This window comes from Corynebacterium sp. HMSC05C01 (assembly GCF_001807155.1).
Classification (GTDB): domain Bacteria; phylum Actinomycetota; class Actinomycetes; order Mycobacteriales; family Mycobacteriaceae; genus Corynebacterium; species Corynebacterium coyleae.
In genome coordinates this window covers 57388-115058 of record NZ_KV787948.1, presented here as the reverse complement: position 1 = coordinate 115058, position 57671 = coordinate 57388, and the positions used below count along the sequence as shown (strand labels likewise).

General features: G+C 61.1%; 48 protein-coding genes, 3 tRNA genes and 2 pseudogenes (2 of these 53 only partly in view). 27 read left to right on the top strand and 26 right to left on the bottom strand.

The genetic code is table 11. From position 1 onward, the window contains the following. The 4 genes and pseudogenes from HMPREF3145_RS03975 to HMPREF3145_RS03965 all read right to left on the bottom strand — a co-directional run. Positions 1–1233: the 5' portion of an MFS transporter gene (locus tag HMPREF3145_RS03975; protein ID WP_070421960.1), read on the bottom strand. It extends 159 nt beyond the left edge of the window; the window shows 1233 of its 1392 coding nt (coding positions 1–1233); it begins with the start codon at positions 1231–1233; its stop codon lies beyond the left edge, outside the window. Positions 1234–1278: 45 nt separating this feature from the next. After that, positions 1279–2424 (bottom strand): hypothetical protein, encoded by a 1146-nt coding sequence (locus HMPREF3145_RS03970; protein WP_083279373.1) that lies wholly within the window; start codon positions 2422–2424, stop codon positions 1279–1281. A 234-nt stretch (positions 2425–2658) separates the two neighbouring features. Next, positions 2659–2847: pseudogene (locus HMPREF3145_RS11650) on the bottom strand (IS256 family transposase); the annotation flags it as partial. A gap of 123 nt (positions 2848–2970) precedes the next feature. Beyond that, positions 2971–3282 carry a transposase family protein gene (locus HMPREF3145_RS03965; protein ID WP_007000757.1) on the bottom strand — a complete coding sequence of 104 codons (312 nt, stop codon included), beginning with the start codon at positions 3280–3282 and terminating at the stop codon, positions 2971–2973. A gap of 127 nt (positions 3283–3409) precedes the next feature. On the opposite strand from HMPREF3145_RS03965, the gene HMPREF3145_RS03960 reads away from it, so the two are divergent. Further along, a complete protein-coding gene (locus HMPREF3145_RS03960; protein ID WP_246815456.1) occupies positions 3410–3913 on the top strand; it encodes an SHOCT domain-containing protein in 504 nt (167 codons plus the stop codon). Between the two features lie 176 nt (positions 3914–4089). On the opposite strand, the gene HMPREF3145_RS03955 is transcribed toward HMPREF3145_RS03960, so the two are convergent. Beyond that, entirely contained in the window at positions 4090–5280 is a 1191-nt protein-coding gene (locus HMPREF3145_RS03955) for an IS256-like element ISAmas1 family transposase (protein ID WP_141740805.1), read from the bottom strand. 243 nt (positions 5281–5523) lie between these two features. Then, positions 5524–5607, bottom strand: a tRNA-Leu gene (locus HMPREF3145_RS03950). Positions 5608–5773: 166 nt separating this feature from the next. Between HMPREF3145_RS03950 and HMPREF3145_RS03945 the strand changes: the two genes are divergently transcribed. The 9 genes from HMPREF3145_RS03945 to HMPREF3145_RS03905 all read left to right on the top strand — a co-directional run bounded on the left by HMPREF3145_RS03945 (position 5774) and on the right by HMPREF3145_RS03905 (position 16755). Further along, positions 5774–6667: a DUF3662 and FHA domain-containing protein gene (locus HMPREF3145_RS03945; protein WP_070421957.1), complete on the top strand. Its 894-nt coding sequence runs from the start codon at positions 5774–5776 to the stop codon at positions 6665–6667. Positions 6668–6685: 18 nt separating this feature from the next. Next, entirely contained in the window at positions 6686–7135 is a 450-nt protein-coding gene (locus tag HMPREF3145_RS03940) for an FHA domain-containing protein FhaB/FipA (RefSeq protein ID WP_070421956.1), read from the top strand. Beyond that, entirely contained in the window at positions 7132–8502 is a 1371-nt protein-coding gene (locus tag HMPREF3145_RS03935) for a PP2C family protein-serine/threonine phosphatase (RefSeq protein ID WP_070421955.1), read from the top strand. Before HMPREF3145_RS03940 ends, HMPREF3145_RS03935 begins: the two co-directional genes overlap by 4 nt. Then, a complete protein-coding gene (locus HMPREF3145_RS03930; RefSeq protein WP_070421954.1) occupies positions 8499–9842 on the top strand; it encodes an FtsW/RodA/SpoVE family cell cycle protein in 1344 nt (447 codons plus the stop codon). The genes HMPREF3145_RS03935 and HMPREF3145_RS03930 overlap by 4 nt, the downstream gene beginning before the upstream one ends. Next, the gene (locus HMPREF3145_RS03925) at positions 9839–11293 is read left to right on the top strand and encodes a penicillin-binding transpeptidase domain-containing protein (RefSeq protein ID WP_070421953.1); all 1455 of its coding nucleotides are present in this window, start codon (positions 9839–9841) and stop codon (positions 11291–11293) included. Before HMPREF3145_RS03930 ends, HMPREF3145_RS03925 begins: the two co-directional genes overlap by 4 nt. Then, the gene (locus tag HMPREF3145_RS03920; protein ID WP_070421952.1) at positions 11294–12790 is read left to right on the top strand and encodes a serine/threonine-protein kinase; all 1497 of its coding nucleotides are present in this window, start codon (positions 11294–11296) and stop codon (positions 12788–12790) included. It begins immediately after the preceding gene. Next, positions 12791–14869, top strand: coding sequence for a Stk1 family PASTA domain-containing Ser/Thr kinase (gene pknB, locus HMPREF3145_RS03915; protein WP_070421951.1), 2079 nt, complete (start codon positions 12791–12793; stop codon positions 14867–14869). A gap of 24 nt (positions 14870–14893) precedes the next feature. Then, positions 14894–15169 carry a cell division protein CrgA gene (crgA, locus tag HMPREF3145_RS03910; RefSeq protein WP_070421950.1) on the top strand — a complete coding sequence of 92 codons (276 nt, stop codon included), beginning with the start codon at positions 14894–14896 and terminating at the stop codon, positions 15167–15169. Positions 15170–15363: 194 nt separating this feature from the next. Beyond that, on the top strand, positions 15364–16755 hold the full coding sequence (locus HMPREF3145_RS03905) for a hypothetical protein (protein ID WP_070421949.1): 1392 nt from the start codon (positions 15364–15366) through the stop codon (positions 16753–16755). Between the two features lie 67 nt (positions 16756–16822). On the opposite strand, the gene HMPREF3145_RS03900 is transcribed toward HMPREF3145_RS03905, so the two are convergent. From HMPREF3145_RS03900 to HMPREF3145_RS03880, 5 genes are all read right to left on the bottom strand, one after another. After that, positions 16823–18388 (bottom strand): catalase, encoded by a 1566-nt coding sequence (locus tag HMPREF3145_RS03900; protein ID WP_070421948.1) that lies wholly within the window; start codon positions 18386–18388, stop codon positions 16823–16825. A 102-nt stretch (positions 18389–18490) separates the two neighbouring features. Beyond that, positions 18491–19207: a hypothetical protein gene (locus HMPREF3145_RS03895; protein ID WP_070421947.1), complete on the bottom strand. Its 717-nt coding sequence runs from the start codon at positions 19205–19207 to the stop codon at positions 18491–18493. Positions 19208–19209: 2 nt separating this feature from the next. Continuing rightward, a complete protein-coding gene (locus HMPREF3145_RS03890; RefSeq protein ID WP_070421946.1) occupies positions 19210–19416 on the bottom strand; it encodes a hypothetical protein in 207 nt (68 codons plus the stop codon). Positions 19417–19668: 252 nt separating this feature from the next. Next, positions 19669–20340 (bottom strand): rhomboid family intramembrane serine protease, encoded by a 672-nt coding sequence (locus HMPREF3145_RS03885; protein WP_141740804.1) that lies wholly within the window; start codon positions 20338–20340, stop codon positions 19669–19671. Positions 20341–20404: 64 nt separating this feature from the next. Next, positions 20405–20926, bottom strand: coding sequence for a peptidylprolyl isomerase (locus HMPREF3145_RS03880; RefSeq protein ID WP_070421945.1), 522 nt, complete (start codon positions 20924–20926; stop codon positions 20405–20407). 279 nt (positions 20927–21205) lie between these two features. Between HMPREF3145_RS03880 and HMPREF3145_RS03875 the strand changes: the two genes are divergently transcribed. Further along, entirely contained in the window at positions 21206–22168 is a 963-nt protein-coding gene (locus HMPREF3145_RS03875; RefSeq protein WP_070421944.1) for an endonuclease domain-containing protein, read from the top strand. 179 nt (positions 22169–22347) lie between these two features. Here the strand turns inward: HMPREF3145_RS03875 and metE are convergent, their stop codons facing one another. Both metE and HMPREF3145_RS03865 read right to left on the bottom strand, forming a co-directional pair. Next, positions 22348–24597, bottom strand: coding sequence for a 5-methyltetrahydropteroyltriglutamate--homocysteine S-methyltransferase (metE, locus tag HMPREF3145_RS03870; RefSeq protein WP_070421943.1), 2250 nt, complete (start codon positions 24595–24597; stop codon positions 22348–22350). 14 nt (positions 24598–24611) lie between these two features. Further along, positions 24612–25550 (bottom strand): methylenetetrahydrofolate reductase, encoded by a 939-nt coding sequence (locus HMPREF3145_RS03865; RefSeq protein ID WP_070421942.1) that lies wholly within the window; start codon positions 25548–25550, stop codon positions 24612–24614. A gap of 283 nt (positions 25551–25833) precedes the next feature. On the opposite strand from HMPREF3145_RS03865, the gene HMPREF3145_RS03860 reads away from it, so the two are divergent. Further along, positions 25834–26466: a hypothetical protein gene (locus HMPREF3145_RS03860; RefSeq protein WP_070421941.1), complete on the top strand. Its 633-nt coding sequence runs from the start codon at positions 25834–25836 to the stop codon at positions 26464–26466. Between the two features lie 39 nt (positions 26467–26505). Here the strand turns inward: HMPREF3145_RS03860 and HMPREF3145_RS03855 are convergent, their stop codons facing one another. Beyond that, a complete protein-coding gene (locus tag HMPREF3145_RS03855) occupies positions 26506–27069 on the bottom strand; it encodes a TetR/AcrR family transcriptional regulator (RefSeq protein ID WP_070421940.1) in 564 nt (187 codons plus the stop codon). Positions 27070–27160: 91 nt separating this feature from the next. Here HMPREF3145_RS03855 and HMPREF3145_RS03850 point away from each other — a divergent pair, with 91 nt between their 5' ends. Genes HMPREF3145_RS03850 through HMPREF3145_RS03840 form a run of 3 tightly spaced genes read left to right on the top strand, consistent with a single transcriptional unit; the run spans position 27161 to position 31376 of the window. Further along, positions 27161–27775, top strand: a complete 615-nt coding sequence (locus HMPREF3145_RS03850) for an ATP-binding cassette domain-containing protein (protein ID WP_070421939.1) — start codon at positions 27161–27163, stop codon at positions 27773–27775. Next, positions 27772–29865 (top strand): YhgE/Pip domain-containing protein, encoded by a 2094-nt coding sequence (locus HMPREF3145_RS03845; protein ID WP_070421938.1) that lies wholly within the window; start codon positions 27772–27774, stop codon positions 29863–29865. The genes HMPREF3145_RS03850 and HMPREF3145_RS03845 overlap by 4 nt, the downstream gene beginning before the upstream one ends. Then, complete coding sequence (locus tag HMPREF3145_RS03840; protein WP_070421937.1) at positions 29862–31376, top strand: cutinase family protein; 1515 nt, start codon at positions 29862–29864, stop codon at positions 31374–31376. The genes HMPREF3145_RS03845 and HMPREF3145_RS03840 overlap by 4 nt, the downstream gene beginning before the upstream one ends. A gap of 55 nt (positions 31377–31431) precedes the next feature. Here the strand turns inward: HMPREF3145_RS03840 and HMPREF3145_RS03835 are convergent, their stop codons facing one another. The 3 genes from HMPREF3145_RS03835 to HMPREF3145_RS03825 all read right to left on the bottom strand — a co-directional run bounded on the left by HMPREF3145_RS03835 (position 31432) and on the right by HMPREF3145_RS03825 (position 38656). After that, positions 31432–36054, bottom strand: a complete 4623-nt coding sequence (locus HMPREF3145_RS03835; RefSeq protein ID WP_070421936.1) for a hypothetical protein — start codon at positions 36052–36054, stop codon at positions 31432–31434. Positions 36055–36320: 266 nt separating this feature from the next. Continuing rightward, the gene (gene crtI, locus HMPREF3145_RS03830) at positions 36321–37853 is read right to left on the bottom strand and encodes a phytoene desaturase family protein (RefSeq protein ID WP_070421935.1); all 1533 of its coding nucleotides are present in this window, start codon (positions 37851–37853) and stop codon (positions 36321–36323) included. Next, the gene (locus tag HMPREF3145_RS03825) at positions 37850–38656 is read right to left on the bottom strand and encodes a phytoene/squalene synthase family protein (protein WP_070422022.1); all 807 of its coding nucleotides are present in this window, start codon (positions 38654–38656) and stop codon (positions 37850–37852) included. Before HMPREF3145_RS03825 ends, crtI begins: the two co-directional genes overlap by 4 nt. Positions 38657–39225: 569 nt before the next feature. Between HMPREF3145_RS03825 and HMPREF3145_RS03820 the strand changes: the two genes are divergently transcribed. The 4 genes from HMPREF3145_RS03820 to HMPREF3145_RS03800 all read left to right on the top strand — a co-directional run bounded on the left by HMPREF3145_RS03820 (position 39226) and on the right by HMPREF3145_RS03800 (position 42666). Beyond that, complete coding sequence (locus HMPREF3145_RS03820) at positions 39226–39414, top strand: helix-turn-helix domain-containing protein (protein ID WP_070421934.1); 189 nt, start codon at positions 39226–39228, stop codon at positions 39412–39414. A gap of 66 nt (positions 39415–39480) precedes the next feature. Then, positions 39481–39987 carry a hypothetical protein gene (locus HMPREF3145_RS03815; RefSeq protein ID WP_141740802.1) on the top strand — a complete coding sequence of 169 codons (507 nt, stop codon included), beginning with the start codon at positions 39481–39483 and terminating at the stop codon, positions 39985–39987. 285 nt (positions 39988–40272) lie between these two features. Continuing rightward, positions 40273–41670 carry a DNA primase family protein gene (locus HMPREF3145_RS03810; RefSeq protein ID WP_083279371.1) on the top strand — a complete coding sequence of 466 codons (1398 nt, stop codon included), beginning with the start codon at positions 40273–40275 and terminating at the stop codon, positions 41668–41670. 444 nt (positions 41671–42114) lie between these two features. Beyond that, on the top strand, positions 42115–42666 hold the full coding sequence (locus tag HMPREF3145_RS03800) for a helix-turn-helix domain-containing protein (protein WP_070421930.1): 552 nt from the start codon (positions 42115–42117) through the stop codon (positions 42664–42666). Positions 42667–42722: 56 nt separating this feature from the next. On the opposite strand, the gene HMPREF3145_RS03795 is transcribed toward HMPREF3145_RS03800, so the two are convergent. The 5 genes from HMPREF3145_RS03795 to HMPREF3145_RS03775 form a co-directional block, all read right to left on the bottom strand. Then, positions 42723–43364: a hypothetical protein gene (locus tag HMPREF3145_RS03795; RefSeq protein WP_070421929.1), complete on the bottom strand. Its 642-nt coding sequence runs from the start codon at positions 43362–43364 to the stop codon at positions 42723–42725. Continuing rightward, positions 43364–43618: a helix-turn-helix domain-containing protein gene (locus HMPREF3145_RS03790; RefSeq protein ID WP_070421928.1), complete on the bottom strand. Its 255-nt coding sequence runs from the start codon at positions 43616–43618 to the stop codon at positions 43364–43366. The genes HMPREF3145_RS03795 and HMPREF3145_RS03790 overlap by 1 nt, the downstream gene beginning before the upstream one ends. Before the next feature lie 187 nt (positions 43619–43805). Then, positions 43806–45092, bottom strand: coding sequence for a tyrosine-type recombinase/integrase (locus tag HMPREF3145_RS03785; RefSeq protein WP_070421927.1), 1287 nt, complete (start codon positions 45090–45092; stop codon positions 43806–43808). A gap of 138 nt (positions 45093–45230) precedes the next feature. Then, positions 45231–45303 (bottom strand) — tRNA-Ala (locus HMPREF3145_RS03780). Between the two features lie 16 nt (positions 45304–45319). After that, positions 45320–45393, bottom strand: a tRNA-Ile gene (locus HMPREF3145_RS03775). A gap of 725 nt (positions 45394–46118) precedes the next feature. Here HMPREF3145_RS03775 and HMPREF3145_RS11940 point away from each other — a divergent pair. From HMPREF3145_RS11940 to HMPREF3145_RS11635, 3 genes and pseudogenes are all read left to right on the top strand, one after another. Then, positions 46119–47363 carry a hypothetical protein gene (locus HMPREF3145_RS11940; protein ID WP_070421926.1) on the top strand — a complete coding sequence of 415 codons (1245 nt, stop codon included), beginning with the start codon at positions 46119–46121 and terminating at the stop codon, positions 47361–47363. A gap of 67 nt (positions 47364–47430) precedes the next feature. Further along, positions 47431–47765: pseudogene (locus HMPREF3145_RS12000) on the top strand (IS3 family transposase); the annotation flags it as partial. A 304-nt stretch (positions 47766–48069) separates the two neighbouring features. After that, positions 48070–48600 (top strand): hypothetical protein, encoded by a 531-nt coding sequence (locus HMPREF3145_RS11635; RefSeq protein WP_070613788.1) that lies wholly within the window; start codon positions 48070–48072, stop codon positions 48598–48600. A 436-nt stretch (positions 48601–49036) separates the two neighbouring features. On the opposite strand, the gene HMPREF3145_RS03765 is transcribed toward HMPREF3145_RS11635, so the two are convergent. Next, positions 49037–49381 carry a DUF3566 domain-containing protein gene (locus tag HMPREF3145_RS03765; RefSeq protein WP_070421925.1) on the bottom strand — a complete coding sequence of 115 codons (345 nt, stop codon included), beginning with the start codon at positions 49379–49381 and terminating at the stop codon, positions 49037–49039. 3 nt (positions 49382–49384) lie between these two features. Beyond that, a complete protein-coding gene (gene gyrA / locus HMPREF3145_RS03760; protein WP_070421924.1) occupies positions 49385–51901 on the bottom strand; it encodes a DNA gyrase subunit A in 2517 nt (838 codons plus the stop codon). A gap of 71 nt (positions 51902–51972) precedes the next feature. Between gyrA and HMPREF3145_RS03755 the strand changes: the two genes are divergently transcribed. The 4 genes from HMPREF3145_RS03755 to HMPREF3145_RS03740 all read left to right on the top strand — a co-directional run bounded on the left by HMPREF3145_RS03755 (position 51973) and on the right by HMPREF3145_RS03740 (position 54831). Beyond that, positions 51973–52185: a CopG family transcriptional regulator gene (locus tag HMPREF3145_RS03755; protein WP_070421923.1), complete on the top strand. Its 213-nt coding sequence runs from the start codon at positions 51973–51975 to the stop codon at positions 52183–52185. Further along, entirely contained in the window at positions 52185–52445 is a 261-nt protein-coding gene (locus tag HMPREF3145_RS03750; RefSeq protein ID WP_209273004.1) for a TetR family transcriptional regulator, read from the top strand. Before HMPREF3145_RS03755 ends, HMPREF3145_RS03750 begins: the two co-directional genes overlap by 1 nt. 79 nt (positions 52446–52524) lie before the next feature. Then, positions 52525–54366 carry a Rib/alpha-like domain-containing protein gene (locus tag HMPREF3145_RS03745; protein WP_070421921.1) on the top strand — a complete coding sequence of 614 codons (1842 nt, stop codon included), beginning with the start codon at positions 52525–52527 and terminating at the stop codon, positions 54364–54366. Between the two features lie 27 nt (positions 54367–54393). Further along, positions 54394–54831: a hypothetical protein gene (locus HMPREF3145_RS03740; RefSeq protein ID WP_141740800.1), complete on the top strand. Its 438-nt coding sequence runs from the start codon at positions 54394–54396 to the stop codon at positions 54829–54831. A gap of 131 nt (positions 54832–54962) precedes the next feature. Here the strand turns inward: HMPREF3145_RS03740 and HMPREF3145_RS03735 are convergent, their stop codons facing one another. Further along, positions 54963–55862 carry a chymotrypsin family serine protease gene (locus HMPREF3145_RS03735; protein WP_141740799.1) on the bottom strand — a complete coding sequence of 300 codons (900 nt, stop codon included), beginning with the start codon at positions 55860–55862 and terminating at the stop codon, positions 54963–54965. A gap of 114 nt (positions 55863–55976) precedes the next feature. Here HMPREF3145_RS03735 and HMPREF3145_RS03730 point away from each other — a divergent pair, with 114 nt between their 5' ends. Next, a complete protein-coding gene (locus HMPREF3145_RS03730) occupies positions 55977–56411 on the top strand; it encodes a DUF6918 family protein (protein ID WP_070421918.1) in 435 nt (144 codons plus the stop codon). An 89-nt stretch (positions 56412–56500) separates the two neighbouring features. Here HMPREF3145_RS03730 and gyrB read toward each other — a convergent pair whose 3' ends face one another. Further along, positions 56501–57671 carry the 3' portion of a DNA topoisomerase (ATP-hydrolyzing) subunit B gene (gyrB, locus tag HMPREF3145_RS03725; RefSeq protein WP_210384143.1) on the bottom strand. It continues 965 nt past the right edge of the window, so the window shows 1171 of its 2136 coding nt (coding positions 966–2136); its start codon lies off the right edge, out of view; it ends in the stop codon at positions 56501–56503.

Here is a 57671-nt window from a genome sequence, read left to right as displayed (position 1 = left end):
CAGCGCGACGGTGGTCAGGGTGCCGAACTCGTAGGAGACCTCCTCCACCCCCGCCGCCATGCCGGAACGGTTCATCGGAGCCGCGCCAATGATCGCAATCGACGACACACTCATCACCGAGCCCACCGCAAAGCCCAACACCGCAAGCGACACAACCTCGAACAGCACGCTATGCGACGACGCGCCCACCACCAGCAGACCAGCCCCCACCACCGATAACGCGAAACCACCAGCGATCAACGGCATGAAGCCAACCTTGTGCAAAAACGCGCCACCGAGCGTCGACGCGGGAATGGCGGCCACGGCCATGGCGACGACGGTGGTGCCGGCCTTCAGGGGCGTAAATTCGTCGACAAGCTGCAGCTTCTGCGTCGTCATCAATTCCGCGCCCGCCATGATGAACATGCCACCCGCCGCGGCAACAACGCCGCCGGTGAACATGCGGGACCGGAAGATGTCGAAGGTGAGCAGCGGGTCATCGAGGCGCGCCTGACGCCGCACAAACAGCCACGAGCCCAACACGCACGCCACGATCGAGCCGACCAGCAGCGCGACGCTTTGGGTGTTCGCAGCCTGCTTGATCGCCATCGTCAGGCCCGACAGCGCAACCAGCGAATACAGCGAAGAAATGACATCCCACGCCTTGTTCGGATTCGGCAGATTCGGCGGCGCCAGCCACACCGTAAGCACGAGCGCAAGCAACACAATCGGCACGTTGATGAGGAACACCGAACCGACCCAGAAGAACTCCAGAAGCAGACCACCAACCACCGGTCCGAGCGCGCCGCCAACCACGGCAACCGCGCCCCAAATACCGATGGCCAGGTTGCGCTCGCGCTCGTCGGAAAACGTCAGACGGATCAACGCCAACGTCGCCGGCATCATCACCGCCGCACCAACACCCAACATGGCGCGCGCCGCGATCATCTCAGCCGTGCCCGGCGCGAACGCCGCACCCAGCGACGCCACACCGAAAATCCCGAGACCGATCAGGAACATCTTGCGGTGGCCCACCCGGTCCCCCAGCGTGCCTGTGCCAAGCAGAAGGCCCGCAAGTGCGAGCGGGTAGGCGTTAATGATCCACAGGCCCTCGCTGGGACCTGCGCCGAGACTACGTTCAAGCGCGGGCAACGCCGTGTACAAAATTGAATTATCCAGCCCGATCATGAGCAGGCCGAGTGATACAACAGCAAAGAAGCCCCAGCGCTGCGCGGGTGTGCTGGTGGATTCCATGCGGGGAATACTACCGCGCGGTTCTTTTTCACCTTGTCGCAGGATCTACGCCAGGTAGGCCGCACCTTGCTGCATAAGTCGCTCTAAGTACAAATAGCGCTGCTTAGTCACCCAACCACTGCCTTTACCGAACGCAGTATTTTCAATTTCACTTGGCAAAGTCCGATGCGCTCCAAGTGGTTGCGTTTCGTCCTTTGAGGTCAACACAAACGCTTGATACCGACCTTCAACCCCACTGCCATCACACCATCCATTTTGAGATAGCTCTTCAATGGCTTGCGCGATTTTCCGCAGTTCAGGCCTGTTGCGGTCTTTTGCCTCTTTCCTTAAGAGCCGCGCCTCGTTCAAATTCCAGGTGATATTGTCCTGCCGATACTTGACCGCAGGAATCTCAGTTTGAATCTTTCTGTCAACATAAAACGCAAGATGACGCACAGGACGAAACGTTCGTCCTGATTTACAGACATACACAGACGTCTTTTTATAAAGCTCCCATTCCTTCTTTCCAGGAACTAACAAAGTATCTGCTGGTTCGGTCGGGCGCCGGTTGTACAGGGACTCAACGCGGTCTACTGCCTTAAGAAAATGCTCGAACGCAGGATCAACATAGTTCGCCACCGCAAATACTCGATCGCATTCAAACGGGACATCGGTATCAAGAATCGAATCGTGGTGAGCCACGCGATTACGAAAGTTCCTAATCCCTTCCACTGCGGCGCCAACTTCGCTACGACTTCGGGCATAAGGGAACGCGCGTTGCAAACAGAGGCGCCAGAGCTCGTCGTTGCCTTTTCCGAGCATTCGAGTCCAAAATCCGAAATGCAAGTTCGCGGTTATCTGCTCCCGCGAATCTCGGTGGTGGGGACTTAATCCCTCCCTTGTGTCTTCAACCCTTTCCCGGACTCCTTCTCCAATTAAAGGATTTCGAGAGAATATCCACGGCACTGAGCCAGCATCGTGTTCGAAATGCTCCCTGAGAGCCTTATCGATGACGTTTCTCAGCCCAACTTCAAAATGGGCAAGTAACTCCAGACCTGCAGAGGCAACCTCCCCAGCCCAAAGATAAAGCTCTCTGGCTTTCTGCACATCGTTGTTTGCTTCCTGCAGATACGGCGCAAAGCGCGAGTCACTGACGAGCTTTGAGAAGAAAAACTCGGAACCAGGACCTTCAACCCCATCTAAGGACCCCAAAGTGTCAACCCCCTTGACCTTTTATGAATGTGCGCACAAATCCAGCACCTATGCTTGGACGTAGCGCCCTTTAAGTGTAATCTCTTTCTCGTACGCCCCGGTGTCGCCTCTGCTCAAGCAAGCGCCCGGGGCTTAAAATTTCCGGGTTAAGTAGCAAAATGTGTGTCCGGTCGGGGGTTAAGCGACAAAATGTGTGTCTGCTATCGGCGTGTCGTCGGTCGGACACTTTTTGTGCTATTTCATGGGGGCTTTTCTGATTCGTATCGAGTGGTTGTATTCGGTTGGGATAGCGTTGTCGTAGAAGGCTGGTCGTCCTGTTTCTTGGTCGGCTTTGTTGTGGTCTTCTTCGGCAAGATCGTTGACTTTGGCGAGTTGGTCTTGTCCGAAATTGCACTGCCTGGCGATCGTGAGTGGATCGTCAGGTCCGTCTAAGAGTCTCACGCGGGTGCAACGGTGAGGGGTGTAGAGAACGCACGGTGGGCGGTTGCGAATAAGTGACCACGCTGGCAGCCGAGAGGTACGAGCGATGAAAGATCAGCTCGAGCATTAGCGAACGTACTGACGTCGCTTTATTAGGTGTACTGACCGGGTACGTTGCGGGCACGCCGGTTCGGCGCACCGCCACAGCCGCTTGCGCCACACCAGCAGCACCGGCCGCCCCGCCGAGGGGATGTCACGCACCAGATGCTCACGCCGGCCGCGGGCCACCGCGACCACCCCGCACCGCGGGCACCCGGTCACCGACTCGGAGGTCTCCACCAACAGCTCCAGCTCACCGCCGTACTCACCGGCGGCAAGCACCACCAACCCCGAGATGCCGAGCATCGCAGCGGGCAGGACGGTAGCCTCAACACTCACCTGGGACTCCTCTCGATCCGTTGCTTGGTCGCTACGAATCGTGGAGTCCCAGGTCCGTCTTCACCAGCCCAACCCGGTCAGCGCGTCGCAACCCGGCTACCACGCTTGGTGAGGAAGATCTGCTAACGTGGTTCGGCGACGGCCCGGGCACGTCCTTGTTCCTAACCGTCGTGCGCTGGGGTCCGCGTGGACCGCTCGGCCAGCGTCCATCCAGTCAGGAGGCAGTCAGCAGATGTTCGACGACAACGGCTCATTCCTACTCGCCATGTTCGAGTTCTTCATCTTCTTCGCATGGTTCATGTCCCTGTGGTGGATCTTCGGAGATCTCTTCCGCAGCAAGGACCTCGGCGGCTTCGCGAAGGCGCTGTGGGTGGTGTTCATCGTCGCGCTGCCGTTCATCGGAATGCTCGCGTACCTGCTTGTTCGAGGTCGGGGGATGACCGACCGCGCGGCCGAGGCGCACCAGGAGCGCCAGCAGCGGCAGGAGGAGTACATCAAGTCCGTCGCCGGCGGCTCCGCCGGATCGAGCCCGACCGATGAGATCGCCTCGGCGAAGGCCCTTCTCGACTCGGGAGCGATTACCCAGCAGGAGTTCGACCAGATCAAGGCAAGGGCGCTCTCCTCGGTCTGACCCTGGTCCGCTCACTCGCCAGCCGCAGCGTCGCGGTCCGAGGGCGAAGAAGTACCGTTCTAATGACAACACCCCGCAGGGAAACCTGCGGGGTTATTTTTGGGTTAAGGGTCAAAAAGGGGTTAAGTAGCAAAATGTGTGTCCGGTCGGCGTGTCGTCGGTCGGACACTTTTGTGCTATTTCATGGGGCCTTTTCTGATTCGTATCGAGTGGTTGTATTCGGTTGGGATAGCGTTGTCGTAGAAGGCTGGTCGTCCTGTTTCTTGGTCGGCTTTGTTGTGGTCTTCTTCGGCAAGATCGTTGACTTTGGCGAGTTGGTCTTGTCCGAAATTGCACCGCCTGGCGATCGTGAGTGGATCGTCAGGCAGTTGCGTTTTTGCATACAGGCACCACTCGAGCATTTTTCGTTGGCGTTCTCCTGACCTGCCGCGGTGTGCATCGGCGATGCGTTTGAGCTGGGCGTTGATGCCGCCTTCGAGGCTGTTGGTTGTTGAGACCCACCGGTTTGGCTCGAGTGCGTTTTTGGGCGGCTGCAGGTAGGTAAACAGCCATCCTTTCCGTGAGAGGTGCAGCAGGGAGTTGTATGCCTTGCGAACTCGCAGGTGGGTCCATTCCCACTGGTGATTCAGCGTGCGCCGTTCTTTTGGCACGGGGGTCTTTTCGTCGAGGAATGCTTTATAGACCTGTCCGAAGTCGTGGAGACGCAGTGTCCATTCGCGTGCCTGGTCAAGTGTGGTGATGCGGGTCAGTTTCAACGCCAGTGCGTAGATCGCCTTGCCCGCGTCGGTGCGTGGTTGGGTCGACGTGTAGCGACGGATCGCGCGTTGGGCATGGACTAGGCAGCGCTGAATGAGCGTGTTTGGCCAGCACGCTTTAATGGCGGTGAGTGCTCCTTGTCCGCCGTCGAGGACCACACATAGTGGCTCGGCGATCTTTTTGAGCAATTGGGTGTAGGCGTGGGCGGTTTCGCTTTTCGCCCAGTGCCATGCGATGACGTGGTCATAGCTGGCCGCGACGAGGAGGCAGCCAGCGGCGGTGTAGGTACCGTCGATGAAGATCTGGTCATAGACGCGGTGAGGTTCACCATCGTTGGGCACATCGATGAGCCAAAACGGCGCGAATCGGCGATCTAGGGTCCACCGGCTGATGTTTCGCAGGCGAGCGACCTCGGCCAATGAGGCGATGCAAGTCGCATAAGAGATGAACGCTTGAAAGTCGCGAGTTTGGGTGTGATCGGTGCGGCGGCGTCTCGTCGAGCTGCCGCAATCTGGGTTTTTGCACCGCCACCTGGTTGTGCCTTTGGAAGTGGTGCCATTTTTCTTCATTTCCCCAGCGCATACTGGGCAACGTGGTCTGTTTCTACTCACCCAGAAAGCACACCAATCCCCGACTAGCACATGAGGATGCCATTCCGGTGGATTGAACGAGAATCGAGCATATATAAGGTGCGAAACCTTATATACGGCCGATTTATGCCGTCTGAGCAGTGAGGACTGCGAAAATCAGACACACATTTTGCTACTTAACCCAAATTTCCTACCACCTTCAGGGGTCAAAACAGCAAAAGCCCCGACCCACACTCCGGAGAGTATGTGTCGGGACTTAGCTTGTGCCCGGGGGGGGACTTGAACCCCCACGTTCTTGCGAACACTGGCACCTGAAGCCAGCGCGTCTGCCAATTCCGCCACCCGGGCGGGCGACTTGATAAATATAGAACGACCCGCGTGAAAAGTACAAACCGCCAGTCCACACCAGGTTTTAGACACGCGCGCCGCGTTTTCGGATAGGTCGTGTCGGGGTGGGCACCTATACTGTCCGAGTTACTTAAATTCGCATGTGAAGAAAGGAGGTGCGTGGGAAGTGGCGGTAATGGACAAGCTGGCAAAGCTCGATAGTTCTCTGCAGCGTGGCTTGGATAACTCTATGGCTGCGCTGTTTGGCGGCAAGGTTGTGCCGGAGGAGATTGAGGTGCTGGTCAAGCAGGAGGCACAGGATTCGCTGGTGGTCACGGATCGGGACGAGTATGTCGCTCCGAATGTGTACGCAGTGGGTGTGTCTTCGAAGGACTTGGAAAACTTGTCTAGGAATCGTGATCTTCCTGCGGACCTCGCCGATCAGCTCATGCGGTACGTGCGTAATAAGCAGTGGTTCTTGGATGGGCCGGTTGTTGTGCGTATCGCTGAGGAGTCGGGTTTGAGGACGGGTCAGCTCCGTGTGTCGTCGTATATCGACACGATGCCGGATGTGGTGAGTGGATTCGACGCCATTGTGGCGGAGCCGAAGAAGCGTGCTCGTGCCTTGAGCTCGGAGAGTAAGGAGGATGCAATGTCCGAACCGAATGCCGCCAATCCTGCAAACGGTGGCGAGTCGAATGGGCAGAATGCCACGGTGAGCCTGCTGCTGCAGGATGGCTCTTCGCGTACGTACTTGGTGCACGAGGGGTCCAACATATTGGGCCGTTCGAATGATTCTGATTTCCGTCTGCCGGATACGGGTGTGTCGCGTCAGCACGCTGAGATCACCTGGGATGGCCAGGTTGCGGTGTTGGTGGATTTGCAGTCCACGAACGGCACGACGGTCAATGATGAGCCGGTGGATAACTGGATGCTGGCTGATGGCGACGTGATTACGCTGGGCCATTCCAACATCGAGGTTCGTATTGTTGGCGGCCAGGATGAGGTGCCGATGAATGCGAATGAGCCGGACTTCACGGATTCGGTGTCGCATCCGAGTACTGAGTATTTCCAGCCGTAGAGCACCGGAAGGTTTGAGATGGATTCCACAATTATCCTCAGCGCGCGTTTTGGTTTGTTGGCGCTGTTGTGGGTCTTCATCCTGCTGGTGATGTGGACGCAGCGTAAGGATGTTGTCTCGGCGGGTGGGGCGGTTCGTCGCCAAGCGGTGGCTTCTTCGCCTGCGCCGAGGGAAAAGGCGCGCACTCTTGCGGTTGTTGCGGGCCCGTTGCAAGGCTCCCACATGGAGATTGCCAGCTTGGAGGAGTTCACTGTTGGTAGGGCTGGTGACAATGACTTCCAGCTGGGTGACGATTATGCGTCGTCACGCCATGCGCGCCTGTTCCGGCGTGGCAGTGACTGGTTTGTGGAGGACTTGGATTCGCGCAACGGCACCTTTGTCAATGGGGTGCGAATTGATCAGCCTGAGCGGGTGACCGTGGGCATGGATATGAAGATGGGACGCACGATTGTGAGGCTAATGCCGTGAAGCTCGCGCTAGATTTCGTCGCCGCGTCCGATCGCGGCCTGGTCAGGACTAATAATGAGGACTCGGCGTATGCGGGTCCGCACTTGTTGGTGCTTGCGGATGGCATGGGCGGCCACGCTGCTGGTGAGGTTGCTTCCCAGTTGATGGTGGAGCACATGGAGCACCTCGACCGCGACCCGAAGGATGCCGACATGTTGGCGTTGCTGGGTGCGGCTGCGGAGGATGCGAATGCGTCCATCGCGGAGTCTGTGGGGACTCATCCGGAGCAGGCTGGCATGGGTACAACGCTGACGGCGCTGATGTTCAATGGCCAGCAGTTCGGTCTGATTCACGTGGGTGATTCGCGAGGCTATTTGCTGCGCGACGGAAAACTTACGCAGCTCACGGTGGACGACACATTCGTGCAGTCGCTTGTCGACGAAGGCAAGCTCGCCGCCGAGGACGTGTCCAGCCACCCGCAGAAATCCCTGATTCTCAAGGCGTACACGGGCCGCGAGGTCGAGCCCCACCTGGAGCTCGTCAAGGTCAAGCCGGGCGATCGTGTGTTGTTGTGCTCCGACGGGTTGTCGGATCCGGTGACGCGCGAGACGATCGAGATCGCGCTCGGCGACGGCACGCCTGAGATGGCAGCGCAGCGCCTGATTGAGTTGGCGTTGCGTTCCGGTGGCCCGGACAACGTCACCGTAGTGGTGGCCGAGGTCGTCGAGGTTGACGACGACGCGGACGTCCCCGAAACACCCGCCGCAGTGAAGGCCGGCGCGTTGGTGCCGGCTGTGGAACAGACACACCCGGACTCCTCCGCGAGCCGGGCCGCGGCGCTGCTGCGCAAGTCGGAGACGATCGCCCCGGACCACAACCGGGCGAAGACGCAGGAGTCGGATTCCGCCGACTCCGACGAGGAGTCCCACTCAGCAACCGCGAAGGCTAAGCAGCCGAGCTCGGTGTGGCCGTGGGTCGTCGCCACGCTTGTGCTGCTGTTGACGCTGGTTGTTGGCGGTGCGGTGTGGTCGAAGTCCCGCATTGTGGACGAGTACGCGCTGACAGTAAACGACGACAAGCAGTTCGTCGTGGAACATACCTCGCGCAGCAACCCATTCGCCGCAGAGAAGGTCGAGCGCATCCAGCACGCCTGCCTGAGCAAGGACGGCGATCTGCGTGTGATTTCGGCGAACTCTACGCCGGAGGACTGCCACCTGTTTAGCGTCGATGACCTGCCGCAGGAAGAGCGCGAAGCAATTGTCGACGAGGGCTTTACCGGCACGTACGACGAAGTGCTTGGCCGGTTGAAGGACTTGGCGGATGATGCCTTGCCGGGTTGTGTGGATAAGCAAAAGCCCGAGGACAACAAGTGCCGGGAGGTTCAATGAGCAGGCTGACTGCACGTAGCCGCGAACTGCTGCTGCTCCTGTTCGCCACCGGCCTGCTGCTGCTCATGCTGTTCGGGCTGGAGACCAGCCAGGGGCGCACCCTGTCCACCGAAATGCTGTACCTCGTGGGCGGGTTCATCGGCGTGTACGCGATCGCGCACCTGTCGCTGGCGTTTCTTGCGCCACACGCGGATCAGGTATTGCTGCCGATGGTGGCGCTGCTCAATGCGATCGGACTGGTGGTGATTTACCGGCTTGACCTCGCCGAACGCCCTGGATACGGGCCTTTGGCAGAGCGGCAGATGATGTGGTCGCTCGTCGGCGTGGGGCTGATGGTGCTCACCCTGCTCGTCGTGCGCGAGCACCAAGCGCTGTCGCGGTACTCGTACCTGCTAGGCCTGGTTGGCCTGATTTTCCTGGCGCTGCCACTGGTGTGGCCGCAGCCGGAAGGCCACGCGGATGCCCGCATCTGGCTATGGCTTGGTCCGTTTTCTATCCAGCCGGGTGAGTTTTCCAAGATCCTGCTGCTGATCTTCTTTGCCCAACTGTTGGCGCAGAAACGCGCCCTGTTTACGGTGGCGGGTCGCAGGTTCCTGGGGTTGACGTTGCCGCGTGTGCGCGACCTTGCGCCGATTCTGATGGTGTGGGCGATTGCCATTTTGATCATGGCGGCATCCAACGACTTCGGCCCGGCGCTGCTCTTGTTCGCCACCGTGCTGGGCATGGTGTACTTCGCCACCGACCGCATCTCCTGGCTGGCCATCGGCTTGGCCCTCGTGGCCGTCGGTGGCTACGCGGTGTACCAGGTGAGCGGGAAGATTCAGGAGCGCGTGGCCAACTTCATCGACCCGTTCGCAGACTTTGAGGGCATTGGCAACCAGCCCGCCAACGCCCTGATCGGCCTGAGCTGGGGCGGTATGACCGGCACCGGTTTGGGCTATGGCCACCCGGAACTCGTGCCGGTGGCGCACTCCGACTACATCCTCGCCGCGATCGGCGAAGAGCTCGGCTTGGTCGGTATCGCTGCCGTGCTGTGTCTGTTCGCCATCTTCATCACCCGCGGATTCCGCACGGCGATGCAGGTGCGCGACTCCTACGGCAAACTGCTGGCTGCGGGCCTTGCGCTGACGACTGCGATCCAGATCTTCGTCGTCGCCGGTGGCGTGTCTTCCATGATGCCGATGACAGGCCTGACCACGCCGTTTATGTCTGCCGGTGGTTCGTCGGTGATGGCGAACTACATCCTGCTCGGCCTGCTGCTGCGCATCTCTAGCAGCGCGAACCGCCCGGCGGAGTACGACGAAAGCACACAGCGACGCCAGGTGGTGGGTGCCCGATGAACAAGTCGATCCGTTACGGCGCCGTCGTCTCCCTGCTGCTGATTACCGCGCTGCTTGTGAACTTCACCATCATCCAAACCATGCGTGAAGACGAATATGCCCAGGACCCGCGCAATTCCCGCACGGTGATGGAGCTCAAGCAGATCAACCGCGGCAACATCAAGGCCGGAGATCTGACGCTTGCAGAGTCGTTCAAGAACGAACAGACCGGCTACTTCCAGCGCACCTACCCGAACATGCCGTGGTCCTTCGCCCCGGTGGTCGGCTACGTGTCCGACCAGTACGGCACCGCCCAGCTTGAGGCGGGGCTCAATGGGGAGCTCACGGGTGAGGGTGGGTCGTCGTCACGCTTCCTGCGCACCGGGCTCGAGGATTCGAAGAAGGGCGACGATGTCGAGTTAACCATCGACCCGAACCTGCAGGCGCTCGCATTCGACCAGCTTGCGCAGCCTGGTTACAATGGTGCTGTGGTGGCGCTGCGGCCGTCGACGGGCGAGGTGCTCGCTATGGCTTCGACGCCGAGCTACGACCCCAACGAGATCGCCAACCCTGCTACTGCCGGCGACACGTGGGCGCGCGTGAACAACGACCCGGGCCGCCCGCTGCTCAACCACGCAACGCAGGAGCAGCTGCCTCCGGGATCGATCTTCAAGATCATCACGACTGCCGCTGGCCTGCGCAACGGTTACACGCCAGAGTCGCCGCTGACCGGCGACACGCAAATCATCCTGCCGGGCACGGACAACATCCCGCTGACCAACGACGGCGGCCAGCCCTGCGCCGGCGGCGGGCAGGTGCCGCTGCGCACCGCGTTCGCCCTGTCCTGCAACACCGCGTTCGTGCAGATGGGCCTCGCCATGGGCCCGGATGCGCTGCGCGACGCCGCCGCCCGCTTCGGCGTGGGCGAGCGCTACAACCTGGGCCTGCCGAATGCCGCCGGCTCGCTGGGCGATCTGCCCGGCGGCGCCGAGCTGGCGCAGTCCACCATCGGTCAGCGCGACGTGACCATGACCGCGCTGCAGGCGGCGATGATGTCTGCGACCATCGCAAATAAGGGCAAGCGCATGGAACCGCACGTGGTGCGGCAAGTGCGCAACGCCGACGGCAAGGTCCTGCACGAAACCGAGCCGGTGGAACTCAACGAGGCCGTAACGGAAGAGGAAGCCGCGACGATCACGGACTTGATGTTCGCGTCCGAGCGGTGGACCTTCGGCTACGACGGCAACGGATTCGCCTCCAAGACCGGCACGGCCGAGCACGCCGAAGGCGCCGCCCCGCACGTGTGGTACGTCGCCTTCGACCCGGCCAAGGACGTCGCCGTTGCCGTGGTGGTGAAAAACGGTGGCAACATGGGCGAGGCAGCCTACGGCGGCCAAGTCGCCGGGCCGATCGGACGCGCCGTGCTGCGCGCAGCACCCGCCGCCCCCGCACCCGTGGAAGGAGCACAGTAGATGAACACCGAAAACCGCGAGGACCTGCAACAGCTCGTCGGCGACGGCTACCAGCTGCAGTGGATCATCGGCCACGGCGGCATGTCCACCGTGTGGCTGGCAGACGACCTGGCCAACGAGCGCGAGGTGGCCATCAAGGTGCTGCGCCCCGAGTTCAGCTCCAACGCGGAGTTCCTCGCCCGCTTCCGCAACGAGGCGTTGAGCGCCCAGGGCATCAACTCCGACAACGTGGTGGCCACCTACGACTACCGCGAGGCAGACACCGACGCGGGCTTCACCGTCTGCTTCATCATCATGGAGTACATCCGCGGCGAGTCGCTGGCGGACCTCATCGCCCGCGAGGGCCAGTTGGATGAGGCGGTCGCGCTTGACGTCCTCGAGCAGGCCGCGCACGGTTTGGCGGTGATTCACCGCATGGGTCTGGTGCACCGCGACATTAAGCCGGGCAACCTGATGATCACCCAGAACGGGCAGATCAAGATCACGGACTTCGGCATTGCCAAGGCGGCAGCCGCGGTGCCGCTGACGCGTACCGGCATGGTGGTGGGTACTGCCCAGTACGTCTCCCCGGAGCAGGCCCAGGGCATGAAGGTGACGTCTGCCTCCGACGTGTATTCGCTGGGTGTGGTGGGCTACGAGATGCTCTCCGGCAAGCGCCCGTTCACCGGCGATTCCTCGGTGTCGGTCGCACTCGCCCACGTGTCCGCCGAGCCGCCTGCGCTGCCGATTTCGGTGTCTGCCCCGGCGCGCGAACTCATCGAGATCGCCCTGCGCAAGACCCCCGGCCAGCGCTTCCGCGACGGCAACGAGTTCCAGCTCGCCATCGCACAGGTCCGCCAAGGCCTGCGGCCTGCCCAGCCTGGTGGGAACACGCAGGTGGTGGCCATGGAGCCGTCCGCCACCGCGTCGACTCAGATGTTGGCCAACGTTGCCAGCGAACGCACTGCCCGTCCCGCCGGCGCGTACCCGCCGTCCGCAGCGCGAGCCGTTGCTTCTCGACGACCCCCCGCCCCCGCACCCAAACCAGCCCCGGCTGCCCCGGCTCCGCAGAAGAAATCGGCGGCTGGGCCGGTCGTCGCTACGCTGCTCGGGCTCGCGCTTGTCGGTGTGATCGCAGCTTGGGCGTACACCGCAGGCGTGTTCGACCGCTTCATCGGCGGCTCCACCCCGACCACGACTCCGACCGTGGCCACCCAAACCGCAGTGGAGGAAGAGGAGCCCGAGACGGATACCGTGGCTACCACCACGCACCACGAGCGCACCACGGTCACCGAGACGCACGCGCCCGGCACCGTGAGCTTCGTCGAGCCACCTGAGCAACACGAACCTGCACCGGACGACGAGGCACCCGAAACAACCGCGCCGACCTCGGCAGAGCAAGCCCCCACGTCGGCACCGGCAACCAGCGTGGCACCAGCCCCGACGCAGGAGACGAATGCGCCGGCGCCTGGGATAGAATTGCCAGACCTTGAAAACTTGTTCGGAGGTGGCAGGTAAATGCTGATCGCGGACCGATATGAACTCGGCAACATCATCGGCACCGGCGGCATGTCAGACGTATATGCCGCCACTGACGTCGCGCTTGGGCGTGACGTCGCCGTGAAGATGCTGAAGATCGACATGGCGCGCGACGAGAACTTCCGCGAGCGCTTCCGCCGCGAAGCCCAAAACTCGGCGCGGCTGAACCACGAGAACATCGTGGCGGTCTACGACACCGGGTCGGTGGAAACCTCCGGTGTGGACGTGCCCTACATCGTCATGGAGCGCGTCAACGGCATGAACCTGCGCGACATCGTGCGCAACGAAGGTCCGCTTACGCCCGAGCGTGCGGCGAAGCTGCTGCTGCCGGTCACCCGCGCGCTGCAGGCCAGCCACGACGCTGGCATCATCCACCGCGACATCAAACCCGCCAACATCATGGTCACCAACACCGGCTCGGTGAAGGTGATGGACTTCGGCATCGCGCGCGCGTTGGACGATTCCACCTCCGCCATGACGCAAACCTCCGCGGTGATCGGCACCGCTCAGTACCTCTCCCCCGAGCAGGCCCGCGGCAAACCGGCCGACGCACGCAGCGACATTTACGCACTCGGCTGCGTCATGTACGAAACCGTCACCGGTGTGCCGCCGTTTGAGGGCGAATCTCCCTTCGCCGTCGCCTACCAGCACGTGCAGGAGGACCCGGTGCCGCCGTCCGAGCGGATCCCGAACCCGCTGACGGACAACGAGGCCGTCAACGTGGATTCCGTCATCCTCACCGCGATGGCGAAGCACCCGGCGGATCGCTACCAGACCGCCACCGAAATGGGCGAAGACTTGCAGCTCCTTGAGCACGGCAACGTCACCACCGCTGCGCGTAATCACCTGTCCGCCGCCGAGCACGACGCGGGTGCGCATGCTGTGGACAACACGGTTGTGGTTGGGGATGCGGTCAGTGGGCCGGCTCCGCGTCGCAGAGAAGCAATGGCTCCAGAGGCCGCACAGCACACCCGCTACGCCGACCACCGCGCCGCGAACGAGAAGACCTCCTCGAACACGCTGAAGTGGATCGCCGCGCTGCTGAGCCTGGTGCTCGTCGGCGCAGTGTCGTGGTTTGCCTACGACTACTTCTCCGAAGGCAACAAGCCTGCCATCACGCAGGAAAAGATGGTGCAGATCCCCGATCTGACCGGCAAGCCGCGCAACGAAGCCGTCCAGGAACTCGAGCGTCTCGGCTTCCAGGTCTCCGTCATGGACGAGCCGAGCCCGGACATCAAACGCGGCGACGTCATCGCAACCAATCCGGCAGCAGGCTCCGAACTGAAGCAGGGTGCGGTGGTGAAACTGACCGTTTCCTCCGGCAAGGAGATGACGGACGTGCCAGACGTGACCAACCTGACCACGGACGAAGCGATCGAGGAGCTGGAGAAGGCGGGCCTCGAGCTCAACCCGAACGTGCGCCGCGAATCCAGCGACAACATCGAAGAAGGCATCATCCTGGGCCAGCAACCCGCTGGCGGTACCCAGATTGCCAAGGGCTCGCGCATCGCGATCACCGTCTCCTCCGGCCCCGACATGGTCCAGGTGCCGTCGCTGGTGGGGCTGAACGTGGAGCAAGCCACCGCGACCCTGTCGTCGCTGCAACTGCGCGCCACTGTGACCAAGGTTGACTCCGAGCATCCCGAGGGTGAAGTGCTCGCCGTCGCCGGTGAAAACACCGACGTGCCCACCGGCACCACCATTGAGCTGCGCATTTCCAACGGCATGCTGATGAAGATGCCGAAGATCACGCACCTCGAGCCGTCGGACGCTGAGCGCGTGCTGCGCGACTCCGGCTGGAGCGGCCGCATGGTCGCCGGGCCCACCGTGCCCACCGGCGCGCTTGTCGACGCCGGACAGATCGGCCACCAAGAAATCCCCGCCGGCGACCTGATCCGCAAAGACCAGGCCATCAACTACAACCTGTGGAAGTTCGACGCCGGCGCCTTGCTGCCGCAAAATAACGCAGCTGCAGGTGAGGCTGATACAGTTTCACCCCAGAACGCGGTAAACGCGGCAAACGCGGTACGCAACATGGAACGCAGGCTCGGCCTGTAACCCCAGAAAGCAACGGAGACAACGATGCCTAAAGCGAAAGTAACCAAGGACCCGGTCCGCCCGGTCAGCAGCACCTCCACCGGCGTGTCCCGCACCCCTGTCAAGGTCAACACCGGTGGTACCCCAGTGTGGTACAAGGTCATCATGTTCGGCCTCATGATCCTCGGCCTAGCGTGGCTGATCCTGTACTACCTCGCCGGTGACCAAATTCAGTTCCTCGCCGAACTCGGCCCGTGGAACTACGCCATCGGCTTTTCCGGCATGATCCTCGGCCTGCTGATGACCATGGGTTGGCGTTAGACCGGTTTTCGCTGCTTACACGGGGCGTCGCGGAGTTTTTCCGCGGCGCCCCGTTTGTTTCGTTTACCCCCGGATTCGGTGAATTCTACAACAGTTTTCTGCACAAACCTGTGCACTCGATTATCACTTTATCAGTGAGAGTTAAATCTCACCTCAACGTTTTCAAAGGAAAAGTCACCGAGAAAGGACCGCCCGTGCGCGCAATCCGTTCCGCCGTTGCAGCACTCGCAGCCGTCGCCATCGCCGGCTCCGCAGTCACCGCAACCGCTCAAACCCTTGAAGAGTCCTATCCGGAGACTCCGGCAACCAACGATGCTCTGCCGATCATCCACACCTACCGTGGTTCTGACCACCTGAAGGCCAACGTCCTCAACCCACGTCCGGTCTGCAACTCCACCGAGGACTACCGCACCGTCGTGTACAAGGTGAAGGACAACTTCCTGCCGGTGGGCACCATCTCCACCACCAACCTGTCCGACAAGGCCATCCCGCTGTCCCAGGATCTGTCCCGTACCCAGTCCATCTCCGCGTCCGTCAACGGTTCTAAGACCGAGACGATCACGCTCGGTGGCTCTGGCTCCAAGGACGGCCTGCAGGGCAACATCGGCTACTCCCTGGCCAAGTCCCTCGGCTGGGACGTCTCCGGCTCCCTGAGCTGGTCCGTCGGTCAGCAGATCGGCCCGTACGAGGTGCCGGCAGGCAACACCGGCGAGGCCACCTACGGCTTCCGCACCGTCACCATGACCGGTACCCAGCAGCGCTGCCGCCCGAACGGCACCTGGGCCACCCCGACCGCCTGGATCGCCAATATGCCGGTCAAGAACGAGGTGCGTGTCAAGAACTACGCCACCCCGGCCGGCTCCTGGGCACCGAACAAGGGCGCACAGGTGACCACCCCGGTGGACAACCCGAACCCGGCGTACAACGAGGACGTCAAGAAGATCGAGACCGGCGCGAACCTCGATGACGTTGACAAGGTTGAGGACGACAAGGCAGCAGACGTCACCAACAACGACATCACCGACGAGGGCACCAACATCATCGACGAGGTCGAAGAGACCAACACCGGTGAGGTTGAAGAGGTCATCGAAGCAGAAGAGAACGCTGTGCGCGAGCTCGACCTGCAGCCGCACTTCACCACCTCCACCTGGAAGGCTTCCGGCTTCGCAGGCTCCGTCGCGCTGCGCGTGAAGAACGTCGGCGACAAGCGCTACTGGGGCGAGTTCCCGGCCGTGACCTTCCGCGTTGAGGTCGGCACCTTCGCCGGCCCGGAGGGCGTCGACCGTCTGATCACCACCACCCGCTACAACGGCTCCCACGTCCGTGACCTTGGCTACGACTTCGACCGCAACGTCCGCGTCTTCGAGGTCACCCTGTCCAACCCGGTCAACGCTGGCGACGACATGCTGCTCGCCGGCTTCTCCTTCGGCGACGGCAACACCAAGGAAGGCCGTCTCCACAACACCCTGACCGTCACCCAGACCGGCCGCCTCGCAGGCGACACCTCCCTGTACAACGACCAGAAGGTGTCCTCCCTCGACGCAACCACCTCTGACTTCGGTCGCCAGGTCCGCGGTACCTTCTAAACCCTTCTAAAACCGCGAAGCTGAAAACGCCCGTTGAGTCTGTTGACTCAACGGGCTTTATCTTGCGCTAGTTGTTCTGTGCCGCGCGCTTCTTCGCCAGCGACTCACGAACCCTGGTCTCAAGGTCAGCATCGACCTTGCCCCAGTACTCGTAAACGCGCTCCTCGACGTCCTTGTTCTTAATCGCCATCATCTTGTTGGTGATGTTGTGAACGAAGCGCTCCTTCTCCCCGTCGTCGAACACGTCGCGGTAGAGCGTGCCAGCCTGGCCGAAGTCGTCGTCCTCCGCGTGCTTGACGTACGCAGCACGCACAAGGTCAGTACCCTCCGGATCCGGGTTGACGTAGAGGTTCTCCGCCTGGCCGTAATCGGTGAAGTTGGAGGAGGAATCCTCGCCGTTGTCCAAGTAGCCGGCGCCCTTGTCGGTGCGGTTCGGCGAGTAGTTCGGCTCATTCTCCTCGTTGAAGAAGTACGCCATGGAACCACGCTCCGCGTAGGTGTTCACCTCGTTGATCGGGCGGTTGACCGGCAGGTCCTTGTAGTTCGTACCGATGCGGTAACGCTGCTGATCCGAGTAGGCAAACACACGCGCCTGCAGCATACGGTCCGGCGACAGACCCACACCCGGCACCAGGTTCGCCGGATCAAGCGCGAGCTGCTCGATCTGCGCGTGGAAGTTCTTCGGGTTGCGGTTCAGCACAAAGTAGCCGACCGGGATCAGCGGGTAATCCTTCTGCGACCACGTCTTGGTCAGGTCGAAGGGGTTGAAGCGGTAATCCTTCGCCTCCTCGAACGGCATGATCTGCACCTTGACGTCCCAGATCGGGTAGTCGCCCTCTGCAATCGCGTTGAACAGGTCCGCACGCTGGAAATCCGGATCGGTACCGGCCTTCTCCGTGGCCTCCTCGTCGGTGAAGCACTCCCAACCCTGACGAGTCTTGAAGTGGTACTTCACCCACACCGGCGTGCCTTCCTCGTTGATCCACTGGAAGGTGTGGGAGCCGAAACCATCCTGGTGGCGCGACGTCTTCGGGGTGCCGCGGTCGCCCAGGAGGTAGGTCACCTGGTGTGCGGACTCCGGGGTGCGGGTCCAGAAGTCCCACTGCATCTCGTCGTCACGCAAGCCCGAGTTCGGCTGGCGCTTCTGCGAGTGAATAAAATCCGGGAACTTCATGCCGTCGCGCAGGAAGAACGTCGGGGTGTTGTTGCCCACGATGTCGTAGTTGCCGTCCTCGGTGTAAAAACGCAGCGCGAAACCGTGCACGTCACGCCAGGTATCCGGCGAGCCAGCCTCGCCCGCAACCGTGGAAAAACGCGCCGCCATCGGCGTGACGGTGCCGGGCTGGAACAGCTTCGCCTTCGTATACTGCGACACGTCCTCCGTGATGTGCAGCTCGCCAAACGCGCCGTGGCCCTTCGCGTGCGGGATACGCTCCGGGACGTTTTCCCTGTTGAAGTGGGCTAACTTCTCGATCAGGTGGACGTCGTTAAGCACATTCGCCCCCTGACGACCCTGCGTCACCGAAATGTTCTCCGACGCAACCGGCTGACCACTCAACTCAGTGGTACGACCCTTGCCCGCAGGACGCTCGCCCTTAGCGACGATCTCCTCCGCCTTGCTCTTGTCAGTCACGACTTGCTCCTTACTTCACTGTTGTTGACATGTACCCCTCCCAGGGTAGGTACTTCCGCATGAACCGGTTGCCGAAACATTCGTAAGCAGCCTCGACGGTGGCTACCAAGTACGTTTTCTACGCTTCTCTACGTCGCCACCAGAAGGTGGCTCCACGTTGTAGCCGAGGTCTCGAAGCGCCTCCGCTGCCTCCGCAGGATGATCCCGGACCGCAGCGCGGAGCTGCTTGTCCAGCCATTCTTCCCGAGACTGCAGCAGCCTACCCTCCCAGCCTGGCCTTCCCCGGAAGCCACATTCGCGGATAACGAAATACAGGAAGTCCTCCAAGGAAGGACGGAAACGTCTCCCCCCTACGGGAAAATGCAGGGCTTGCAGATCACCTCTGCGTTTGTCCTTCGCCTTTGTCCCCTCGAAGTTCGCCATAAGGGCAACACTTAACAACCCGGAGATCCCCGAAGAGTGAATGTGCGCCGTGGGGGCAGAGGTATATCCGCGTTCATACTCGAATCTGATACCAGGTGAAGTGCGGACGCGGATCTCGAACTTGCTTCGATCGACGGCCAAATACTGTTCGCCTGAACCGATCGCGAGCTCATATTCGATAAAAACCTGATAGATCGCACTGTAATCAGATTTCGAAACCCCCTGGTCAGACTGTCCAGATCCGTAAACAAGTGGCAGTTGAAAACTACCGACAACGCGATCTTCATCCGTATTGGATTCGGCGTTGTACCGAACGTCGCGAATGGACGCGACTGGCAATACATCAAGCGCCAAGTCGAGTGCCTGCTGCAGGAACTCTACAGCCTCTTTCTCCACGCTTAACGCTCCCCGAGAAGTGACTCCACCCTGCGCAACTCGTCGTAGATGTCTCGCTGCTCGTAGGTGAACCCGCCTGACCAGGCAAGCTCCTTCAGCACGTCATCAGATGGCAACGCCATCCCCAACGATTCAGTTAACTTCGCGCGCAAACCGCGTTGGCGTGCTCGCAGCTCTGCATTGGTAAAGCGGCGCACTTTCAGCTTCATGAGAATCACCTTCTTTCTTTTGGCTCTGATCCTAGCCAACAGCAGCGACACTGCTCTCCAGCTATTCGAACACAACTATCCACACCTGTGGATAACTCTGTGCACAACTCCACAGGAACCGTGGATGTGCTGGGGATTATTCGAAAACACCAGGTAATTTCGGCGTGTCGTTTTCGCTGTTCGACGTGTCGTTCGAGAAAACACACGCGTGTAGTTCTCCACATTGTGGATAACGCTTGTGGATAACTCCGGTTAGTACACAGGGATCGTCGACGGCACCGTGAGCAGCCACACCACCGGCACCGCCGCCACCAACGCCGAACACGCCGCCACCCACCGCGTGCGCACATTCGGCGAGGTCAGCCACCACCCCACAACCAGCCCCACCACAAGCCCACCCAGGTGCCCCCACAGCGACACCGTCGGCGACATCAGCGAATACACCACGTTCACCGCCACCAGGGTGAGTGGGGCGCGCAGGTCGGTTGATCGTCGATAAGCAACTGCGATGAGCACCGCCATCAGCATGTACAACGCCCCCGACGCGCCCGCCGTCGGCGTTGTGAAATTAAACGCAAGCACGCTAATCGACGACCACAGCACCCCCGCGCAATACGCCACCACAAACGGACCCGACCCCACAAAGCGCTCCACCTCCGCGCCAATGAACACCAACATAAACATGTTCAACGCAAGATGCGTAATGTCCAGGTGCAGAAAGCCCGCGCTCAACGTGCGCAAATAACCCCAGTCGTACACCAACGGGCCGAACAGGATCATCTGCTCCCCCACCTGCGAATCCCAAACGTCCATCACACTTCGCGACTGCACCGCCGTCACCACAAACACCAACGTGCACAACGCAGCAATAACGGAGGTGGCCGGAGCATTCTTCAACGTGTTCTTCATGGCATTGGGGAACATGGCCTTCAGCGTACTTTGGGCACGAAAAAGCCCCCGCCAACTGGCAGGGGCTGATCGAGACGTGTTACTTGACCTCGACCGAGTTGATCACAACATCCTCAACCGGACGGTCCATGCGGCCGGTCTGCACGTTCGCGATCTCGTCGACAACCTTCTTCGACGCCTCATCCGTCACCTCGCCGAAAATGGTGTGGCGGTTGTTCAGCCACGGGGTGGCGTCCACGGTGATGAAGAACTGGGAACCGTTCGTGCCCGGGCCCGCATTCGCCATAGCCAGCAGATACGGACGATCAAACTGCAGCTCCGGATGGAACTCATCCGCGAACTGGAAACCCGGGCCGCCCGTGCCGGTGCCGGTCGGGTCGCCGCCCTGGATCATGAAACCCGGGATGATGCGGTGGAAAATCGCACCGTCGTAGAACGGGCCCTCGGTCGTACCCTGGGCGTTCTTCGTGGCGTACTCCTGCTCGCCCGTCGCCAGGCCAGTGATTACCTCAACCGTCTTCGGCGCGTGGTTGCCAAACAGGTCAATCACGATATCGCCGTGGTTCGTGTGCAACGTCATCGTTTGTGTCTTCTGAGTCATGCCGACCAGACTACGCGGAATCGTCCGCGGGCGTTCGCCGGGTCGGCGGTTGGGCGTGCCGAGCCGTCCTGGGCTGTCTTGGTGTCCTGGGCTGTCCTGGGCGGTCCAGGACTTTGATCGCAAACCCAGCGAACCAATCCCAGCGAATCGTCGAAAATTGCCGATTCGCTGGGACTGGTTCGCTGGAAACTCGATCGGAGGCCTCGGTTAGCACGTTGCTCTTGTGCATCGGCTCCCCAGCGGATACTTTTAATCCAGCATCATAAACCGGGGGGTCATATGGTTGGGGAAAAGTTGACGCAATTGCTCGTCGGCCAGGCGGTCGCCGAGGCGGAAGCATGCGTAAAAGTTGCATCGCGTCGATACGTGCGCCTCGAAGCGTGGAACGCGCTGCGGCCGTACGAGCGCGAGTACTTACGCTGCTACGCAGCAGGTTCATCGGCCCATCGCTCGGTGTTGGTGAGTCGCTCGGCCGCCCGCCTACTGAACATGTGGACCATCCCGGACGGCAAGGAAGTCATCGAGCTCGCACAAACGCACGGTACGCCACCATCCACGAAAGACTGGCCCGACGGTCTGCGTTACCGTCACATGCGGATCCCTGAATCGGACGTCTACTGCATCCACCGGACCGACTGCATCGGTGCGGACCGAAAAATACAGGTGACAAGCCCAGAGCGCACCGCGATCGACATCGCGCGGTTTCACGGCGTGCGTCAGGGCGCGGTCGCGATGGACTGGCTTCTAAGCTTCGGCACCCTCCAAGAAAAGCGGAGACGATGGGAGACCATCCAAGCCAAAATTGCCCGTCTCAAGGGAAAACGAGGGATTGCGAACGCACGGCGGGCACTCGAACTTGCGTCTCCTTGGTCAGAGTCACCGTACGAGACCCTCCTGCGTGTGATCCTCCACGAAAACGGTATTGAGGTGGAGATGCAACTGTGGATCGGACCAGATTTCCGAGTCGACCTGATCTGGGGAAATCTCGTTATTGAGATCGATGGCCTCGATAAGTTCGAGAACAAGCCTCACGATGCCGTCCTCTCTCAACTCAAGCGCGAAACTTGGATTCGTGAGCAGGGATACGAGGTCATCCGATTTTTCACACGGGAGATACTCCGGAATCCGGAGGAATGCGTCCGCCGGATACGGGAGGCGAAAGCACGGGCAGACAAGCGCGGTGAGCCGCAAGTCGCCGCGACCCGGCAACGTCCAAGGCAACGCCAATCCCGATTCCCGTAAAGCGCGCCGCGCCGCACCCCTGAAACGAAAGAAACCAGCGAACTACACCCAGCGAATCGCGGTTTTCGGGCGGTTCGCTACAACTAGTTCGCTGGAAACTCGAAGCGGGGGCGGGGGCACCGGCGCACCGGGGCACCGGCGCACCGGCGCGGCAGAGCACGCCCCGGCGCGACCGGAACCTACAGGCCGGCGACGACCTCGTCGCGGGCGGCGACCAGGTTACGCAGGGACGGGTCGACCTCGGCGTAGCCGCGGGTCTTCAGGCCGCAGTCCGGGTTGACCCAGAGGCGCTCGGTCGGCACATTCTTGAGCGCGGCACGCAACAGGCCCGCGATTTCCTCGGTGGACGGCACGCGTGGGGAGTGGATGTCCCACACGCCGGGGCCGATTTCGGAGTGGAAGGTCTCGTCGATATCTTCCAGCAGTTCCATCTTGGAGCGGGCTGCCTCGATGGAGGTGACGTCGGCGTCGAGGCCGGCGACGGCGTCGATGATCTGGCCGAACTCCGAGTAGCAGAGGTGGGTGTGGATCTGGGTCGACGGCTTCGCGTTCAAGGACACGAGGCGGAAGGCGCGGACGGCCCAGTCGAGGTAGGAGGCGCGGTCGTCGGCACGAAGTGGCAGCAGTTCGCGCAGGGCCGGCTCGTCGATCTGGATGACGTTGATGCCGGCTTCCTCGAGGTCGGCGACTTCGTCGGCAAGGGCGACGCCGATCTGGTCAGCGGAGACGGACAGCGGCACGTCGTCGCGCTTGAAGGACCAGGCCAGGATGGTCACCGGGCCGGTGAGCATGCCCTTGACCGGCTTGTCGGAGAGGGACTGGGCGTATGCGGACCAGTCGACGGACAGGGCCTTCGGGCGGGAGACGTCGCCGACGACGATTGGCGGACGGGTGCAGCGGGAGCCGTAGGACTGGACCCAGCCGTTTTCCGTGACGACGAAGCCGTCGAGGAGTTCGGCGAAGTACTGGACCATGTCGTTGCGCTCGGCTTCGCCGTGGACGAGGACGTCGAGGCCGATCTCTTCTTGCAGTTCGATGACCTGCTTGATTTCGGCCTTGAGGGCTTCCTTGTAGTCGGCGTCGGAAAGGGTGCCTTCGCGGTGGTCGGCGCGGGCCTTGCGGATTTCCTGGGTCTGCGGGAAGGAACCGATCGTGGTGATTGGCAGGGTGGGCAGCTTCAGTTCTTCGCGCTGGATCTTGATGCGCTCTTCGAAGGCCGGCTCGCGCTTGACTTCGCCCTCCGGCAGCTTTGCCACGCGGTCCACAACCGCCTGGTTGTGAATCGTCGTCGATTCTGCACGGGTGCGCACAGCGCGGTCGGACTGGGCGAACGCCTCGGCTGCGGCCTCCGGACCGGCGACAAGTGCCTGGATCTCGGCGAGCTTCTCGTCAGCAAACGACAGCCACGGTGCGACCTCGACCGGCAGGTTGCGCTCGGCCTTGAGGGTGTGCGGCACGTGCTGCAGCGAGGTGGAGGTGGAGACGGATACCGGGCGGCCGAGGGACTCGAGGACCTCGGTGCGTTCGCGCAGGTTGGCGGCCCAGACGTTGCGGCCGTCGATGATGCCGGCGACGAGGTGGGTGGTCTCCGGGATGGTGGTGCGGATGCGCTCCGGGTAGCCGGCGTCGGCGTCGAGGGTCCACGGGGCAAGGTCGACGTGCAGTGCTTCCACGCCGAGTTCGCCGAGGACCGGCAGTGCCTCGCGGGCGGAGCCGTAAGGGGTGGTCAGGTAGACGTTCGGGCGGTCCTCGCGGCCGAGCAGATCAGACCATGCCGAGCGCAGGTACTTGGCAATCTCGGCGTCCGGGGTGGACAGGTCGGCGACCACGGCCGGTTCGGCGATCTGGATCCACTCCACGCCGGCGTCCTTGAGGGCCTTAAATACCTCGGCGTAGGCGTCGACAAGCGCTGGCAGCAGCGACCACTCGGCAGGCTTGGACAGCGCAATGAGGGTGACCGGGCCAACGAGGAACGGGCGAACCTTGTGGCCGGCCTCGGCGGCTTCCTCGACGATGCGCAGGATGCGCTCCGGCACGGCCTTAATCTCCTGACCAGCCTCGATCTCCGGCACGAGGTAGTGGTAGTTGGTGTCGAACCACTTGGTCATCTCCAGCGGCACGCGGGTGGCGTTGCCGCGGGCGAGCGCGAACTCCTCGTCCAGATCCACCCCGCCCGGCACGAGGCCCACGGTCAGGGCGGTCTCGAGCACCTGGTCGTAGAGGGCGACGTCGGCGGGGATGGCGTAATCCTCGGTGAGGCCGAGGTCGCGCAGATGGTTGTAGTTGTTCACGCGGAGGGCGCGGGCGGTGGAGCGGAACGTGTCGGCGTCGATACGCCCTGCCCAGTAGCTCTCAAGCGCGTGCTTCAGCTCGCGGTTCGCGCCGATGCGCGGGTAACCCTCGATGGTTGCCTTGGGGAAGGTGGTCATGGTTTGTCCTTTATCTATTGGATGCCGATGCGGTCCAAGAAGTCCCGCGTGACGGCCAGGTTGTTGTGGGTGTACACGTGGAGTCCGCCGGTGCCGGCGTCCAAAATCTCCCGCGCAAGGTTGGCGGTGAGTTGCATGCCGGTTTCGTATTCGTCGTCAGCTTCGAGCAATTGCTTCTCGACGACCTCAGGCACCTCCAACCCCGACAACTCACCCATCCGGCGCACACGCTTCAGGGAAGTCATCGGCATAATCCCCGGAATCAACGGAATACGCACACCAGCCAGGCGTGCCACCTCGACAAAGTCCAGGTAATCCTGCGCCTCGAAGAAAAGCTGCGTAATCGCAAAATCGGCACCCAGGCGCTGCTTAGTCAGCAGCACATCCAGGTCATGGTCGAAATTTCGCGACTCCTCATGCCCCTTCGGGTAGCACGCAACCGACAGCGCGAGCTTGCCGGCGGCGAGGCGAAACGCCTCCTCCTCCTGCACCTCCTCAATGAGATTGAGCAGGTCGGTGGCGTACTGCAGGTAGTGCTCCGGCATGCCCGTTTCGGGCAGGTCGCCGCGGAGTGCGAGGAAGCCGCGCACGCCGGCGTCGATTAGCGTGCGGATCCACTCGGTGAGCTCCTCGCGCGTACCCGCCGTGCAGGCCAGGTGAGCGATCGGGCGCAGGTCAGTGGTTTCCGCAATCCGGGAGATCACCGCGGCAGTGCCTTCGAGCCACTCGCTGCGACGCGAGCTGGTCACGGAGACGTAATCCGGGTTGTAGGCGGCCAGGCCCGCAATGAGTTCGTCCATCTTGGCCACGCTGTCGGAGGGGCGCGGCGGAATGATCTCGAAACTCAACGCGGTGCGCTGGCGCTTCGGGCGGGGGCGGCGGATCACCGGAGCGCCCTCGCGGTCGATGGGTGCCGAGGCGGAAAGCCGGGTCGAAGGGGAGGCTTCGAACATGGCGGACCTTTCTCTCGGCTGGCTGTCATCGGGACTTGTTGCACCGTGGTTAAACGGTGACTTGAAACTTATGTTGCCCGTTTCCGCGCCACAATCAAGGTTGTCTATTTTGCCCGTTTGCGCAGGTCATGCGGCTGGTTTTCGTGAATGTAAATACCGCAAACTGAACCGCTTGGTTCATTTTTGCGTAACGCTTGGTACGGAGCCGTTCTGCGGGGGCTTCGCTACGCTAGACACCGAACCAATCGAACAAAACTTGAACCCACTAAACAAAGGAGCACCCATGAACCTCAGGACCATCGGCATGGCCTACGCCCTCGCAAACCAAGGCCTGAAGTACTTCCGCGACCAAAACGACAAACGCGAGCGCGACATTTACCAGTCCCTCATCGACACGCTTAAAGACGGCGACCTCTCCGACCTCACCGACAAATTCGACCGCGACCAACTCCAGGAGCTCTACGGCGCCGCCCGCGCCGAAGCCGGTGAAATCACCCGCAAGGCCCACGAGCGCCTCGACCGCCGCCGCGCCGCCTTCGACGCCGACGCTCCCCTGCGCGCCGCCCAACTCGCCTTCCTTAAAGACCACGCCAAGGAGAAGAAGGACGAAGGCCGCAGCGTGCTCGGCACCATCGGCTCTGTGATCAAGTGGTCGACGCTCAGCGCCGTCGCCGCAGGTAGCGCATGGGCTGCGTGGGAGTTCTTCCTCAAGGACAAAATCGCCGAACTTCGCGACGACTCCCCCGCCGACCTCGACCTCGTCTCGGTCGCCGAGGGCGGCGCTGGTCGTGCTGGCGGTGCTGGCGCTGGTGGGACCTCCACGCTGGTCTACTCCACCACTACCGAGGACGACCGCGAAGCACGTTCGGCCGACGATTCTGACGATTCCGCAGGCCGCCACCGCCTGGAGGACTAGCGCCACGTCCCTTCCAGGCCCAGCCCCGCCCCCGAACGCCTATACGTTCGCGCGCCAGCCGGCCATGAGGTGGCGGACGAGGCGATCGCGCACGTCGGGGAGCAGATCGGCCAGGGGTGAGGCAAGCGGTCGGGTGGCCACGATCAGTTCGGTGGCGAGCTGCAGCGCGGTTTGGCCGGGGGCGACGATGTTGTGGGGCACGGCTTCGTCGATAAGCAATTGCACGTTGTGCATGAAGGTCTCGCGGCGTTCGACGATGATGCGGGGGCCGTCGGCGGAGGGTTCGGCGGCAAGGGCGGTGGCGAGCATGCCGACGCCGGAGTCGACGATGGCCCAGACGAAGCGTTCGAAGCTGCCTTGGGGGTCGCGGTCGAAGTCGGCGAGGGTGCCGTTGAGGAGGGTTTGGAGGTTGTCGATGTAGACGACGGCGCAGGCGTCGTAAAGCGATGCGCGTGAGGGGAAGTGGCGGTAGAGGGTGGCGATGCCTACTCCGGCGTCGGCGGCGATGCCTTCGAGTGTGATTTCGGAGCTGGGGCGGGTTTGGATCTGTTGGAGTGTGGCCGTGATGATTTGGTCGCGTTTTTTGCGGGCGTCTGCACGCATGGCACTCCCCACTCTGGGTTTGACAGTGATTGAATTGGGGAGCACCATATCACGAGTTAAGTGATAGTCCACCCTACGGTTAGGGGACCGAATGTCTGCAATCCTGTCGGTACAGGGCCTTGTGCTGCGCAGTGGTGACGAGCCGGAGTCGTTCGACATCGGCCGCGGTTTGACCCTGCTCAACACGGCGCGCGAGTCCGATTCGACGCTGCTCAGCCTCGCGCTGGCGGGTCGCTTCCGCCCTGCAGAGGGCACGATTCTGCTTGACGGCGAACCGACCACCCACCACGACCGCTTCCGCGATATTGCGTTGGCGGGCGTGCCGGAGATCGACTCGATTGATCGTCTGGTGCGCGTGCGGGATGCGGTGCGGGAGCAGATTGCGTGGTCGCAGAGTTTCTTCAAGCGCACCCCGCGCAGCCCGGAGGCGATTAAGGCGCATCCGTACGTGGAGAAGTGGTTGGAGCCGCTGCAGTTGGAGGAGCTGGATCTGCTGGCCAAGGTCGGCGACATTACTCCGCTGGAGCGCTTCCGCTTGCGCGTGTTGCTTGCGTTGATTTCGCGTCCGGAGGCGAAGTTGCTCATTGTCGACGACATCGATCAGGTCCGTGACATGAAGTTGCGCAAGTTGCTTCTTAGCGACCTCCGCGGCGTCGCGGTCCACCTTCCCGTGATGGTGAATACGGTCAATGAGGAGGGGCTATGAGCGGCCTGCATATCGGAACCGATTTCCGGAAGTTTTTGAACGGCAAGCTCCCACCGCTTGCCCTTGTTGCCATCATGTTGCTGCCGTTGCTGTTCGGCGGTTTGTTTGTGTGGTCGTATTGGGATCCACTGGGCAATTTGTACAAGTTGCCGGTTGCGTTGGTGAACTCGGATGAGGGTGAGAACGGCGACCAGGTGGTTGACGAGCTGTTGGAGCAGCGTCCGTTGGATTTCCAGTTGGTCAGTGCCGAGGAGGCCAAGGAGGGCATTGCTAACGGCACGTATTACCTGGGTATGGAGATTCCGACGAACTTCTCTGAGGCTGTGACCAGCGTGAAGTCAGAGGATCCACATTCGGCGAAGATCAACATCACCTTGAATGAGACGAACGGTTTCATCCCGACGGTGTTGGGTGATAAAGCCGGTGAGGCGGTCGCGGTTGCGGTGTCGAACTCGGTTGGTGAGAAGGTGGTGGACCAGCTGTTCGTCGGCATTAATACGTTGTCGCAGGGCGTGCAGGACGCCGCAGATGGCGCGGGCAAGCTCGACGACGGTGCGAATAAGGCCAAGGACGGCTCGCAGAAGCTCAACGACGGCGGCACGAAGCTCAACGACGGTATCCAGCAGCTCAATGACAAGGTGCAGCAGATGCCGGGTGCGGTGGGCAAGCTCGACGGCGGTGTGGCCAAGTTGCAGGACGGTGCGGCGCAGCTTAATGACGGCATCACCACCGCATCCGGCGGCGCCTCCAAGCTCTCTAACGGCCTGGATCAGTTGCAGGCGGGTACCCAGCAGTTGGGTGCCGGTGCGACGAAGATCGCCGGTGGCGTGGATAAGCTCACCGGCTTTGCTGGCACGTTGAACCAGGCGCAGGCGGCATTGGCTGACGTCAATGCGAACCTGGACCGCGTGATCGCGGATCTGGACCGCTCCCCTATCCCGGGCTCGAACGAGTTGGCCGCGCAAGCTCGTGGCGTGAAGGCACAGTTGAACGCTGGTCCGCTGCAGGCGGTGCCGGGCAACGACCTGGTTGGCCAGTTGATGCAGTTGCAGGCCGGTGCGCACGAGTTGGCCACGCAGTTGTCTGATCCGACCGCGCAGTACCGCGGCGGCGTGGATAGCGCCGTAGCGGGTGCCCGCACTCTTGCGGAGGGTCTGGCCCGCCTGCAGGACGGTTCGGGCACGCTGCTGGCCGGCATTACGACGCTGAAGGACGGTACGTCGAAGTTGGTCGTCGCTGCGAATACGGCGACGGATGCGACCTCAAAGTTGGCGGCCGGCTCGAACCAGTTGGTGGTGGGCCTGAGCGATTTGAACGACGGCCTGGTGAAACTTTCTGACGGCACCGGCGAGCTCTCCATGAAACTTGCGGACGGCGCCAAGGAAGCCCCGAAGTGGGAAGGCGAACGCCTGGACAAGGCGATCCACGCCGCCGCGGATCCGGTGACCCCGCAGCACACGGGCGACAGCGTGACTTACTTTGGTAAGGGTTTGAGCCCGTTCTTCCTGGCCCTGTCGCAATGGTTCGGTGTGCTGATCACCTACATGATCATGAAGCCGTTTAGCCGCCGCGCCATCGACTCGGGCGTGAGCGCGTTCCGCGTGATGCTGTACACGATGATCCCTTCCGTGATCATTGGCTTTGCGCAGTCTGTGGCGCTGTGGGTGGTGCAGGTTGGTGTGCTGAAGGTGGAGCCGCAGCACCCGGTGGCGCTGTTCGGCGTGTTGGTGTTCGTGTCGTGGGTGTTTATCTCGGCGATTATGGCGTTGAACACCACGTTGGGCCCGGCGCCTGGCCGTTTGGCCACGATGGCGTTGATGTCGCTGCAGTTGGTGGCGTCGAACGGCCTGTATCCGCCGGAGGTGCAGCCTGGGTTTATCCAGTGGGTGCACACGTGGGATCCGATGCGCTATTCGGTGGATTTGGTGCGCTACGCCCTGTTCGGTGCGCCGTCGTATGACCCGCGTCTGTGGACTGCGCTTACGGTCCTGTTGTTCGTCGCGGCCCTGTCCATCGCCATTACGTGTTTCGCGCTGCGGAAGCGTCGCACGATGGCGTTCAAGGACCTGCACCCCGAGTTGACGGTGTGAGACGCCCCTTAGCTTTCCTGCTGTCTGCTGCGCTTGTGCCGCTCGCGGCGCCGCAGGCGCAGGCGTTGCAGTTGCGGTGCCACCCCGTGCATGTGATTCAGGCGGCGGGGTCCGGGTTTTCGCATTCGTGGCATCCGTCCGCGCGCGAGTCGCTTTTCGACGACACCTCCTCCCCCGCCGACGACCTCCAAACGCGTTTCGGCGCCCGGACGGTGTCCACGTTTCAGGTGAAGTACCCGGCGTCGCTGGGCCGCTTCAGCGTGTTCGGTACCTCGGGCAACGTTCCGGAAGGCACCGAGGCGGCCACTTATGGGGAGTCGGTGCGCTACGGCCGCGACGTGGCCACCTTGGTGATGGAGACCGTGGCCCGGCATTGCCCCGGCACCCGGTTCATTTTGATCGGCTACTCCCAGGGCGCCCACCTGGTCGGTGATGCGGCGGCGGAGGTTGCCGCCGGTCGCGTGCGGGGTGTGGGTGCGGATGACATCGCCGCCGTCCTTCTCTTCGCCGACCCCGCCCGCGCGCCGCTGGGTGACCCGGCGCCGCAGCAACCTTCGCGCCTCTACGCCGAACCACCTGCGGGCGTGCGCGGCCGCAACGGGGAGACGGTGCAGACCGGTGGCACGACCCTCAACCCCGCGTTCGAGGGCCTCGCCGGCACCCGCACCACGCCGTTTACCGGCCTGGAGGGCAAGGTGCTCTCCCTGTGCAACGGCGCGGACATGGCGTGCGCGACCGAGCCCACGAGCCCGCTGCGCACACTTGCGGATGTGGCCATGCGCAATGTCACACCCGGCCCCTTCAACGCCATCACCGGCATCCGCGTCGCCCGCTACCGCGACTTACGCGCGCAGGGGCTGCCGGTGCCCGAGGCGTTTGAGCAGTCGGGCCTCTCACTTATCGACGCCACCCTCATCCCCCAAATCATCATCGAAGCCACCACCGCCGCCACCGCCCTCGGGCAGCACGCAGCGCGCACCAGCACCACTCCCCCAGCCGAACAAGCCGCCATCGCGCTGCTCGCCGCACTGCCGGAGTTGGCCAAGGAGGGCGTGACCTGGCCGTGGCTATTCCAGGCGCTTGAGCCTCTGCGCGATCAGGCGGCGCAATTGCTTGACGACGACACCACCGCCTGGCTCGATCTCACCCTCGAAGTGTTTCGCACCATCCATGCTGTGGAGCAGTTCAGTTGGCAGCTGCATCGCCTCGGCGTGATCCCCCGCACCCCAACCGGCACCGAGGGCCGCCAGGCCTGGGCGCATAGCACCGTGGCGGCGTTGTGCGGGCAGGTGCTGGATGTGACCGGCCTGCGCGCCACTTACGAGGATCCCCAGAATGCTGTGCTGGTGTCGTCGGCCCAGCGTGCTGGCGATTTCGGGCCGCGGCACATGTCGTATTACAAGTTGGGCTTCACTGACATCCCCGGTGGGTTCAAGGTGGGCGGCCAGACGGGTTATGACTATGCGTTGGGGTGGCTTGACCGGGTGGTTCGTGGGGTCGTCGCAAAGTAAATGCGCAAGAGAAAACCCGCCGGGCTTTCGCCTGGCGGGCTAGCTCACTGCGGGTTTACTTGTCCTCAGCGGGCTTGTTCTCTTCGGTGCCCTTGTCCTTGGACTCCGGCATCTTGTCGGAGGAGCCCTTCATGAGCGTCTCGTTGTCGATCGCCTTGCCGAACATGTAGGAGGAGGTGTACTCACCTGCGCCACATGCGCGCATGACGCCGTCGACTGCCAGGAGGCCGAGGGTGATCGCACCCAGAGCGCCGGCTGCGAGGCCGATCATCTGCGGGTTCTCGATAGCGAACGCACCCTGGATGCCAGCCGCACGCTGTGCACGGTTCTCGTCGTGGATGCCCAAACCGCGTTGGATCTGGTCGTTCGCCTGACGGATTGCCGCGTTGACCTGGGCGGAGACCTGCTCTAGGCCCGGGATCTGAACCTGCGACAGGATACCCAGCGGGATAGCCAGCAGCAGCGGCGCGGTCATGCCGACGATGCCGGCGATGCACGTGCCGTCGAGCTCAGAGGAGCCCTTGGTGGTCTGATTATTCGTCTCCTTGTTCAGGAGGAACTCGAAGTTGAACTCCTGAATGTCGTGGCTCTGTGCACCCTGTTCGGTGTAGCGGAAGAAACCACTCGGAAGACCGCACTCAGCCGGGTTGAGCGGCTTACCCTTGGCCTTCTGATCAGCAAGGCACTTCCTAGCCTTCTCAGCAAGATCCTTCGGGATGATCAGGTCTGCACCCTTATCGGTCGGCACAAGCTTGGTGCCGTTGCTCTCACCGACCACACCGACGTCCTTGACCGGATCCTTGAAGTACAGGTGAACAACAACGTCACCGTTCTTGGTGCTGTTGTCGATCGTGACATCCGGGAGGTTCTTGTTCGAGCCAGCCGGAGCACCGTTCTCGGTAACGGCACCTTCCTTCACCACACCCAGAATCAGGTTGCGGACAATATCGCCGTTGGAGTTTCGCTCCTCGACGCGGATCGTCTCACCAACCGTGCCCTTCTTCGGGGTGATGATGAACTTGCCGTTCTCGGTCTTCGTATCAGCGTGCTCGCCACCAGAAACCACAACGAAGGTGTTCTCCGGCTTGAGTGCCTCGAACTGACGCTCCTTACCTTCGATCACGTAGTCACGCTGCTGGTAGGTAGCGGCGGACTTGCCCTGCGTGATCTTCAGGCGGTAGCGGTTGATTTCCTTACCGTTCTTGTCGAGCTCAACGACCAAACCGGACTTGCCAGCTGCGTTGGACTTCGGCTTCAGAATCCACTGACCGTTGCTGTCCCTCGGTGCCTGGAAGAATTCGGCACCTTCGAGGATCTTGAACGAGTTCTCCTGGTGCACCATGGTGGCGATGAACTCAGAGTTCGTCGAGACGGTGTACTCGCGATCCTTAACAGGTGCGTCAGTCAGCTCGAGCTCGTAGCGAGCCCAGACGCCACGCTTGTCCTTGACCTCGATAACAGCGGTGCCGGTCTCACCCTTCGGGCTGGTGATAATGAGCTTCTTATCGCGCTCCTGCACATCAACGAGGTTCTTGCCCTTGATGACCTCAAAGGTATCCGGGTAGTCCTTGACCTCGTTGAAGTTCACCTGTGCGGTGCCATTAACCGTCATGCGGCGCTTGATGGTCTCAACGTTAGCGTTGCGACCCGGAGTGACGTTGATGGTGTAACGCTCGTAGACGTATCCATCATCGGTCCGGTTCTCGATGACAACCTTGCCCTCAGCATCGGCCTTCAGGTCGAGTTTCAGGGTGTCCTTGCCATCCTCCGCATCACCTGCGATGAGGTCCTTGCCTTCGACGATGAAGAGCTTGTTGCCGCCCAGGTTGAGGAAGTTGTCCGCCGTGATGTTGTAGGTCATCTCACGGATCTGTGCTGGCTTCACGTTGTAGATGTGCTTCGTGATGGTCTTGTATTCGACCTTGCCGTCAGTTACGAACGGCTGCTCTTCCTTGACGACGACGCGGCCGTCAGCACCCGGCTTGAAGTAGAGCTCAAAATCGTCATTTTCTTCAATCTTCGACTTCTCAGCCAGAAGATCCTTGCCCTCGACGATCTTCAGCTTGTTGCCCGGCGTCTGATTATTGCCAATGAAACCACGGAGCACACGAACGATCGAGCGATCAACAACATCGCGCTCGCGCTCTTCCTCGCTAACCTGACCAAGGTTTCGGGCAGGTGCAATGCGTACGGTCCACACTGCGGACAGAACTCCGTTCTTGTCCTTGATGTGGATGACAACGTTGCCACCCTTCTCGTTAACCGGAGTGCCGTCTTCGTTAGTCGGGTCGACGACAAGGGTCTTTCCGTCGTTGGTCTCAAAGATGCGTGCGACGTCCTTGCCGTCGACGATCTCCCAGGTCCAACCGTCCTTCAGGTTGATCTCTGCAGACCCGTTGTTCTCAATCGAGTCGTCGCGCATGAACGGACCACCGTTCGGGTCCTTCACGATCTCCAGGGTGTAGTTGTACTCCACGCCCTTGTCGTCAGTAAAGACGATCTCGACGGTGCCCTCAGCGCCGTCCTTCGGCTTGATTACCCAGTTCTTGCCGTCTTCGCTCTTCTCCACCTTCTTCACCAGGTTCTCACCGGACGTGATGGTGTAGTCACCACCGCGACGCTCAATGAGTGCCGTGGAGGTGTTCAGGATCTGGCGAGTGACGTCGAACTCGGAGGTCGTGTTCTCGACGGTGACGATGTTCTCGCGGATGTTGCCGTTGTCCTCGGTAATGCGTACGACAACGTTGCCGCGTACCGACGGATCCTTGACCTCAACATTGAGCTTGTTCTCGTCCTCGACAACCTCGATGGAGCCCGGCTTCGGCTCGATGCGGTTGCCATCCTTGTCGACGAGGTACCACTCGTACTTCTCCTTCTTGTTCCACGGAACCTCGCGGACGCGGTTCTCGCTGCCCGGGTTGATCGTGTAGAAGAAGTTGTTGACCTTGATCTTCGTCTTGGTCTCGACGTTGATGGTGTCGCTGACCTTGACGCGGTAGATGTGCTGGTTGCCCTGGTCGTCGGTGATCAGGATCTCAACGTCGCCCTCGCCCTCGAAGCCCGGCTTCGGGGTGATCTTGAGCTTGCCGTCTTCGGTGCGCTCAACGATGACGATGTCCTGACCCTTGATGATCTCGAAGGTCCAGGAGCTACCCAGGTCCTTCGGAAGCTCAATGTCCTTGGACTTTTCGCCCTTGATGAAGCCAGCGAAGTGGTGGTATTCGCGGATCTCCTTGACGCTCTCGTAGACCTTCTCGCGGTAGTAGTTCTCCACGTGGGTCAGCGTCTGTGTTTCAACCGGAACTGGATCCGGCGTGATGGTCTTCGTCGTGGTGACGGTCGTGCCCGGGACGTGCTTCTCGGTGATCTTGACCGGGGTGGTCGTCACGGTCTCCACAGTTTCGCTCGGCTCACGCGTGATCGTCTCGGTGACTGCGGTGACGGTCTCGGTGTACGTGGTCGGCTTGCCAGGCTTGGTTTCCGTGGTCACGTACGGCTCAGGCGTAACCACCGTGGTCTCCACCTTCGGCTTGCCGTTGACCGTGGTGGTGACATAGTTGGTCAGCGGCGTCGGGATCACGGTCTTGGTGACCTCTTCGCCCGGCACCGTGGTGCGGGTAACAACCGTGCTACCCGGAACCGTGGTCTTCTCGTTCTTGGTTACCGGCGGCAGGGTACGGGTGGACGTGATCGTGGTAGCCGGCAGCGTCTTCGTCGTAACGGTTTCGACTGGCTTCTGCGGGACCGTCTCAGTGACGGTGCTCGGATCCAGCGTTTCCGTGGTGACCGTGGTGGTCGCCTCCGGCGTGGTGTAGCTGGTAACGGTGATCTTGCCGTCCCAGTCCTTCTTGTTCGGGTTCAGGCCCGGCTGCTCGTTCGGGATGATGCGCTGGAACGTCAGGTTCAGGCGACGCGTCATCGTGTAGTTGTAGTTCTTCGGCACGATGATGGTGACGTACGCGTCCTTCGGGTACTTCGACTTGAAACCATCGAGGATCTTGCGGTCGGGAACCAGAGCGTAGTTCGGCTTTCCGCTCTTGGTGTCCACCGTGACGTGCACCAGGCTGAAGCCGGTAAGTGCACGGAACTGAGCGCCGTCAACAGTGACCGGGTTCTTGTCACCCGGGTCGCTGGTGTCCGGACGGCCGTCATAGATCGCGCCACGAACGTTGTTCAGGGACGTCAGGTCGTTGCCCAGCAGCGCACGGAGTACGGTGGTCTTGACCTTGATGGCGTGGGTCCTATCCTCGCCTTCCTTGTGCTTCTGGTAGTCCTCCATGAGCTTGGTGACGACGTTGATCGCTGCGTAGCGCACGTCCTCGTCGATGTACTCACCGTTGCCGTAACGACCGGAAGCACCGGTCAGCTTGCGGACTTCGTAGCCCGCCTTGGTGTTGTCCCAAGGGTTCGACAGGCCCCAGTCGATGCACCAACCGTTGCCGTACTCGGTCGGAAGCAGGCCGATCGAACCGTTTCGCTCGTTCTTGCTTTTCTTAACGGCCTCGAAGTATTCGTGAAGTTCCTTTTCACTCATCTTCTCGTAGGCGTTCACCGTGAGGTAAGAGTCTGCGACGGTTGCAGCAGTTGCCTCAGGCGCTACCACGGCGATCGTGCCAGCCACAGTGGTGGCGGAAATAAGCGCAGTCATGACGCGCTTCTTCAAATGTGCGTTCTTCAACGGCTTCAATCCTTACAACTCGGAGGAGATATTCGAAGCAGCCTTGAGATCACCTGAACACGGATCTCCAAACTGATAACTACATATTTAAGCGCAATATCGGCTTGGAGAATAGTCCGAAACCCCCTACAGAAAGCCAAAACGCCAGATCAACACCAAAAACTTAGAAACCTGACCCTCTGAACTGGACGTTTAGACAGTACTCAGGAAGAAAACCACAAGGTGATTTTCACCACAATCCGAGCAATTGTTCAACAAATCCCATTTCAGGCACGGAGAGGGCCTGGGCTTTTGTCGCCGCGCAGGCGCTTCAGCACATTTTCAGCGGAAATCAAGCACATCGGCACGCCCACCCCAGGAACGGTCGTGGCTCCGGCGTAGTACAGCGCTCCCAGCTTCTTCGAAGCATTTGCGCCGCGCAAAAACGCCGACTGCTTCAGCGTGTGCGCCGGCCCGATCGCCCCGCCCGACCACGCGTGGTAGCGGTCGCGGAAGTCTGCAGGACCGAGCGTCTGCTTAACGACGACCCTCTCGCCCAGGCCCTCAACCCCACACCACTGCTCAATCTGCGCAATGGCAGCGTTGGCAATCAGGTCCACCTGCGGGGAGGCCCCATCGCGGTACATGTTGCCGTGGCCGATCGTCTCCTCGGCGGCTACCGGCACAAGCACGAACAGGTTCTCGTCGCCTTCGGGCGCCACGCCGGGGTCGGTCGCGCTCGGCTTGGACACGTAGATCGACTGCGACGCCCCCAACGGCCGCGCAGCCGGTTTGCCCTCGAAGACGGTGGCGAAGTCATCGTCCCAGTCCTCGCTGAACAACAGGTTATGGTGGGCCAACTCGGGGATCTCACCCTTCACGCCCAGCATGACCAGCACGGTGCGCAGGCCCGGATCGCGGCGGGAGAACCACGACTCGTCATACGTGCGCAGCTTCGGCGGCAGCAGCCGGGTTTCGGTGTGGTGCAGGTCGGCACACGAGATGGTGAGGTCGGCGGGGATGAGGGTGTCGTCGATAAGCGAAATGCCCGTGGCCCGCCCACCGCTGTACGTGATGGAAGCGACGTCCGCGTTGAAGCGGAACTTCACGCCCTGCTCGAGCGCCAGCTCGTAGAGCGCATCCATCACCGCCGCGAACCCACCCCGCGGATACAGCACGCCCTGGGTGAGGTCCGTGTGGCTCATCAGGTGGTACATCGCCGGCGTGCGCGCGGGATGCGACGACAAAAACACCGCAGGGTACGTCAGCATCTGGCGCAGGCGCGTGTCCTTGAACTGGCCTGCGACGAAGCGATCCAGCGGCTCGACCAGGTAACGCAGCAACTTGCCGTACTGGCCGCGGATCTTGGCAAAGGGCTTCAGCGTGGAAAAGGTGGTGTAGAGGAAGTAGCGCAGCGCCAAGTCGTAGGTCTCGGCGGCGCGGTCGAGGTAACTGGCCAGTTGGGCGCCGGCGCCGGGCTCGATGCTGTTGAAAAGCCGGATCGCATTGTCGCGGCCCGACTCCACATCGATCGGGTTGTGGTTCTCGGGGAAGAGCCGGTATGCGGGCGTGAGCGGCTTGAGATCCAGCACGTCCTCGGTGCGCTTGCCAAAGAGTGCGAAGAAGTGGTCAAAGGCGTCCGGCATGAGGTACCAGCTCGGGCCGGTGTCAAAACGGAAACCTTGGACGGTTTCGTTGCCGGCGCGGCCGCCATGCGAGCCGAGGCGCTCGACCACCGTGACCTCGTAACCCTCCCGCGCCAGCAGCGCCGAGGTAGCCAAACCGGCAGCACCCGCGCCGATCACCACCGCAGTTGTCATAGCCCAACCCTCGCAATCGCCTTCGCCGTCAGCGCAACCTTGCGGCGCTGCGGCACACTGATGCGCTGCTGCGTCAACTGCGCGGCCGGGGTGCGCTCCGCGATCTCCGTGAGTTCACGGAACAGCGCCTCCGCGGCCGCCACTCCCCCACGCACCCCGCGAGGCAGCAACGGGATCGCCTCCAAGGCCTGATCAAGTTCGGTGTGGATGGTGGTGGTGATGGCGTGCTTGGTGTCGTCGTCAAGCATGCGCCCAAAGTACGCCCGCCCGAGACTGTCCTGATCCTCCCCGAAATCGCGCAGGAAGTTGATGCGCTGGAACGCCGCACCAAGCGCGCGGGCGCCACGCTGAAGTTTCTCGGGATGGGGTGCCTGGCGCTCTGGGAAGAAAATGTCCAAACACATCAAGCCAATCACCTCGGCCGACCCATATATATAGGTCTCCAACTCCGCCGGGGAAAAAGCGTGCGGGTTGAGGTCCGCGCGCATCGACGCGAAAAACGCCTCGAGGTGCTCCGCGTTGAGGCGACAACGCCGATACGTATTCGCCCACGCGTGCAGCACCGGATCCGTGTGAAAGCGCTGGTTAGCGGCCTGGAGGACCTGCTCCTCGTAGGCGTTAAGCAGGGTCTCGGGGTCTGCGTAGGCCTGATGCGCGGCACCGTCGACGATCTCGTCCGCGATACGCACCACCGCGTAGAAATTACGAATATCGCGGCGCACCCCCGGCGCCAACACCTTCGTAGCCAACGAAAAACTCGTCGAATACTGCGCAATCACCTGAGCAGCCGCACGATCCGCCATCGTGTCGTAACGGGAAAGGTAAGAGTTCACGCAGGCGCTTTCTATTTGCAGACTTTTCCGGGAGCTTACCGCGCAGCAACCGCTGCCTGGGCCCCTGGTGACCACCAACGCCAAAGGCCAGGTCCCCGGGAGGACCTGGCCTTTGTGTTCCTGTGGAGCATAGGAGGACTGAATTTATTCCCCCTTTCGGGGCTGGTCACGCCATGTTTTTCAGAAATTCCCGTTTGGTCATTCCCTTAACTTTCCCCTAACGCGAGAATTCCCCCAAGCCTTCCCCTTGCCGAACTCGCCGCAGTTGGCCGCTGCCCGAACCGTAGGAAGTGCGCCCCGCTAAGGTTGTCTACAGCGGACACGTTAGCACCACAGCGGACGCAGACGGTTGCATTCGGACTTTCAAAAGCGTATCTTGGATCACGCGGCAGAAGACTGCCAAAAGCCAATCAAGGCCCGGACTGGAAAACACCAGTTCAGGGCCTTTTTTCATGCCCAAATTCGGGCGCGAGTAAGCCACCGGCTCGCAAATACGACATGCCCACATTCGGGCCAACTTTCCACAGAAGGAAAACACCATGTCGAAGACCAATCTTCGGACTTACCGCTCGATCCGGCAGGAAGCAGAGCGCACGGGGCTATCGGAACGAACCCTTCGCCGCTACATCGCACAAGGGAAGCTAAGGGCCTACAAAGCCGGGAAGACGCTACGAATCGACCCCGCCGACACCGACCAAATTTTTACCGCCACGGACAACTGGGACTAAACCATGACGACAAAAACGAAGCCCCCGGCAAATACCGAGGGCCACAAGCAAAATCAAATTACCACGATGCGCGCATTCGCGGACAGCACCGCGACTGGCCTGCTCATGGCCGCGCTGACCTCCAACACCGCCGCCGACATACTCAACCTCGATCAGGACCTTCTCGCCGGTGACTGGCCAACGACACAACACCACGCAATTTGGCAAGCGATTGTGTCCCAGGCCCAAAAGCTCGCCAACGACGGCCACGCGGACACCGTAGCCAGCGCCGAACTGGTTTACACCGAACTGCGCCGCAAGGGACAGCTCGACTTCCACGTTCAGGGCCTTCTAACCGATGCGCTCGGCACCGTACGCGGTGGGCACCGCCTGCCACCGACAGCCGCCGCCGAATACGCCCATGCACTAAAGCGGCAACGACTGGCCACCGTGTGCGCTATTGCGCGCGATATGTTCGCCGCCGCCGCTAGCGGTTCAGACCAGGACGTGCGCCGTGCGCTCGCATACGTAGAAAACCTACGTGCCAAAGCCGTAAGAGCGGGGGTGGACCTCAATGCGCCCTACTTCACCTAGACGGCAGGAAAATCTGCCCAACCCGTCACGACCGCGTGGCGGGTTTTCTTATGCCCAACTACAGGCACAGCAGATCACCGCCGCAGCTGCGACCAGGGCAAACCAAGCCCGGCGCGAACGTGTCGCGGAAATGGCCAACGGGCAACGACCGGCCTTCGACCATGCGGCATTTACAGCCCGGAAGCGCCAGGAGCACCGCCGCCGCGAAGCCGCCGCCCGCCTGCCGTGGTGACAGACAGCAACCAAACAACTAGCACCCGCCAAACCCGGCGGAGGAAGGCAACAATGACAACGAACCCGACACCTTGGCCCCACCACGCCCGCCCCCTCGATACAGCGCAACGGCTGGTAGAGGAAGTGTTTAGCGACCAATTCGGCCAACCCACGCTTGGCTGGTGGCGCGAATCGTGGTGGCGCTATACGGGCACGAACTGGCGCGAAACTCCCGAAGAACTGGACGTGCGAGAGCACATCTGGCGCGCACTACAGGGCGCAACGATGGAACAGGGCAATGGCATAGAGCCGATCCCGTGGAACCCAACCACAGCACGGGTATCCAACCTGATTGAGCCGCTACGGATCGCAAGCCTTCGGCCCGGCGCGCAACCCATACCAACGTGGCTACCGCGCTACGACGACGACCCGGACCCGCGCCGGGTGGTACCGCTGCGAAACGGGCTGTTTGCCCTGGATACCGGCGAACTACTGCCACACACACCGCGCTACGTACAAACGTGGTCACTGCCGTTCGATTACGACCAAAACGCGGACTGCCCTATCTGGCTGGAATTCCTGGCCGACACCTTCGCGCACGATCCACGCGGCCAGCAAGCCCTACAGGAATTCGCGGGCTATCTGATAGCCGGGCAAACGCATAGGCACAAGGGGCTGATGCTTATCGGCGCGAAGCGCGGCGGGAAGGGCACTATCTCGCGCGTGCTGCAACAGCTGCAAGGCACCGACAACACCGTGGGCACGTCGTTCTCGGACCTATCCAGCGACTTTGGCTTAGCCGAGCTTATCGGCAAGCCACTGGCCGTTATTGAGGACGCGCGCGCTGCCGAGAACCCACGGAAAAGCAACCGCGCGCTAGAACGCCTTCTGAACGTGATCGGCGAGGACACGGTGAGCGCGAACCGGAAGAACCAGCGGTATTGGGTGGGGAAACTACCTACCCGTTTCCTTCTCGTCTCGAACGAAACACCGCGATTTAACGACCCGTCCGGTGCGATAACCAGCCGTTTCGTGGCAATTAAGTTGAATCACACCGTCCCGGACGATAAGCGCGACCCGAACCTGGGGGCCAAACTCGCAGCCGAACTGCCGGGCATCTTTGCATGGGCATTAGAGGGGCTGCGTCGCCTAGAGCAGCAGGGCCAGTTCACAGTGCCAGATACCCAAAACGACGTGCTGGAAGTCATGGAAGCGTTGGCTTCACCGCTGGCCGAGTTCTTTGACGAATCGACGTACCGCATCACCGGCAATCACGCCAACTACGTCGAAGCCACCCGCCTATTCCAGGACTACCGCAAGCACACCGCCGAGAATGGCGGCACCCCAGCATCGCGCAACGTATTCCTGCAACGCCTACTGGACCACTATCCGGGCGTGATCCAGAAGAACACGAAGGCCGACGGGGTACGAAAAACACGGTGGATATTCGGCGTGACTGACCAAGCCTGAAAAACCGTGTTCCGCGTGTTCCTGTGTTCCTCCCAGGTCAGAGGGCATAAATCAGGAACACACCGAATGTTCCCGTGTTCCAAACGCCCAGACCAGGAACACGCGGAACACACCAGAACACAAAAATGTTCCACAAAAACAAGCCCTGACCTGCGAAAACCATCGGGAACACGTGGAACACGCAAAATTCGGCCCCGCACCACAGAAAAAGGAACCCACAATGGCCCGAAAGACCGTAAAGGCCCAACTACACACCCCAGACAGACACAAGTTCGTGAACCTGCCTGTACGAATAGACAGCTCGCAGTTCATCACAATCCGAATCGGCGGCAGCGGGCAAACCGTCTCACTCAAGCCAGACGAAGCCCGAAAACTCGCTGACACATTGCACGACCGCGTAGACCGCATCGATCTAAAGAGCCGACAGCACAAAGGAAAGTAGATATGCCAACCAACAGAATCACCGACGATCAAAAGGCCCGCGTCGAAAAACTACGCAAGGACGGCTGGACACTTAGGGAAATCTCGCACGAAACCGGCGTAAGCGTGGCCACGTGCTCCCGGCACTTGAACCGTCAGGGCATCGTGGGAGACACCAGCCGCACCGTAGAAGCCGCGCGCGCAAGGTTTGAAGCCGCGCAAACAGCCCGCTACGACTTAATCTGTGACTTATTCGACGATCTGGAGAACCTACGGCCCAGGCTAAACGAGCCGTACCACGAATGGGTCAACAGCCCCGAGGGACCAGTCAAAGTAACCCTGCCCGAGCCGCCACTAAGCGAATGCGCCCGGATCACGGAGGTCATGCGTAAAACTGTTGCCGAAATCAGCCGACTAGAAGCCGAATTCCTAGCAAACAACGAACTGGACAGTGCCCGCAGTTTCCTACAGAACTTGCAGAGCAGCCTTGAAGCCGCCGTGGCACTCGCGGGACCAGACAACGACCCTCTTAACTATGACAGCGACTACGACGTAAATACCGACCCCGAGCAGTAGCAGGCACAAAAAAGGGGCCACAGGCAAACGCCAGCGGCCCCTACAGCAAGCGCGGGCTACACGAACGCGCTGCCGTTCAACTGCAACGGTTCAGGCGCGCCGGGTACGTCTGCGAGCACTGCACGGTCTCCGTCCCAGCGGTACGCGGAACGAAGTGTGTACTGTTCGCACAGCCGCGTCAGTTCGGCAAGACCGAGCGTCCCGGCCACGCGCCGGGCAAACGCGCGGGGATCGGTAGCAGACGGGGCAACGCCCGAGTGGTCCAGTAGGTCCACGGCCAAATCGACAACGCGGTAAGCGCTCGAAGCGTTACCCGTGAGCCGTTCAACCGTCGCGCGCAGCCCAGAGACGAGTGCAACCCAAGCGGCGTGCGTTAGGCCGGTGGAATCAGTTAGAGCGTCAGCGGGGACATACTCACCGCCTTCCAGTTCGCTCGGTGCGGGCAACGTCACGTAATCGGCGGCGGCATCGGTCCGGTACGCGGGAAGAACACCGTCGAGCACCACACCATCGGGCAGGTGGCCCAGCATGAATTCAGCGGACACCACGCGGTTATCGGCCCCTACAAGCCGGTACACGTCGCGGGACAGCCGGTCCATGTCGTACTTGGTGGCGTATACACCCCGGCGCGCCATTGCCTGCGAAAACAGGTCTAGAAAAGCCGGATCGGTAGCGGACGCAAAGCGAAGTTCAGCCATTACAAAATCTCCTCAAGTTCGTTGTCTGCCACGGTGAGCGGCGCTAGCCCGTCAAGGTCGCCTTCCGTGCCGAGTACGCGCGCGCGGGCATCGGACAGCAATTCGTTGCCCAAAATGAACCACTTCGCGCCGACACGCAGAGCCGGAAGCTCGCCGTCGCGGCACAAGCGTTGGATCGTACGTGGGTGCGAATCAGTCGCCGCCGCGAACTCCTTCACCGGAATCAATTCCCCCAGCGCGGGTAACTCTGCCACGTTAAACAACCTCCAAAGTCACCGTGACGAAATACTTACATGTGTAACCCTATCGCAGATATGAACGAATCGGAATAGACGCGCACAAAATCGCGTCTAGCGCTTAGCGGCTATGGAACTGCAACGTTCCGCCCCCTCCTACGCGCGCGCAAGGCTGGCCTGCATTGCGGGGCCTTCCGTTGCGGCGTTAGCGGTTGAGACTGCGGTTCACTTGGGCCATGAGGTCCGTAGTGCGTTCGGGCCTGGCCTTCATGTAGACGTTCAGGATCGTTTGCACGTCCTCCTGGCCGAGTAGCGCGCCTATCTCCTTTAGGTGCGCGCCCTGTTCGGCCAAGCGGGTAATAAGCCAGTTTCGCCCACAGTGCGGGTCTATCGCTGTTGTTACGCCCGCTTCTGTTTCTGCCTTGTTGAGCAGGCTTCGAAACGTCGTATCCATGAGCGGCTGGCCTTTGCCGTTCGGGGTGTAGAGCACTAGCGGTTTGTCGCTTACCTTGTTGCGGCTTGCCTTGTCCGCGTTGGGCGGCGCGAGCACGGGAACGGGCGTGGCCTTGGCTGGTAAGTGCTTTGCGTTGTGGTTGAGGAATAGCGGCACGTCGGTAGCCATGATGGGCACCGTTCGATAACCCGCCTTCGTCTTGGGCGGCTGTACCAGCATGTACGTAGGTTTACCGTCGGCGGCGGCGATGCGCTGCGCGTTCTGTTCAACCTGCACGGTGACTTTCGGCATGTACGGCACAGGTGTTGGTTCAACGACGACGTGGCGGGCTTCTATCGCTAGGGCTTCTCCAAGGCGTAACCCGTGCCGGAGCACGAGGGAGGTTAGAGCCTTGTATCGCGCGGGCATTGCTTCGATAATCGCGGCAATTTCGGCATCGCTAGGCAGGTACTTCTCTGCGGTAGCCACGGGCTTTCCTGCTTCGGGAATGTCTACCGGGCTTATCGGGATCATCTTGCGGCGTACGGCTTCGGCGCACGCGGCTTTGAGCCGTACGTACGCCTGGCGGTTAATCGTCCTGGCATCGGGGTAATTGCGTTGTAGAGCGTCCCACCAGCGGTACACGTCGGACGTTTCCAGCTCGGCTAGGGGAGTGTCTTTCAACCGGGTTACGTCCTGGTCCCCGTCGCCGGGCGCAATCGGGTCCGTGATGCGTACCCGCGTAACCCGTCGATAGTTCTGCGCGGTCGAAGGCTTAAGCGGTTGTGTGCGCTGTTCCAGCATGTCGTGGTACTGGTCCATCCACTCCCCCACGGTGACAGATGCGCGCTTCTTTTCGTCGCGACGTGCGGCGGGTGGTTTCCATGCTTCTAGGTCGATTAGTCGCTTCTCGGCGGATAGCCAGCCTGCGGCATCTGTTCTGGAAGCGAATGAATGTCCTGGCGTGTGGCGCTTGCCGTCGGGGCCGGTGTACTCGCAGTAGTACCTTTTGCCCTTCTTGGTTAGTTTGCCGAAATCTCGCCGTGTTCTGCGGGCCATTGCATTCCCCTTACGTTCCCTTAGTGGGGTCAATTCGTGTCCGAATGTGACCGCTTGGGGCAAGAGGGTATCACCGTTCTAACCAGCGCAAACATGAAGAAACCGCTGGTCTTTGCTGACCAGCGGTTTTGTTCTTTGTGGAGCATAGGAGAATCGAACTCCTGACATCCTGCTTGCAAAGCAGGTGCTCTACCAACTGAGCTAATGCCCCGTGCCCTTTCGGGCTGTGGGCCTAGCAAGAATCGAACTTGCGACCTCATCGTTATCAGCGATGCGCTCTAACCGACTGAGCTATAGGCCCTGGGAACGAATAGGAATATTACAGAGCACTGCTATAACCGCCAAATCGCCAGGTTGTTGCGTGTTTTTATGCTTATCGTCTAGCTGCTTGTGCATTGCTACTAGACGACCCGCCTGCACCCTCCACATATCCCCAGGTGATGTTGGCGATGGTTTTCAGTATCAGCGTGATCGTCTGGTTCGCCGGAACGGGAGCTAGACGATCAGGGCACAACAACCGCACTCCAACGACACCTCAACGACACCCTCGCGGAACGGGGGTAATTTGCGGGGGTAGGAGGCCTGCACAAATTGGTGAACAATCCGCCCAACCTGGCCTTTTCGCCACTCAGCAGCGCCCCAAGACGGCGCCAAAACCTGTTTTTATACGAGCGTGACAGGCAAAACTCCTGGTGAGGGCCAGATCCCAAGTTGTATACCCATCCGTATGCAAATCAATGCATAGTATGCTGCTCCTCCGGATTGTTGAACGAACCGAACCGGAGCGCAAAAGATCGTTCAACAACCCAACGCGACAGCCCTAAAATCAGCTCGGATTGATGAACAATCCGCACGATAAACGGGGTGAAAACGTTGAACAATCCAAAATAAACGTTGAACAATCCGGCCTCGAAAGGGCCGAAAATTCGGCGGGTTTACCAGCGCATACTTGGTGCATAAACTCGAGGGCAGCAAAGGAAATGCGGTGTTTACCGCAAACACCGCAGATAAGTAAGGAGCAGGAAAATGCGCGCAGCACTTCGTACCGGTCTCGCAGCAGCCCTCGCCGCCACCGTCGCCTTCGGTGGAGTTGTTCCGGCTAAGGCTGCAGAGCCTGCTGACGTTGTCGTCGATAATCAAGCAATCTCCGCGGAGCTCATCGACTCCGACGGCGACGGCATCCCCGACATCTGGGAGCGCAACGGCGTTGTCCTCGAGGACGGCACCGTGCTTAACCTGCCTGCTTACGGTGCGGACCCGAGCCGCCCGGACCTGTTCCTCCAGCTCAACTGGATGGAGTCCGAGTACAAGACCCTCGGCTGCGACGTCGAGCCCTCCGAGGCTTGTGCCAACGCCAACACCAGGGAATACGGCGTGAAGGCCGAGTCCCTGCAGGAGATGGTTGATCTTTTCGACGACCACGGCATCAACCTCCACGTCGACGCCGGCGAAACCTTCAACAACATCCCCGGCTACGAGGCTCGCGGCGGTGAGACCCTGAAGTACGTCAAGAACTACTTCGAGAACGAAAGCCAGGGTTCGAAGCTGCTGAACAACATCGACGAGATGCTCGGTGAGCGCCAGAACATCTTCCGCATCGGTGTTATCGGCGACCAGATCGACGCCTACAACCTGTCGTCCGGCGCCTCGCTGGTCAACGACACCTCGTTCTTCGTGGCTAACCACCGCTTCATGAACTCGGAAGAGATGCTGCGCAACACCATCCTGCACGAGCTAGGCCACACCCTCGGCCTGCGCCACCAGGGTGCGCACGCGGTGGTCAAGGACATCCAGGGCATGCGTCTGGATACCTCGGCCTACAAGTCGGTGATGAACTACGACTACCAGTTCGACTACTTCAACTACTCGGAGAAGCCGTACCTGCTCGACACCCCGTTCGGTGTGCGCGAGGTTCCGGCGGACTGGGAAGCACTGGCCATCAACGCTTGGCGCATCGGTGCCCGCGGTGTTGCCTCGGCTCCGTCGCAGGAAGGTGCAGTTAACGACCCGGCTCCGAAGGAGCAGCCGGAGAAGGAGAAGCCGGCAGAGCAGCCAGCACCTGAGGCCGAGAAGCCCGCTGAGAACCAGCCGGAAAAGCCCGCCGAGAAGCCAGCCGAGCACGAGCAGCAGGCTGAGCAGAAGGACAAGCCGGCTCCGGTTGTTGAGAAGGACGTCAACGTCGCGGCGATCGTCGCCCCGATCGTGGCAATCCTGGCCTTGATCGGCATCGGCTTCGCGGTGATGAACATGATGCCGGGCCTGGGGTTCTAACCCAGCGCAGGCCAGTACAAGTTAGTGAAGCGTCCTGGATTTAGTTCCTAGCTTTGCTAAGGAAGGATTGGTCACTACATCCAGATGGTATTCCGTCGAATTCAAGGAAAGGCGGTCGATCAAATCGTTGAGATAGTCCGTGTTGAATCTTGCTCGTTGCAACACACTAATGAAGAAGTCGGGGTACTGCTTGGCGTATCCCATCACGCGTTGCGCTCGTGGTTCCGCGAATTGGTTGTGCTTCGCGGCCAGGCGACATCCTCGGGTGGGGAATCTATCTAAGAAGAACTCAAGCGGCCATGCCGACAAATCCGTGAGTTGAAACGAGCCAACAAGATTGTGAAATCTGCTTCGGTTTTTCGCGACGAAACTCGACCGACCCACCGCCAGATGATCTCTTATAGAGAACTCTCGTCCATTAGAAACCCCTGACCCCAAGGCCTCCCACGAGTACCTTTGAAGTCTTGCGTCGGACCCTTGCGGGGCCAGTGACTGCCCCAGAGTTACCCGCCCATCTCGATTGCCGCTCAATCAGCTCCAGTCTGTTTTTATCGAATACACAGTCTAAACTCATACATTAACGTTATATGTTAAATCAATAAGAATAGCGCAGCATCAGTTGCGGGGCTGGACAGCATTTAGAAAATTTTATACCGGATGACTTTTCATCCCACGGTTTGTTCACCTCCGTCCGAGAAAGGGAATTATGCCGCAAACACAGAAGAAACTACTTTCCGGCTTTACTGCGGCGGTGATTGCATTGACAGCCACCACCGCAATCGGAACTGCTAACGCGGATACGCCCGCAGCCGATGAGTCTGTACAAAGCGCCATCGAAAAAACGAAGATTGAGCAAAATGCTGATCTTTCCTCGACTGAGGAAGTCACCTTCGAGCCATCTATTTCCAATTACTCTGCAGATGGACTCACCGCAGCTCCTGGAGCAAGTGGAGCATACGTAGGTATCAACGTAAACGGTAGTGGACTTCATGTAGATACTGTCTACGTGAATTACTTTTCTGGGGCTGAGCTTGAAAACTCCACAGTAGAAGACATGGAGCTTGCCTGGTACGAAGGCGGCCAGCGACGCACAGAAACTACCGGCCCTGATAGTGGATGGGTGCGTGCTACTCGTAAGTGGGATTTTAACCGCAGCATTGACGCTGGCCCTATGTGTGGACGCGTCAAGGTTGAAGGAAAGTGGAGTAACTACGCCTGCGTAGAAATCAAACCTTAGGAAACCGCAAAAAGGGCGAGGAGCTAATGACGTCCTCGCCCTTTTTGCAATCTTTTCTACATCCTGCCCTTTTGCTTATCGACATCAGTGCGCAAATCCGTTTTATCCACCGATCGGTACCCGTTGGCGAAACCCCGCAGAATTTTGACTACCCACCAAATCACGGTAACTACGATGAAAACAAGGATCGCATAGACGAGAAACTCCTGCATCGAGAAATTAATTGTCGGCCTCCTATCAGATACAGCAATTACAAAAACTCACCGCAATAGTAAGGCGGACGGTTATCTGACGCACGGTTGTGAAATTATTCGTATCCAATCCGTTATGTAGCAATCTGTACAAAACCGGGGACAGTTCACAAGCCAGCACAGAAAAGACTTAACGCGCCCCGGGAGGTACGACCCGGGGCGCGTTTTGGTGTCGTCGATAAGCGCTATTTTGCCCTGTTAGACATGGTGTAGCGCACACCACCGACGAGGTCCGCGACGGCGTTGTACATGATCGCGGTCAGTGGCGCCATGATGGACATGAACACCACACCGGCCAGGCCGAACAGGGCCGCGGCCATCATGGCGAGTTTCATGTCCACCACTTGGTCGCCGCCCACGCCGCCGATGAGCGAGTTGATGGACTCGACCACCCCGGCGCGGTCCAGCGCGAGGTACACCAGCACTGCGGCGAGCATCCAGGCGATGAACCCGAACAAGGCAAGCAGCGTCGCAACCTTAAAGACGGATCCGGCGCTGACGTTCCGGATTGTCACTTTGCGAGCGGCCATGGGCTACTCCTTCGCATCGTCGAGGGTCTTCTGGCCGGTTGCCACGGCAGTGGCTTCCTCTTCGCCCTCGTCTTCGACGTTGCGGTCGATGGCGAGCAGCTCGACACCGTCGTTGAGGTCCACGAGGCGCACGCCCATGGTTGCGCGTGACGACGGGCGGATCTGGTTGACCTCAGTACGGATCACGCCACCCGCGGAGGTGATGGCGAAGATCTGGTCCTCCTCGGTCACGGCCAGGGCGCCGATGAGCTTGCCGCGCTTCGGGGTGTACTTGAAGGTCATCACACCCATGCCGCCGCGGCCCTGGGTGTTGTACTCCTCGATGGCGGTGCGCTTGCCGTAGCCGCCGGAGGTGGCCACGAGCAGGAACTGGCCGTCTTGGACGACGGTCATGGCGAGCAGTTGGTCGTCGCCACGGAAGCGCATGCCCTTCACGCCGGCGGTTGCGCGGCCCATCGGGCGCAGCTGCTCGTCGTCGGCGGAGAAGCGGATCGCCTGGCCCTGTTCGGAGACGAGCAGGATGTCGTCGTCCTCACCAACGAGGGACGCGCCGATGAGGGCGTCGCCTTCGTTGAGGTTCAGGGCGATCAGGCCGGAGGAACGTGCGGATTCGTAGTCGGTCAGGCGCGACTTCTTCACACGACCATCGCGGGTGGCCAGGACCAGGTAGGGGGCGTCCTCGTAGGACTGGATCTGGATGACCTGGGCGATCTTCTCTTCCGGCTGGAACTCCAGCAGGTTAGCCACGTGCTGGCCGCGGGCCGTGCGGCCTGCTTCCGGCAGTTCGTAGGCCTTGAGGCGGTAGACGCGGCCGAAGTTGGTGAAGAACAGGATCCAGTCGTGGGTGGAGCAGATGAAGAAGTTCTTCACCACGTCGTCCTGCTTCAGCTCAGCGCCACGTACGCCCTTGCCGCCGCGCTTCTGGGACTTGTAGGCGTCGACCTTGGTGCGCTTGGCGTAGCCCGTGGAGGTGATTGTGACCACGACGTTCTCGCGGGCGATGAGGTCCTCTTCGGTCACGTCGCCGGTTGCGGCAACGATCTGGGTGCGGCGCTCGTCGCCATACTTATCGACGATCTCACCCAGCTCCTCGCCAACAATCTGACGCTGACGCTCCGGCTTGGCCAAGATGTCCTTGTAGTCCGCGATTTGTTCCTCGATGGCGGCAAGGTCGTCGACAATCTTCTGACGCTCCAGCGCTGCCAGGCGGCGCAGCTGCATGGCCAGGATTTCGTTGGCCTGGATCTCGTCGACATCGAGAAGCTTCATCAGGCCCTGGCGGGCGTCGTCGACAGTCGGCGAGTTGCGGATCAGGGCAATGACCTCATCCAACGCATCCAACGCCTTGACCAAACCACGCAGGATGTGGGCGCGCTTCTCGGCCTCGTCCAGGCGGTACTGGGTACGGCGGACGATGACTTCGATCTGGTGCTTGACGTAGTAACGCAGCATCTGATCCAGGCGCAGGGTGCGCGGCACACCGTCGACGATGGACAGCATGTTGGCGGAGAAGTTCGTCTCCAGCTGGGAGTGCTTGTACAGGTTGTTCAGCACCACACGCGGCACAGCGTCGCGCTTGAGGGTGACCACGATGCGCATGCCCACACGGTCGGAGGACTCGTCCTCGATCTTGGAGATGCCCACCATCTTGCCGTTGGTGACCTGCTCCGCAATATTATGGATGAAGTTATCCGGGTTGACCTGGTACGGCAGCTCGGTGATCGTGATGACCTGGCGGTTGCCAATCTCCTCGATCTCCGTCACGCCGCGCATGCGGATGGAGCCGCGGCCGGTGGTGTAGGCGTCCTTAATACCCTGATCACCCACGATGAGGCCGGCGGTTGGGAAGTCCGGGCCCTTCACGCGCTCCATGACGGCGTCGAGCGTGGTCTGCTCGTCCGCGTCGTGGTTGTCCAGGATCCACTGGATCGCGGCCGCCAGCTCGTTGAGGTTGTGCGGCGGGATGTTGGTGGCCATACCGACGGCGATACCGTTCGAGCCGTTCATCAGCAGGTTCGGCACACGCGATGGCAGCACGTCCGGCTCGCGGGTCTTGCCGTCGTAGTTCGGGGAGAACTCCACGGCGTCCTCGCGGATGTCGCGGACCATCTCCATCGCCAGCGGCGTCATCTTGCACTCGGTGTAACGCATGGCCGCGGGGCCGTCATTACCAGGGGAACCGAAGTTACCCTGGCCGTCCACCAGCGGATAGCGCATCGCCCAAGGCTGAGCCATGCGCACCAGCGTGTAGTAAATGGCGATGTCGCCGTGCGGGTGGAAGTTACCCATCGTGTCAGCGACAGGCTTGGCACTCTTCACGTACGAACGTTCGGGGCGGTACCCGTGGTCGTACATCGCGTAAATGATGCGGCGGTGCACCGGCTTCATGCCATCGCGAACATCCGGGAGCGCACGGCCGACGATCACGCTCATCGCGTAATCGATGTAGCTCGTCTGCATCTCCTCATTGATGTCGATTGGTTGAATGCGGTCGCTGCCGCTTGAGGTCTCGTCAGCCATGTTTATGGAGTTTACCGGGCTTCTGTGGCTTTTTCCGCCACGACCATGGAGCGCCGTGGTATCAAAGTGGTATGGCTATGACGCTCCGGTTGACCGCAGACGAAGACAAAGCGCTCGTTTTACTCGCATCCGCATGGGGGTGCTCCAAGCAGGAAGCCGCACGTCGTGCGGTGGTCTCCTCCGCAACGCGTTTGCTTGACGACGCCACCGTCACCGACCTCGCACGCTCCCTCATCCCCGGCTACACCGCCATGGAATCGCGCATCCGGCAGGCACGCTCGTGATGGGCTTGAGTGCAGAGCAGTTGCTGGCCATCGCCGACGAGTACTGCGACTTCCACGGCTGCCACATCACGTCCTTCGGGTTCCTGGCGGCGTGTGCTGCCGTGCCAGGCTCCCGGTTCCACGGCGTGCCGGTCTTCGACTCGGTGGACGCCGCAGCCGAGGCCTTGTCCTCTTCTATTACTGCGCTCGCTCCGCTGTCGTCTGGCAACGAGGGCTTCGCCGTGGTCGCCGCGGAAGTGTATCGGCGCTGGGCGGGATAAACGGGATAAATCCGAAAACTCGCATTACAGGTGTCTAGGGGTATAGTCGAAAAGTTCTTATAACTTATTGGAGGCAGCCATGAAGTTCAGTCGCACCGCAATTGCGGTCGCCACCACCGCCGCGTTGTTGGGCGGCGGTGTTGCCCTGCCCCACTCCCCCGCAACCGCCGCCACCTCTCAAGCCTTCCTGTCCGGACTCACGTGGCCGGTCAAGCAGGTTACGCCCGGCGGTACCGTGGAGATCGCCCCGCAGGGCTCCATCCCCAGCAACGTGCGCTTCGAGGGTTCCGACGACTACCTGGGCTACCGGTTCAGCACCAACCCACGCACCGGCGTGGTCACCATGCACGTCGCCGAAGACGTGATCCCGAACCAGCGCACCCAGTTCATGATCACCGGCAGCGACGGCGTGCGCGCACGCAGTTTCCCCATCATGATCCACGTCGTCGACACCATCGGCGAGATGGCAAAGAAGTATCCCCTGTCGTACTACCCAGCGTTCACCGTCGAAGACAGCTCCGATGCGGTGCTCTCCGTAGCGCAACTGCAGGGTGACTTCCCCGAAGGCACCCGATTCGAAGTCACCGCTCCCGACCATTTCAAGGTCACCGCAGCCGCCAACGGCGATCTGTCTGTCACGCAGCTCGATCCGGTCAAGCCAGGCTCCAAGAGCGCAGCCAGCGTGAAGGTGGTGTACCCCGACGGCTCGTTCCGCAACGTGCGTGCAGATATCTACGCCTACTCCAAGAAGTCCAGCGAGTCCCTTGGCAGCGGTGCGTCTATCGAGGACTTCTTCAACAACATCTACGACAACGCCTTCACCCCGAAGTGGCACGACAAGACAATGAGCGGCAGCGAGCAAGCCTCCACCGCGTTGGCGGACGCCCTGCCCGAAGGCACCACCTTCAAGGCACGACCCGATCTCAACCCGAGCATCTTCCGCTTTATTGATGTCGATGTTGACGAGGCCAGCGGGGTTGTCGTCGTCAAGCCAAAGCGCCCACTGACAGCACCCTGGACCTTCCAAATCCCAGTCGAGGTCACCACCCCGGACAACCTCGTCGGCATCGGATGGGCAACCTTCACCGTCACCGAAGACGGCAAGTGGAACTCCGAAACCTTCACCGTGAAATACCCCGCCGCGAGCGCCACCACCACGGAAATCGCCACATCCAAACCGGTCGGCGACTTCCCCAAAGGCACCACGTTTGAGATCAACCAAACGCCCCCGGCCGGCTGGCAGGTGAAGATCGACCGCCACACCGGCGAAATCAACCTGACCCCGCCGCAGCGCACCAGGGCCGGCACCACCGTGACCATGCCGGTAACCGCTCGCTTCCCCGACGGGTCGCGCACGTACCTTGAGACCAACTTCACCTTCACCAAACCCGAGGTGGAACAGGCATCCGTGACCACCGTGCGCTACCCCACCGCAAGACTCCTTCCCGGGGAAAGCGTGACCGTGAAGCCAAACAACTGGCCGGACGGCGCCGTAGTGAGCATCACTAACTTGGTCGTCCGTGACCTCACGTTTACGGCCGACACCTCCACGGGTGCCATCACCATCACAGCAGGTAAGAACGCGGACGTTGCGCAAATTGCGGCGAATGTGGTGGTGACCTACAAGGACGGCTCGCAAAACACGGCCCGCCTGCCAATCGCCATCCGCAGCAACACCACGACCGCAACGCAGCCTTCTGATGCGCCTGGTCCTGGTTCGCCCGCACCTGCGCCTGCGCCGAAGCCGGGGACGCCGTCCACCGCCAATCCGGCACCCGCTCCTGCGCCTGCACCGACTCCTGGCGGTACGGACAAGGAGGGGTCCAGCACCGGCGGCATCATCGCCATTGTGCTCGGCGTCCTGGCCCTGCTCGGAGCCGCAGGGTTCGCAGTGACACAGATGGGTTCATTGCCCTTCTAACGGTCCCGAGCGCTTAACATGTCTGCCATGAAGAAAACCGCCACCGCCGCCACTGCGATTGCCGTGGCCGCTGCCGTCGTCACCACGGTCGCACCAGCTCACGCCGAACCCGCCGTCACACAGCTCTCCACCACGAGCTCCGGTGGTTCCTCCAAGCCGGACTACCGTCCGGACTACGACAAGGACCTCGACGTGCCAGAAAAGCGCCCACTTGAGGGCTCCTACACCGGCTCGGCTCCGATCTCGTTGACCATCGCGTTGGTGACCACGCTGGTTGCCATCCAGGCCATCGTCGATTTCGTGCCGCCAGTGCGCCAAGCTGTCGACGACGTAGCCAAGCAGTTCAACCTCACCCACGTCGTGGGCTCCTCCGAGAGCAACCGAATCTTCCCGGCACAGTTCATTACGTCCCAGGTCACGCAGGCGATTGACCAATTCCAGAAAAATCCTCCGTCGTTTAAGTAACGCCCCGCAACCGCGTATGTTACGGTTGTGAACTGTTGTGGTTGCAGTGACTTATGGGGCTGCGGAGGAAGAACTGCAACCAAATAGACCGCGTCCAGTCCTGGACGCGGTCTTGTCGTTTACCTCCGGTTCTAGCCCCAGTAATAGAAGTTGTACTGACTCAGGTACTCAAGCACAGGGCCGATTGCGGCAGCACCGATTTGGGTAGCATTCACCTTCGGTCCGAAGGACAGGACACCTGCGGCGTAGCGGCCATTCGGCCCCTCAACCCACACTGGGCCGCCGGAATCGCCGTGGTCCGAAATGTTTCGGAACCGGAACACCAGCGGACTTGGAGTATCGATGTAGTAGCCACACGACAAGCCGCTGCGCCAACCTAGACGGCAAAGCTTCGGCTCAGTCCTATCGATTGCCGGCAAACCAGCAACACCCTGCACACGGCCAACACCTGGAACGGTCGGGTCAATCTGCACGTTGGGGTTATCAAGGAAAATGACTGCGAAATCAGCATCGACCCCAATCCGATTCGGCATGCCGGTCGAAGAGATAAACCGACCCGCATACATGAGCTGGTTGTTGGGAAGCATCACAAATGCACGGTCCCCTGTCACACCGCAGTGACCGGCGGTCAGGTTGAACACACGGTTAGTGTTCTGCTGGCGCAGCATCCACCCAAAACTGCATTCGCCTTTAGGACGACCCGCCTGGTCAAACACCGTATATTTGGCACCCGGCGCCACCTTGCCCAGATTGACAAGCCGTTCGAAGCCCTGGGACTGGCGGTACACCTCGGTGTTGCGCATACCAGCGGTTACACGCGGTGCAGGCTTCTGCGGCTGCTGCGAAGGCCGAGGCTGCGGCGCAGGGTTGGGCCTCTCCCTGTCCGGTTGCGTAATGTTCTGCTGCCCTGGGTTTTCTGAACTTAACTCCCCCGATGACAATCCGCCGATGAATCCGAGAACCGTCAGAATCGCGATGACCATACCTGCGATCTCAGGAAGCCGAGAAGCGATGTCTTTAAAATCAGGCATAACGTTTCCTGTCAATAAGTGCCGAAGATACTGAATACTATATCCCTGCTCCCTGACAGCTGCTTGTTTTCCTGCAAACACGAATCGTGTCGTACGGCAAGTACACTGCCCACTATGAGTGATCTATCCAAGCTTCTCGACGCCTCCACCCGTTCCAAGCTCGTCGAGGACCTGACCCAACTGACGGAAACCACCGTGGCCAACCAGTCCGGCCTGACCGGCATGGCCCTCAAGTCCGCCATCGCTGCAGGTAAGAAGGCTGATGCAGACGCCGTGAGCAAGGGACTGAACAAGTTCCTGCCGGACCTCGTCGAGTCGCTGAACCCGCACTGGAACGCCTTCAAGGCAAGCGGCCAGCAAGACTTCGGTGGGTTCCTCGCCGCGAACGAGGACTCCGTGATCGATTCCGTCCTCAAGGCTGGCGATACCGCCATCGAATCCATGCCCAGCGCGCTGAAGAAGGTCTACTCCACGCTGCGCGGCAAGGCGAAGAAGATTGTGAGTCCGGCGTTGCCGGACCTGGGGCGTGTCGTCGAAAAGTACGCGTAGCGCAAAGCACCCGCAGCACCTCACAACCACCAACGCCCCGGCACTTCCACCAAGGGAAGTGCCGGGGCGTTGCTGTACGCGCCTACAGCCTAGACGTCGAGGAAGCGGACGTCCTTCGCGCGGCGGGTGATGAAGCTGCGGCGTGCCGCGACGTCGTCGCCCATCAGGATGGAGAACAACTCGTCGGCGCGCTGCGCGTCCTCGAGCTCCACGCGGCGCAGGATGCGGGTCTCCGGGTCCAGGGTAGTCTCCCACAGCTCCTTGGCGTTCATCTCGCCCAGACCCTTGTAACGCTGGATGCCGTCATCGGTGTTGATCTTGCGGCCGGCCTCCAGGCCCTCCGCCAGCAGCTCGTCGCGCTCGCGGTCGGAGAAGGCGTAGCCCGGCTCGCCCTTGCCCCACTTGAGCTTGTACAACGGCGGGTTAGCCAGGTACACGTGGCCGTTCTCCACCAGTTCCGGCATGAAGCGGAATAGCAAGGTCAGCAGCAGGGTGGCGATGTGCTGGCCGTCCACGTCAGCATCGGCCATGAGCACGATCTTGTGGTAGCGCAGTTTCGCAATGTCGAACTCTTCGTGGATACCCGTGCCCAGGGCGGTGATGATGGCCTGGACCTCGGCGTTCTTGAGCACGCGGTCCATGCGGGCCTTCTCCACGTTCAGGATCTTGCCTCGCAGCGGCAGGATCGCCTGGTACTTGGAGTCGCGGCCGCCCTTTGCGGAACCGCCTGCGGAGTCACCCTCCACGATGAACAGTTCGGACTTTGCAGGGTCCTTCGAACGGCAGTCCGCCAGCTTGCCCGGCAGGCCACCCAGGTCCGTCGCAGACTTACGACGAACCAGGTCACGCGCCTTACGCGCCGCCTGACGAGCCTGCGAGGACGCCACCGCCTTGTTCACGATGACCTTCGCCTCAGCCGGGTTCGCGTCGAACCAATCGGACAGGTTCTCGTTGATAGCGCGCTGGACAAAGCCCTTGACTTCAGTGTTGCCCAGCTTCGTCTTCGTCTGGCCCTCGAACTGCGGGTCAGCCACGCGTACGGAGACGACAGCGGCGAGGCCTTCACGGCAGTCGTCGCCAGTAAGATTCGGCTCCTTGTCCTTGAGCAGCTTGTGCTCGCGGGCGTAGCGGTTCATCAACGTGGTCAGCGCGGCACGGAAACCTTCCTCGTGCGTACCGCCCTCATGCGTGTTGATGGTGTTGGCAAAGGTGTGGACAGACTCCTTAAACGAGCTGTTCCACTGCATCGCCACCTCAGCC

Coding starts and splice junctions, on each gene's coding strand:
- HMPREF3145_RS03940 (WP_070421956.1), top strand. CDS start 6,686: ATGGATTCCACAATTATCCTCAGCGCGCGTTTTGGTTTGTTGGCGCTG.
- HMPREF3145_RS03930 (WP_070421954.1), top strand. CDS start 8,499: ATGAGCAGGCTGACTGCACGTAGCCGCGAACTGCTGCTGCTCCTGTTC.
- HMPREF3145_RS03925 (WP_070421953.1), top strand. CDS start 9,839: ATGAACAAGTCGATCCGTTACGGCGCCGTCGTCTCCCTGCTGCTGATT.
- HMPREF3145_RS03920 (WP_070421952.1), top strand. CDS start 11,294: ATGAACACCGAAAACCGCGAGGACCTGCAACAGCTCGTCGGCGACGGC.
- pknB (WP_070421951.1), top strand. CDS start 12,791: ATGCTGATCGCGGACCGATATGAACTCGGCAACATCATCGGCACCGGC.
- crgA (WP_070421950.1), top strand. CDS start 14,894: ATGCCTAAAGCGAAAGTAACCAAGGACCCGGTCCGCCCGGTCAGCAGC.
- HMPREF3145_RS03890 (WP_070421946.1), bottom strand. CDS start 19,416: ATGAAGCTGAAAGTGCGCCGCTTTACCAATGCAGAGCTGCGAGCACGC.
- HMPREF3145_RS03885 (WP_141740804.1), bottom strand. CDS start 20,340: ATGTTCCCCAATGCCATGAAGAACACGTTGAAGAATGCTCCGGCCACC.
- HMPREF3145_RS03880 (WP_070421945.1), bottom strand. CDS start 20,926: ATGACTCAGAAGACACAAACGATGACGTTGCACACGAACCACGGCGAT.
- HMPREF3145_RS03875 (WP_070421944.1), top strand. CDS start 21,206: ATGGTTGGGGAAAAGTTGACGCAATTGCTCGTCGGCCAGGCGGTCGCC.
- metE (WP_070421943.1), bottom strand. CDS start 24,597: ATGACCACCTTCCCCAAGGCAACCATCGAGGGTTACCCGCGCATCGGC.
- HMPREF3145_RS03865 (WP_070421942.1), bottom strand. CDS start 25,550: ATGTTCGAAGCCTCCCCTTCGACCCGGCTTTCCGCCTCGGCACCCATC.
- HMPREF3145_RS03860 (WP_070421941.1), top strand. CDS start 25,834: ATGAACCTCAGGACCATCGGCATGGCCTACGCCCTCGCAAACCAAGGC.
- HMPREF3145_RS03855 (WP_070421940.1), bottom strand. CDS start 27,069: ATGCGTGCAGACGCCCGCAAAAAACGCGACCAAATCATCACGGCCACA.
- HMPREF3145_RS03850 (WP_070421939.1), top strand. CDS start 27,161: ATGTCTGCAATCCTGTCGGTACAGGGCCTTGTGCTGCGCAGTGGTGAC.
- HMPREF3145_RS03845 (WP_070421938.1), top strand. CDS start 27,772: ATGAGCGGCCTGCATATCGGAACCGATTTCCGGAAGTTTTTGAACGGC.
- crtI (WP_070421935.1), bottom strand. CDS start 37,853: ATGACAACTGCGGTGGTGATCGGCGCGGGTGCTGCCGGTTTGGCTACC.
- HMPREF3145_RS03825 (WP_070422022.1), bottom strand. CDS start 38,656: ATGGCGGATCGTGCGGCTGCTCAGGTGATTGCGCAGTATTCGACGAGT.
- HMPREF3145_RS03820 (WP_070421934.1), top strand. CDS start 39,226: ATGTCGAAGACCAATCTTCGGACTTACCGCTCGATCCGGCAGGAAGCA.
- HMPREF3145_RS03815 (WP_141740802.1), top strand. CDS start 39,481: ATGCGCGCATTCGCGGACAGCACCGCGACTGGCCTGCTCATGGCCGCG.
- HMPREF3145_RS03810 (WP_083279371.1), top strand. CDS start 40,273: ATGACAACGAACCCGACACCTTGGCCCCACCACGCCCGCCCCCTCGAT.
- HMPREF3145_RS03800 (WP_070421930.1), top strand. CDS start 42,115: ATGCCAACCAACAGAATCACCGACGATCAAAAGGCCCGCGTCGAAAAA.
- HMPREF3145_RS03795 (WP_070421929.1), bottom strand. CDS start 43,364: ATGGCTGAACTTCGCTTTGCGTCCGCTACCGATCCGGCTTTTCTAGAC.
- HMPREF3145_RS03785 (WP_070421927.1), bottom strand. CDS start 45,092: ATGGCCCGCAGAACACGGCGAGATTTCGGCAAACTAACCAAGAAGGGC.
- HMPREF3145_RS11940 (WP_070421926.1), top strand. CDS start 46,119: ATGCGCGCAGCACTTCGTACCGGTCTCGCAGCAGCCCTCGCCGCCACC.
- HMPREF3145_RS11635 (WP_070613788.1), top strand. CDS start 48,070: ATGCCGCAAACACAGAAGAAACTACTTTCCGGCTTTACTGCGGCGGTG.
- HMPREF3145_RS03765 (WP_070421925.1), bottom strand. CDS start 49,381: ATGGCCGCTCGCAAAGTGACAATCCGGAACGTCAGCGCCGGATCCGTC.
- gyrA (WP_070421924.1), bottom strand. CDS start 51,901: ATGGCTGACGAGACCTCAAGCGGCAGCGACCGCATTCAACCAATCGAC.
- HMPREF3145_RS03755 (WP_070421923.1), top strand. CDS start 51,973: ATGGCTATGACGCTCCGGTTGACCGCAGACGAAGACAAAGCGCTCGTT.
- HMPREF3145_RS03750 (WP_209273004.1), top strand. CDS start 52,185: ATGGGCTTGAGTGCAGAGCAGTTGCTGGCCATCGCCGACGAGTACTGC.
- HMPREF3145_RS03745 (WP_070421921.1), top strand. CDS start 52,525: ATGAAGTTCAGTCGCACCGCAATTGCGGTCGCCACCACCGCCGCGTTG.
- HMPREF3145_RS03740 (WP_141740800.1), top strand. CDS start 54,394: ATGAAGAAAACCGCCACCGCCGCCACTGCGATTGCCGTGGCCGCTGCC.
- HMPREF3145_RS03735 (WP_141740799.1), bottom strand. CDS start 55,862: ATGCCTGATTTTAAAGACATCGCTTCTCGGCTTCCTGAGATCGCAGGT.
- HMPREF3145_RS03730 (WP_070421918.1), top strand. CDS start 55,977: ATGAGTGATCTATCCAAGCTTCTCGACGCCTCCACCCGTTCCAAGCTC.